Below are 56736 nucleotides of genomic sequence, written 5' to 3' on the forward strand. Positions count from 1 at the left end.
GATCCGAGCCCGCATCGCGTGCCCCGCCTCCGGCGGCAGGTCCCGCTCCGCGGGCAGGTCGAGAATGTCGTTCACCGCGTCCCCTCCTGAATCTCCTCGGGCAACAGCCGCGCCAGGCGGCTGCGCGCCCGACTCACCCGGGACCGCACCGCCACCTCACTGATGCCCAACACCGCTGCCGCGTCCGGGTACGACACGCCGGACCACAGGCACAACGCGACCGCCTCCCGCTCCGCCGGCGACAAATGGCGGACCACCGAGAGGACCTCGGCCATCCGCCGCTCGTCATCGAGCCGCGCGGCCACCTCGTCGGCGAGATCACCACCGGCGTACCGCTCCGCAGGTAGACGCCGGAGCAGCGCCAGCCACCGGCGCGCCGACCGCCACTCGGAGCGGACCTCGTTGGTGGCGACGACCAGCAGCCACGGCAGCGCCGAGCCGTCCACCAGCCGGGCGTCGCGACGGCGACGCCACGCGACGAGGAACGTCGCCTGGGTGACGTCCTCGGCCGTCGACCACGACCCGGTCAACCGGAACGCGTGGTTGTAGACCGGACGGGAGTACCGGTCGAAGAGCCGACCAAACGCCGACTCGTCACCGGCGGCGATCGAGGACCACAGTTCCTCGTCCGACGGCCGTACCTGATGCCTCACACCACACTATGACCGCCCACGCCGACTCTGTTGCAGGTCGCGGCGCACCTCTCGACGAGTACGTGGATCCAAATCTTCGATGCGCGGATGGATGGCGAGGGCAGGGTAGCGCTATCGGGTGATTCGTTCGTTGCTGGGTGTGACGTTGTGACTGGTGCCGGACATAAGCACGGTAGGAGGTGCCATGGACGTCGCGGAGAAGCAGTTCACCGAGTTGTTCGAGCGCCATCACGGGGACGTGTGGCGGTACGTGGCTCGGCGGATCGGCGGATCGGACGTCGGTGATGTTGTTGCCGAGGTCTTTCTGGTCGCGTGGCGACGTCTGGGTGATGTCCCGGCCGGGTCGGCGTTGCCGTGGCTGTACGGGGTGGCTCGGCTGGTGCTGTCGAACGCGACCAGGGGCCAACGGCGGTGGCAGGAGTTGGCGCTGCGGGTCGCGGCGGAGCCGGACGGGTCGGTGACCGTGGATCACGCGGACGAGGTCGTCAGCCAGCGTGACGTCGCGGTGGCGTTCGGGCGGTTGTCCGCCGCGGACCAGGAGGTGTTGCGGCTGGTGGCCTGGGAGCGGCTGAGTGTCGCTGAGGCTGCCGTCGTGCTCGGCCAGTCGCGGGCGACGTGTGCGATGCGGCTGATGCGGGCCCGCCGCCGGTTGCGGACACAGCTGGGCATGGTCGGTGACGGAGCGCAGCAGGCGCGGCGGGCGACGCCGTTGATGTCGAATCGGGGTGCATGAGATGAAGGCTGTCAATGAGGTGCGCCAGCTGCTGGGCGGTCTGGATCCGGCACGAGATGTCCATCCTGCAGACGAGAACCGCCGTGTGCGGGACCTGTCGCGCATTCTCGCCTCTGACCGGGTCGCGGTCAGTGGGAGGCGAGGGGTTCCCCGGCGTCGTCTGGTGTTGGCGGCGGCCGGCACGGCGGTCCTGGCGGTGGCGGCTGGCGGGGTGGCGCTGGAGACGTTTCGGCAGCCGCAGCCCGCGTTCGCGGCGACGCCTGCGATCCTGAGCTACGGTCCGCCCGCGAGCGCGGAGCCAGCCAGCACGAGGTTGCGACAGCTCGCCGCCTCGGCAGCGGCGCAGCCGGCGCCGCAGCGGCCAGCGGGAACGGTGGAGCACCTCGAGTCCGCGAACTGGTTCCTGAACTCGTCGATATCGGGCGGTCGGACGACGTCTGCGGTGGTGCCGCAGCAATGGCGGTCCTGGCGGACCGACAACGACGCTGGGCGGATGGTCAAGAGGGACCTGCCGCCGACGTTCCGCACAGCTGTCGACCGGCGGGAGTGGCAGCGGCGGGGTGGCCGCGTCGACTCCGTCCAAGAGGTACGCGACTCCGCCGCCGGTGACTTCTACACCCCCTTCCAGGGGCCGGTCCCGACTGAGGCCGAGACTCTACGACAGTGGCTGACGGCGGGCGCGGGCGCGCCTGAGGCCCCCGTGCAGTACCTGGAAGATGTCGCCGAGCTTGCCGGTGTGCGGCTGTTGAACCCGGCGCAACGCGCGGCGGTGCTCATGCTGTTGGCCGATCTACCGGGGATCACGGCTGCCGGAACGGTCACCGATCGAGCCGGGCGTCACGGGGAGGCGTTTTCGATCGTCTCCGATGCCCATGGCTTGCCTGCCCAGTACACCGTGATCGTCGATCCCGGTACCGGCGCGCTGCTGGGGTATGAGGAGATGCTGACCACGACGGCGGGAAAGTTGAACGTCGTGATTCCTGCGGTCATCAGCTATCGGTCTTACCTGATCGCCGAGTACGCCCCCATGCCGCGTTGACGTCCTCGGCCGTCGACCAGGACTCGGTCAACCTCATCGTCCACGTCCATCACGCAAGGTTAGGACGCATCACTCGGCGAAACGGTTCTCTCCAACGCGCCACACGCACCGCGGACACCGATGACGGTCTCCGTTCTCTACGCTGCTCCCATGGCAGCGTGTCCCGAGCTGACCAGGCCGCTCCCCCACGCGGGGTCCGGTCACGGTCTCTCCGGGGCAACCCCGGGGACGCGATACTCACCTCGGCACCACACCACAGGTGCGTCGGCACGCTCCGCGAGCCTGTGCACCCGCACGACCGGGCATCGTCGGGACACGCTGCCACCACCGGCCCGCTCGTGACCACCCTTCACGCCCTCGCCACCGCGCTCGCCGACGCGTTCCTCGCCGGCGACGACTGGCGCCGCGCCGATCTCGTCGACCAGGGTGGGCTCGTCCTCGGGGTCCGGCGGCGATGGCTGTGGCCGGTCGCCGACGCGGTGCAGGTCGCCTACCCGCGCCCACCCACCGACCGGCCACGCGAGCTCGCCGAGTTCCTGAGCACCCTCGATCCGCTCCGCGCGGCAGTCGCCGCATCCCGCCAGCACCAGCGGCCCATTGTCATCCACACGCGGCCCGTGACGCCGACCCGCACCGTCCGCCGACCCTGGCACACCCCGGCCATCGACACAGTCGGCGACCTGGCCGGGATGCTCGACCTGAGCATCGAGCACCTCGACTGGTACGCCGACCGACGGGCCATGAACCGACGCGCCATCGCCCACCGGCTGCATCACTACCACTACCGATGGACCGACCGGGGCCGGTTGATCGAGGCACCGAAATCTCGGCTTCGCGCCCTGCAACGCCGGCTGCTCGCCGAGGTCCTCGGGCCGATCCCGGTCCACCCCGCGGCGCACGGCTTCGTACCCGGTCGCTCCGCGCACACCTTCGCCGCCGCCCACACCGCACAGCCGGTCGTCGTCCGGATCGACCTGCTCGCCTTCTTCACCCACATCCCCGCCACCCGCGTCTACGGACTGTTCCGCACCGCCGGCTACCCCGAACCCGTCGCCCACACCCTCACCGGACTCTGCACCACCCGCACCCCACACCCCGTCCTCCGCCAGGCACCCACCGACCTACCGCAGCGGGCGGCCCGGCTCGCCGCGCTGCGCACCGGCCACCTGCCACAAGGCGCTCCCACCTCGCCCGCACTGGCCAACCTGTGCGCCTACCGACTCGACCGACGCCTCACCGGCCTCGCCAAGGCCTTCGAGATCACCTACACCCGGTACGCCGACGACCTCGCCTTCTCCGGCGACCTCACCACCCGCCGCACCCACGACCTGATCGCCGCCGTCACCGACATCGCCCGCGACGAAGGCTTCCAAGTCCACCCAACCAAGACCCGCGTCCGCGGCCGAGCCGACCGGCAACTCCTCGCCGGACTCGTCGTCAACCACCACCCCGCCACACCACGCGACGAATACGACCAGCTCCGCGCCATCCTCCACAACGCCGCCCGCACCGGCCTCGCCTCGCAGAACCGGAACGGCCACCCCGACTTCGCTCAATACCTCATCGGACGAGTTCTCTGGGTCGGTCATCATCATCCGGCACGCACAGCCAAACTCGCCGCGCTGCTGGCCCACGCTCTTGCGGCACCGTAGGCTGACGCGGCGCGGCAGCTTCGCCGGATCTCGGCAAGGACGCGTTGGACCGACTGAAGCATGTCCTGAGCAGGACTTACGCTTGTTCTGCTGATCTTCGGCAAGCGAGCACAGCAATGCGCGTGTGCGACCCGCTAACGTGAAGACGGAATAGGAACCCGCAGGTAGTGAGCCTCTGGGTACAGATAGAGCGTCGTCTTAGGAAACCGATGCTCTATCCCCTGAGCTACGAGGGCGCGAGTGCCCAGTCTAGCGGCCTGCCGGTTCACCCGGGGTGGCAGGGAGTGGCCCACGTTCACCCACGTCGTCGCCCTGGTCAGGGCCGACCGATGACCACACCCCGAGCACACGGACCCCGGCAGCGACCCGGCCCGTTGACCCGCCGTGGCATCCGGTGGCACCGGTTGCCCCACGGTGGCATCCGCTCTCGAGCACACACCGCGCACATCATCGAAGGTCCGGGAGTCGGGTCGCGTCCGCGCGAGTGGTGTAAGAGACGGCCATCGCGGGATCCGGTCTGATGTTATGCGGCGATCGGGGCGGGGTCGGTCTGGTCGGTGACGTGTTGGTCGGTGTCGATCGTGACCATGCGGGCTTTGGCGAGTAGTTCCAGGCCCATGTAGCGGCGTCCTTCGGTCCACTCGTCGGTTTGCTCGGCCAGGACGGCGCCGACGAGGCGGATGATCGACGGCCGGTTGGGGAAGATCCCGACGACGTCGGTGCGGCGGCGGATCTCCTTGTTCAACCGCTCCTGCGGATTATTCGACCAGATCTGACGCCAGATCTCGCGCGGGAAACCGGTGAACGCGAGGAGGTCATCCCTGGCGGCGTCGAGGTGCTCGGCTGCGGCTGGGAACTTCGCCTCGATCGTGGCCACGACCCGCTGGAACTGGGCTCGGACGGCGTCGGCATCCGGCTGGTCGAAGATTGTGCGGACGAGGGTGGCGATCCAGGGCTGCGCCGACTTGGGCACCTTGGTCAGCAGGTTGCGCAGGTAGTGGGTCCGGCAGCGCTGCCACGCAGCGCCGGGCAGGGCCGCGCCGATCGCGGACACCAGGCCGGCGTGGGCGTCGGAGATGACCAGACGCACCCCGGTCAGGCCGCGGGCGGTCAGCGACCGCAGGAACGCCAGCCAGCCGGCGCCGTCCTCGTCGGAGGCGACGTCGAGGCCGAGGACTTCGCGTTGGCCGTCGGCGTTGACGCCGACAGCGATCAGCGCGTGGACGTTGACGGTGCGGCCGTGCTCGCGGACCTTCATCGTCAGCGCGTCCATCCACACGAACGTGTAGTGGCCTGAGTCGAGGGGTCGGTTGCGAAACGCCTCGACCTGGGTGTCGAGGTGGGCGGCCATCTCCGAGACCTGCGACTTCGACAGCTGCCGGATCCCGAGCTGCTCGACCAGCTTCTCCACCCGCCGCGTCGACACCCCCAGCAGATAGGAGGTGGCCACGACCGACACCAGAGCCTGCTCGGCCCGCCGACGGTGGGTCAGCAGCCAGTCCGGAAAGTACGAGCCCTGGCGCAGCTTGGGGATGGCCAAGTCGATCGTCCCGGCCCGGGTGTCCCACTCCCGAGGCCGGTATCCGTTACGCGAGTTCACCCGCTCGTCGCTGCGCTGCCCGTAACCGGCACCGCAGATCGCGTCCGCTTCCGCGGACATCAACGCCTGCGCGAACGTTTTGATCATCGCCTGCAACACGTCCGGCGACGCGCCCTCGATCTGCTCGCGCAGCAGGTCAACAGGGTTCATACTCTCTGATGCGGCCATCGCGTTCTCTCTTCCTTCTCTGACTTGGTCGTCTTGAAGGATCGACGCGATGGCCGTCTCTCATCTACGCAACACGCCCATCACGGGCAAGTCGTACACCACTCCAGCGGACGCAACCGGCGGGGGGAGCGGGGTTGGCACCTCGAACGTCAGCCACGATCACGGCGGAACACACTTCAGCCATCCCCACTCCCGGCCCAACGGGCACGGCAACCTCAGCCTGCCGCCGTCACCGACAGACACCCCGGACACGATGTGCGAGTTCGGTGGGCATCGGCCCTCTTCGACGAGCGCGGAAGAGCGTGCGGTGATGCCCATAAAGGGCGCGCGGCGCCAGCCCTGCCGCAAGGGCTTTCGGCGGTTCAGTAGCCCCACCGGTGCCGGACGCGGGTTTCGCGTACCGGGATTTCGGGGTGGGGACTTCGGGTTCGTCGCCTACGCCGACACCGACACCGCCCAGGACGTCCTGGTCCGCGTTGTCGGTGGCGACACCGACCCGGGAGCCCAGACCGCCCCCCTCGCACGCGCCCGCGAGTTGTGGTGGCTCTCCCGCGCCGTACGGGCCAAGTACACCGCCATCTCCCGCGCCGTGCCGCTGCTGCTCGCCGGGTACGCCGGCGCCGCCACCACCGCAGCCCTGGCGATCTGGGCCCGGTGACCACGATGACCGCGACCACCACCCTCGTCGTGCAGGACCCCGTCGACGCCTACGAACTGTTCGCCCACGCCCGCACCGTGCTCAGGCTGCCCCTGGACGGCCGATGGCACCTGGTCGACCACGGCCGCGTCCACATGCTGCAAACCCTGCCCGGACAGGGCGCACCGGCCCTGGCCAGCGTGCACCTCCCCGTCGACGGCAGCCGGCACCCCGGCGAGCCCCACGCCGGCATCCCCGGCGGCTACGCCCTGCTCGCCTTCACCACCGACGGCGGCGACACCAACAGGACCCAGCGCCGGCACCGCGACCTCGCCGGCCAGGCTAGTGCGTGGCTGACCCACCGACGGCTTCGCTGGACCTGGTCACACGCCGACGGGCCCTTCACGACCAACCACGCCGATCTTGCGACCAGGGGCCAAATAGTTGATCTTTTTGGGGGTCTGCGCGGTCCCTGATCGCTGCCACGGTGGTTGACCGCTGTGAGTCGATCTCCTCTGAGCATCGGCGAGCTGGTCGAGCACTGGACCCTTGTCCCTGCTGAGCTGGACCTGGTTGCGTCCAAGCATGGCGAGATACGGCCGGGTTCGCGCTGTTGCGGAGGTTCTACGACCGGTACGGCCGCTTCCCGCGAGGTTGGGCAGATCTGCGCCCGGAGGCGATGGACTTCGCCTCTCGCCAGGTCAAGGCGGAGCCGGGTTACTTGGCGTTCTACGGAGACCAGGGCCAGCGGATCCATCACACCCCCAATCGGCTAGATCAACCCGACAACGCACCCAGAATCCAATCCACGGATTCAGGCTAAGGTCCGGTCCGGCAGCGGAACAGGGGCGCAGGACCGGCGGCAGGGTGGGGCGAGCGCCCCACCCTGCCGTTGAACTCAGCCGACCTGCAGGGTCACGTCGTCCAGCACGAAGCTGGTCTGTAGGTAGGCGTCCTCTCTGCCGGCGAAGGTCAGCGTGACCGTCTGGCCGGCGTACGCGCCGAGGTTGACGGTGCGCTGCGTGTAGCCCGTGGCAGCGTTCATGTTGGACAGCGCCGCCACGGTGGTGCCGTTGGCCTTGATCGTGAACACGTCGTAGGCGAGCGCCCCGTACTCGTTCGTGTCGATGTGCAGCCAGTAGGTCAGTACCGCACTGGTGCAGCCCGACGGGATGGTGACGGTCTGGCTGATGGCCTCGGTCGCGGTGTAGCCGTATCCGCCGAGCCACGCGTACCGGGTGCCGCTGCGCGGCACCTGCCCGATAGAGGTGCCGATCGCGCCGGTGGAGCCGGTCCACGGCGAGGTGCCGCTTTCGAACCCGCCGTTGAGGATCAGCTGGGCGGCGGTGCAGCCGCCCGGCCCGCCGGCCACGGTCAGCGTGTACGTGGTGCTGTGCGACACCGAACCCGCGCCGGTGATGGTGATGGTGTAGGTGCCGCCGGCCACCGACGAGCCGACCGCGATGGTGGCGGTCGACGAGCTGCCGGAGGTGACCGACGACGGGCTGAACGAGACCGTTACGCCCGTGGGGGCGCCGCTGGCGGTCAGGGTAACCGTCTGGGCGCTGCCCGAGGTGGTGGCGGTGCCGACGGTGGTCGTGGTGCTGGACCCCGCGTTCACGGTGCCCGACGCGGGGCTGGCCGAGATCGAGAAGTCGTTGGTCGGCGTCGAGGTGCCGACCGCCCGGTTCCACAGCGTGTAGGCGATGCCGTCGGCAGCCCGGTTCAGCGCGGTGGCGTCGATGTTGCTGAGAGTGTCGCACGAGGAGTGGTAGCAGGAGTCGTAGGACTGACCGGCCGTGCCGCCCCACTTCGACGCCTGGGCCGACGTCTTGGTGGCGCTGGCGCCCATCGCGTAACCGGAGGTCGGGATGCCCGCGTTCTGGAACGAGTAGTCGTCGGAACGGCCCTGGCCCTCGACGTTCTCCTCCGGCTGCAGGCTGAGGGAGTCCCAGTACGCCTTCATCGGCTGCGACGCGGTCGAGGTGATGTTGTTGATGAAGTAGCCGCCGTTCTTCGACGCGATCATGTCGAAGTTGTAGTAGGCCTTGATCGCCGTTCGCTGGGTACTGGTCAGCGAGTTGACGTAGAACTTGGAGCCGTTGAGGCCCTGTTCCTCGTCGGTCCACCAGCCGAAGCGGACCTTGTTCAGCATGGTCGGGTTCTGCGCGGCCAGCGCGAGGGCGACCTCGAGCAGCGCCGCCGAGCCGGAGCCGTTGTCGTTGATGCCCGGACCGACCGAGACGCCGTCCAGGTGGGCGCCGAACATGTAGACGTTGCTCGCGTTACCGCCCGGCCACTCGGCGATCAGGTTCGGGCCTGCACCGCTGGTGCAGCCGGAGGTGCAGGGCTGCTCGGTGACGGTGAAGCCGGCGGCCTGCAGCTTGCCCTTGACGTACGCCACCGACTGCAGGTAGCCCTGGCCGGTCGAGCGGCGGGTGCCGCCGTTGTTGGTGGCGATGGTGCTGAGCTGTGTCAGGTGCGCCTGCACGTTGGCGACGTCGATGTCCGGCGCGGTGCCACCGGGGGTGCCGCCGTTGACCGTGAGCGTGTACTGCGCGGTGTGGGTGATCGAACCGGCGCCGGTCACGGTGATGGTGTACGTGCCCGCAGCCGCACTGGACGTGGTCGCCACCGTCATCGTGGAGCTGTTGCCCGACGTCACCGACGTCGGGCTGAACGACACGGTGACCCCCGACGGGGCACCCGAGGAGGTCAGCGACACGGTCTGGGCGCTGCCGGAGACGGTCGCGGTGTTGACCGTCGCGGTGACCGAGGAGCCCGCGTTGACGCTGCCCGAGGTGGGGCTGACCGAGACGGAGAAGTCGGTGCTGGAACCGGTGCAGGTCGGGTCACCGGTCTGGGCCGGGACCGCGACCGCGTTCCACGCGTCCTTGGTCCGATTGAACAGGACGCACGAGGAGTCCAGGTTCTTCGCGGCGGTCAGGGTCGCGGTGCGGTACTTCTTGTGGGTCATGCCGGAGGTCTTCAGCAGCATGCCGCCGTAGAAGATCTTTCCGGCGGACTGGATGCCCACGCCGGTGACCGACGACGGGCCGCCCGAGCAGATGGGGCTGTTCGGCTTGCCGCCGCCCGGCGCGCTGCCCTCGGCGAGCAGGTAGAACCAGTGGTTGAGCGGACCTGCGGCCGCGTGTACCTCCGTGTTCGGGATCGACGAGGAGTAGCAGTTCGGGTGGCCGCCGACCAGCGAGGGGTTGTACATGTTGCGGATCGGGCCGTCGCCGACGATGTCGATCTCCTCACCGACCAGGTAGTCGGGTTCGTCGTAGGCGCTGGACTGGTTGGCGTATGCCTCGGTCAGGGCGCCGAAGATGTCGCCGGTGGCTTCGCCGAGGCCGGCTTCGGAGCTGGTGCCGCCGGGGGTGTTCTGGTCCATGCCATGGCCGAACTCGTGACCCACCACATCCATCGATGAGATCCAGTTGCCTGCCGAGTTCTTGCCGATCGTGATCGTCGAGCCGTCCCAGTAGGCGTTCTGCTCGTTCAGGCCGACCTTGATCGGCCAGCTGCCACCGTTGCCGTTGTGCCCGTTGCGGCCCAGCCAGGCCGACAGCATGTCCCATTCCTTCTGCGCCGAGTACACCGCGTCGACGCAGCCGGTCTCCTTGCTGGTGCCCACCCCGTTGCCCCAGCTGTCGTCCGCGCCGGAGAAGACGGTGCTGGTGCTGTAGTCCTGGCAGTTCAGGCCGGTGCGCGTGGTGTCGCGCAGGTAGTACGTGCTGCCCGACTGCGACGTGGTGATCGACAACGGGCTGGGCCCGTTCCACTTGCCGGTGCCGGAACCGGCCGCGGCGTCCTCCTGCTTGGCCAGCACCTGGCCGTTGCGCGCGTCCACGAAGACATGCAGGTGGCTGGGGGCCGAGGCGGTGCGCCCGGCGACGACGACCTCCCACGCGAGTCGCGCGGTGCTGTCCTTGACGTGCACCACGAGGGTGCGTGACTCGACCTGGTCGACCTTGGTGAGCAGGCCCTTGGCGGTCTGCTCGGCGCGGTCGGCGGCGACCGTCGGCACGACGGAGACGTTGATCTTCGTCTTGGTGGCGGCCGAGATCGCCCGGATGGCGCCCCGGCCGTCGGCGAGTACGGCGGCGTCGCCGCCGACCACCGGCAGGCCCCGGTAGGTGCGCTCGTAGGCAATGGAGAACAGGCCGTCCACCCACGGGATCACCATGCGACGGTCGTACTGCTCGAAGGGGCCTTTCGCCAGCGCGTCGTGACCGCCGTCGGCAGCGCGGTCGGCTGCAGAGATCGCCAGCGACAGCGGGCTCTGTGCAACCGTGGGTGTAGGGGGCGGGGTGGCTGCGGTCGACTGGGTGGCCACCCCGGTCACGGTGCCCAGGGTAAGCGCAACCGCGACAGCGGCCGCCATGGCAGTTCTTCGATACATCGCAATCCTCCCGCCGAGATGGGTTGAGGGGTGTGGCAGCAGGGCCCGTGTTGATGGGATCTCCGGCAACCGGTGACAGCTCGGCTTTGGCGATGACACTAGGAACGGCGGAGGCTGGCCGAAATCAGGGCAACCCCTTGCTCTGGTGCGCGAAGGACCGTCGGGCGCACTATGATCCGGTGCCAGATTCTGCGACGGCAGTGAATGCGCATCAGGGGGCCACCGGCACCATGCTGCCGGTGGTACCGGGCGTCGTGCGCGGCGCCCGTCGGGTGGTGCTGTTCGGTCCGCCCGGGATCGGCAAGACCGCTGCGGCCGGTGTACTCGGGCAGCAGCTGGGCATGCCTGTCCTAAGGCTGGCTCCGAGCCCACAGGACGCCCAGGTCCCCTACACCGGACTGCTCGAACTCGCACTGGCCCTCCAACCGCTGCCGGCCGCGCGGGAACTCGCGACCGGAATCGACAAGGCCGTCGGAGTGCCGGGCTCTGCCGATCCCGCCGGGAGCGCTCTACGGCTGCGCCGGTTGACCGCCACCCTGCTGCTGGACACCCCGCCTCTGACACTGGTGGTGGACAACGCCCAGTGGCTGGATACGGCCAGCGCGGCCGTCTTGCGTTGGGCACTGCGCCTGGCTCCCGACCTTCCCGTCATAGCCGCAGAGCGAATCTGGCGCCCGGGGAGCGAAGGCCACTGGTGCGGCGAGGACCCCTGGGCGGTACGCATCCCGGCGCTGACACCCGATCAGGTCGCAACCCTGCTGTCGCCGTACCGGCTAACCCCCTACGAGGTCACGCAGACCCACATCCGCAGCGGAGGGAACCCGGCCCTAGCCCTCGCATTCGCCGGGGCCCGCAGCCGCGCCACCGACCTGCCGGCCGCTCAGGGTCTCGTAGACGACCTGGTCCTGCCGCCGGCCGCCCGCCGACTGGTGAACGAATGGCTGGGCACTGTGTCGGCCGAAGTTCAGGAACTGTTGACGGTCGCCGCACTCGACGACCGGCCCGACCGCGAACTGCTGAGCCGCCTCGCCGGCCCGCCCGCCGACAACCTTCTCGCAGAGGCCGAGGCAGCCGGACTGATCAACATCGGGCCGGCCGACGGGAAGATCCGGTTCGCCGCCTCCGCGATCGGTGCCGAACTCGCGGCCCGACCGCCGGTCGCCACACGCAGGCTCCTGCACACCCGCCTGGCCGAAGCCAGCCGCGACAGCATCCGCCGCGACCGTCACACCACGCTGGCGGCCGACACCAACGACCCGCAGTCGGCCGACCGCGCCGCCCGCGCCGCCGCCCGCGCCCGGCTGCGCGGAGAACCCGCACTAGCGGCCGAACTCTCCCTCCTCGCCGCCGAACGTACCCCGGAGACCGACGCCGACCTGCTCACCGAACGGGCGCTGACCGCCGTACGCGACGCCGCCCACAACGGCGACCTGCCCCGCGGCCAGGCCGCCGTCCGCCTCGTCCTGCACCACGACAGCAGCCCCGCCAACCGCGTCAACGCCCTCATCTCCCTGATCGACTCAGGCGGACAGCACCTGCACAACGGCGACAAGCTGTTCGCCGACGCACTTCACGAAGCGGCCGGACATCCGGACCTGACCGCGCAGATCCTCATCCGCCAGGCGATCTGGGCCAACGTCAACGGCGATCCCGACCGGGCGTGCGCCCAGGCTGCCCGGGCCGCCAGCCTCGCCCGGAGCGCTGGCGACACCGCCACCACCGCCATGGCCCTCACGATGCAGGCCCGCATCCAACGCATCCTCGGCCGCCCCCAAGCCGAGACCACGCTCGGCCACGCCCTGTCCCTGCCACGCAGCACTCACATCCCCGTCAACGCCAGGCCCGAACAGCTCTCCGCCCGGCACGCCATCTTCGACGACCGTCTGGACGAAGCCCGCAGCGCACTGCTGCCTCTGCTCGTCGAAGCCGAGCGGACCGGAGACGCCGAAGCCACCGTGGATGTCCTGCGCAGCCTCGCCGAAGTCGAGATCCGCGCCGGACGGTGCGGACTGGCCCTCGACTACGCCGGCCGCGCCCTGTCGCTTACCGACAGAGCCGCCTTGGACCCCGCACCAACGTGCTACACCTCCGCCCTGGTCGAGGGCACCGCCTCGTGCACCGACTCCGCCCTCGCTCACGCACGCCGCGGGGCGGACACCTCCCGCCGGGAGGACAACAAAGTCTTCCTCTCCCGAAACCTCTTCGTCCTCGGACATCTTCTCCTGGTCACCGGGCGTCCGAAAGAAGCCCTGGAGGCGCTGGAAGAGGTCCGTACGCTTGAGAAGCGCCAGCAGGTCCGCGACCCGTCCGTCCTGCGCTGGCACGCCGACCTCGCCCAAGCCCTCATCTCCCTCGGCTACCTCGACCAAGCCCGCAAACTGCTGACCGATACCCGTCGCACCGCGACTGATCTAGATAGAAGCTGCGTCCTCCCCGTGCTCGACCGCTCCCAGGCACTCCTGGAAGCCACCCTGGGCAACTACGATGCGGCCGCCGACCTCCTCACCGCAGCAGCCGACCACCTCCGCCACCTGCCCATCGAACACGGTCGAACCCTCCTGGCCCTCAGCCACACCGAACGACGCGGACGCCGACGCGCCAGCGCCCGCACCGCGGCGCAGAGCGCCGCCGACCTCTTCAGCACGCACCAGGCACACCCCTGGATCGAAGCCGCCACCCGCACCCTCCACCAACTGGAGCCCGTCCCCGCGCACAGCAGTACGCTCCCCTGCCTCACCTCCGCCGAACAGCGCTGCGTCGAGCTCGCCGCCAGCGGAGCGACCAACCGCGACATCGCCACCGCCCTCACCATCAGTGTCAAAACAGTCGAAGCAAACCTCACCCGCGTCTACCGGAAGCTCGGCATCCACTCACGCGTCCAACTCGCGCACCTTGCAGCCCTGACGGCAGCGCCGGCAGAAGCCCTGCAGCCCGGCCTGGCGCATCAGCCTGGCAACGCGTTTGCGCCCACTTCCGACTCCGGTGCCCAGGCGTAACTCGGCGTGCGGCGTAAAGGAGCGGGTTGGGCGAGGATCGCACGTGCTTCCCCGGACAGCATCCTCGCTACGTCAAGTCGCAAAATGCCGTGACGAGGATTTAGAATCGAGAAAGTTGACACAAAAAGCAACAGAGGCGGCCGGTTTGCTACTGTAACCGCCAGCAACGGAGCGCAGCAGCTATCCAATGCGACCAACAAACAGAGGTAATGAACGGCTGAATCGCAGGCAGTCGGCCTACCGACATGCATAGATGACGGTCTTAGGAGTCTCCATGTGACTCCGGTTGATCTTGATGGGCAGGACGAAGTGGCCGACGGGACCGTTGTCGCGTTGACGCGGAGCGTGCTGGTTCAGGCTGCGGCGCGGACTGTCGGCGTCGGTCGGGCGAAGGTCTTACGGTCGCGGATGAGTGCCCAGAGAACGTCGACGCGTCGTCGGGCGAGGGCGAGTATGGCTTGCCGGTGGTTTTTACCTTCGGCGCGCTTCTTCTCGTAGTACGCGCGGGAGGTGGGGCATTCTCGGGCGGCGGTGAACGCGGCCATCCACAGGATGTGCCGCAACCTTCGGTGATAGCGGCGAGGCTGCCGATGGTTCCCGGAAACCGTGCCGGAGTCGTGGGAGACAGGCGCCAGGCCGGCGTGGGCGGCGAGTTTGGCGGGGCTGTCGTATTCGGTCATGCCGGCGGTATGGACGAGCAGCTCGGCAGTCAGCAGGGGCCCCATGCCAGGCAGACTCCCGATGATCGGCGCGAGGGGGTGCTGGTCGAGGTGTTCGGCGATGCGGTCGTCGACGGCGGCGATGCGTTGTTCGAGGGCGAGGATCTCGGTGGCCATCTGCCCGACCACGACGGCGGCGGCGCGTTGCCCGGGCAGGGTGACGGTTTGCTGCCGGGCGGCGGCGACCATCGCCTCGGCGACCTGGGCGGCGTTCTTGACGTGGCCGCGGCGGAGCAGGGCGGTGATGCGGTCGACGCCGGCGTGCCGGATCGCGGCCGGTGTCTGCCAGCAGGCGAGGACCATCATCGGGGCCTTCCGGTTGAGTTCCACCGCTCGCTCCAACGCCGGACTGATCCCGGTGAGCAGCTCCTGCAACCGGAACAGGGTCGCGACACGCTGGCCGACGAGGTCGGCACGGTAGCCGGTCAGCACTGTCAGCTCGGCGAGGAGCCGGTCGGACGGTTCCAGGATCGGGATATCGGGGCGCATCCGGATGGTCTGGGCGATCACCAGTGCGTCGCGAGCGTCGGTCTTGTTCTCTCCGGCGAACGCGGCGGCCATGTGGAACGCGACGGTGCCGGAGACATAGCGGACCTGGACCTGGCGGCGCCACAGCAGGGTCAGCAGCAGCGCCGATAGCCCGGTGGTGACGTCGACCGCCCAGCAGACCGGGCGGCCGTGCGTCGAGACCTCGGCCATGACGGTGAGCAGTGAGGTCTCGTCGTTGGCGACTCGGCAGGAGTAGACCAGCCGGCCTTCGCCGTCGACGGCCGCGACGTGGTGGTGGGTCTTGCCGATGTCCACGCCGATCCACAGCTTCGCCACCGTCGTGCTCTCCTTCGTCGGTCGGTTTGCTTGAATGTGCCTCGTCGGAGGTTCGGATTTGCCGGCACCTTCTACGGATGCGAACGCGAGTCGCGGGTCTCCATCAGCGGTCTACCGAATCTCGCAGACGACGAAGCGGCGGGTGGCATCTCCTACCGTGAGCCAAGCGATCTCGACGAAACACACGCAGCCATACCCACCGCTCCCGGGCATCAGGGTCTACGGCCACCAGGGCCGCGCCTGTTCAACCCGGCCCGCCCACGAGGCGGAAAGTGGGTGGGCACCTCGAGGCTCAGCCACGATCACGGCGGAACACACACAGCCATCCCCACTCCCGGTCCTGCGGGCGCGGCGACCTCGAGTCTGCCGCGGTCACCGGCCGGCACCTCGGACACCATGTGCGGGACCCACGCAGCATGCTTCACCGAGCACGGGGCGGGCGTACGGCATGGTGGCCCATGACGGCTGGTCACCGGCCACCGTTCCCGAGACCGGCCTGATTCCTACGCCAACCGTCGCGGCAGCGACTTGAATGGCGGTGTGCAGGTCAAGAAGGACGGGCGGGACTGGCGCGTCGGCGCCGCCTCCGACGTGGGCTGGATCGCCGGGCACACCACGGCCGGCGTCTCGATCACCACCGCCATCCCGCCGGTCTTCGACGCCTACGCCACCACGTACCAGACCGACGACGTCACCGCCGCCGCCTACGAGCACGCCCTCATTGAGCACCTCACCACGCGCACCCCCAACCAGCCGTGGTGGCTGGCCTACCTCGACACCGGCGCCCACGACGTCGTCTTCCCCCACGCCCCGAGGGTGTTCCTCTACTGGAACTGGCCGTACGTGCTGGTCCAGGCCGGCCCCGAGCAAGCCCTCACCTGGCGCACCGAAGGTCACATCCGCCACCCCCACGGAGCGCTACCCGACCTGTTCTTCCCCGCCGACCGGTCGTGGCTGGTCTCCGCGCTGTGGGACGACACCTGGACCTGCGTCGGCGGCCCGGCACCACTGATCCACACCCTTGAAGGCGACCCGTTGGCCAACGCCCGCCAGGTCCGACTTGACGAAGACGCACTGCCGCCGGGGCTGACCCGCGAGTGACCGAACGCCCCACCTCATCGACATGAGCTACGCCTACCGCACCCCTATTCCGGCCCGGCCCGGCCCGGCCAGGATCGGACGGGCGACGAGTCGGGTGAGCTTGGCGCGCAGCCCTTCGGTTTCCTCGACGGATTTGCTGACGCCGACGCCGTGGCAGATGTACTTGACGAGCGTCCGCTGAACGACGGCGCGGAAGACGGCGAGGACTTGCCGGTGAGCGGGCTGGCGGCGACCTTGGTTACGCTCGCCGTCCTGAGTCTGACCAGGACCGCGGTGGCGGTGTCGGTCGGCGGGCAGAATCGCAGGTACCGCCGTGCCCACAGATCCTCAGGCGGTCACTTCTCGCAGTACGTTCCGGGTGAGCCGTACGTACTCCGGGCTGCACGCCCAGCCGATGCCGGCGGCATCAGCACGCCGGCCGAGTTCGGCGAGGAAGTCGTCGACCGAGGCGAACCCGGGCGGCGGCTTCAGCAGCCACAGCCGGCCCCGAGGCCGGCCGGTGATGCCCGCGTCGGCCAGCAGGGCATCTTTGTCGTTCTCGACCTCGTTGCGGGACTCCCAGCTTGACCGCACGGTTTGCGCCCGCAGCACCTCGTACGTCTTCGGGTCCAGCTCAGTCCAGGTCTCGTAGCGGCTTGCCCGGTCCGGCACCCAGGTGCGCAGCTGCGGGGGCCACACCGCGGGGAGGAAGACAAGCATCGGAACGTCCGGGGCCAACTGCCAGCCCTGCGCGGTCAGTTCGCGTACCTCCGGCAGCTGCTCCGGTGTCAGGCCATCCGCGTCCGCGTCGGCGGCCCTGGCCGCAGCGGGATCAGGCGGTTGGCCGATGCCCCAGGCATACCCGGCGTCCATTTTCGCAGCTTACGGCGGTGCCTGCGCCGCGACGGTCGGCATCCGATTCGCCAGGCCCGCAACGGCGACGGCTGCCTCCGTACGACGGTGAGAACCTCAGTGGTCACGTCCTGGCGGCTCAGACCCCGTGCTGACACAAGGCGGGGCCCACGATCAGCGCCTCCGACGGTAGCGGCGGCCAGCCGAGGCACGGGACCCGCTGTGCAGGTAGGCGGCGGCACCGACGGTGAAGATCGTGACGGCGGTGAGCCACGACGTTGTGGAAGTTGAGGGCTGGATCGGCCAGGCCCAAGCTGTGACGACTACACCGGTCTGGCGTGGAGCGGCGGCGTAGACGGCGCTCACGTAGACGAAGGCGGGCAGCCACGCCAGCCGCGCGCCGAGCAGCATTGCGCCGCCGGCGACCAGTCCGATACAACCGAGAGCATTGCGAACCAGTGTGTGAGCACCGTACGTGTCGGGCGCCCGCAGCCCGGCCAGGATGAGCGCCATGGCGGTGACAACGGCGGCGACGAGAAGGTGACCGGCTCGCCAGGCCCGCCACGGCAGGGGTGTGCTGCGATCGAGGTCCTCGTCAGCGCCGGCGAGGGTGGGCCCGAGCAGTAGTGCCGCCAACAGTGGCGCGAGTGCGACCACGGGGACGCGGGCGGCGGGCCCGTCGAAGTAGGGCCTGCTGGCGAGCCAGGTTCCGGCGGCCCAGGCCAGCAGCGTGATAATGCCGACACCGGCCACGAACATGGACGCGCCCCGGGAGCGCAGGTGCAGCGTGAGCAGGCGGCTGGTCATGGCTGCTCGCCGAGGCGAATCAGTTGCGGGATGTCGCATCGGTGGGCGGCGTCGAGGTAGGCGGCGAACCAGGTGCGCTGCGCCGGCTGCGGCAGTGCACGAAGCCTGGTGAGGGGCACGTCGTCCGGGGTCGCTGCCTCGTCGAGCATCCAGTCGGTGGCCAGGGTGTCGGTCCGGTAGACCCGCTGGTCGATTCTGCGTACCCCGATCGGGTCCTCACATCTGGCCCGGGTCACCTGCCGGAAGTCCGCCCGCAGGCTCTTCCGGCTGGCAAGGCCGCCCAGCGCCGTGGACTGGTAGTCGAGGTTGAGCCAGACCGTGTCGTCGTTCCGTTCGATGGGCTGGCGGGCCGGCTGGGCGGCCTGGTCGGCCGCCCGCCGCGGCGCTCCGGGTATCCCGTCGAGACGTCCCAGGATCGGCTGCACAACCTTGGTGACGTCGTCGATCAGGAAGGCGTTGATCCGGGAGAGGCACACCTGCGGGCCGCTGCTCGTGCACACCAGCTCGACCGCGGCCGGGTCGGCCGGGAGGCGGTAGGTGCCCGGCCCGGTGGTAATCGGCACGGCGACGGCGACGGCGAGTCCGCCGGCCAGCAGGGCTGCTCGCCGCTGCCGCGCGGCGGCGGCGAGCAGCAGGACCGTCAGGGCCACCAGCCAGGCTGCCTGCAACACGGTGACCCGGCCGGGAACGAGTGAGTACACCGCCCAGCCGCCGTAGACCGGTGAGAGCCACGCGGCGGGCGTGCCGTCCCAGTAGGTGATGATGGCCAGGCCGAGGTATGTGGCGAGGCCGGCGATCGGGGCCGCCACCCGCAGCGGTACGAGCCGGCCGACGAGGACGCCGACCGCGGCGGCGGCGGCCAGGGCGAGGACACCGACGGTCAGCGTCCACCACCAGCCTCCGCCGGTGTAGGTCGCGACCCGGGCGATCAGCACCGCCGCCCCTGCGAACGCGAGCAGCAGTCCGGCGGCGCCGGCCACGGTTACGGCGAGCCAGGCCACCACCAGTGGTTGCCAGCCCGGGCGGGGGGTGGTGGCGATCAGCTCGTTGATGTCGCGCCGCCGTTCTCTGCCGGACTGCCACGCCCCGGCAGCGATCATGAGAGCGCACAGGATCAGCAGCGACACCCGCAGGTAGTTCGCGAGGCCGGGCCACCGGCCGGCCCAGTCGTCCGGGTGCACGGCCAGCATCCACACGCCGGCGCCGAACATCGCCGCAGCGGCGAAGGGCGCCGTACCGCGGCGTAGCTCCGCCCTCAGCGCGCGCTTCACCGCGGTGCCGTCCGCGCACCGCGCAGCACCGCCGTGTAGCCGCGCTCGATGGGGGAGTCGCCGCTGTCGCCGTCCCCACCGGCGGCGATCAGCTCGTCGGGCAGGCCGGTGAAGACCAGCCGCCCGCCGTCGACCAGGTTCACCCGGGTGCACGCCGCTACGACGTCCTCGACCAGGTGTGTGCTGACCAGGACGACTGCATCCAGGCCCAGCTCCCGCAGCAGCGCCCGGAACTGCACCCGCTGCTCCGGGTCCAAGCCGGCGGTCGGCTCGTCCAACAGCAGCAGCCGCGGGTCGTTCACGATGGCCTGGGCGATGCCGACGCGACGCAGCATCCCGCCGGAGAGGTGCTTCATCCGGTCGTCGGCGCGATCCAGCAGCCCGACCCGCTCGATCGCCCGGTCCACCGCCAGCGGAATTCGCGCCGGCGGCATCTCCTTGAGCCAGGCGAAGTACTCGACGAACTCCCGCACGGTGAAGCGCGGATAGAACCCGAACGCCTGAGGCAGGTAGCCCAACTGGCGGCGCGCCTGCCGCAACGCCGACGGTTTCCCGATGTGGTGGCCCAGCAGCCGGACCGCACCCTGGTCGGGTCGCAGGACCGTGGCCAGGACCCGCATCAGGGTGGTTTTGCCGGCGCCGTTCGGGCCGAGCAACCCGTGCACGCCCACTCCGAGCTCGAGGTCCAGGTCGTCGAAGACGACTCGCTTGCCGTAGCTGACCCGCAGGCCGTCGACGCTCACCGTCGTCATGCCGGTTGCCTTCCCACCCGTTCCCGACGCACATACACCACCACCGTGGCCACCGCGGTGACCCCCAGCCATCCCGGGAGGTTCGCCACCAGGACCGCCAGACCGCTGACCGGCGGCGCCAGCACCACCACCGCCCACGCCCCGGCCACCACCAGCGCGGCGTACCCGGGCTCGACCAGCGAGCCGAGCGCCAACGTCAGGACCGTCAACGCGACACAGGGAAGCAGCCACAACCCCGGCGTACCGATGCCCGTCACCGCGCCAGCGAGGACCGCGACGGGCGCCGCGACCGCGAGGACCGCCAGCGTGCGCCACAGAACGATTCGCAGGCCGCCCTGCGGTGTCCCCGCGATCAGGTCGTGCAACGGATCGGTTCGCGGCCCGTACGACAGGGCCGTACCGACAGCGGGCAGCGCTGGCGCGATCAGCAGGAGCAGCCACGGCGGGACCACGGTCGGGCTGATTGCCATCCCCGCGGTGAGCACCCCGGTGACGGCCACCGACAGAAACCACGCCGCCCGCGCCGCAGGCCCCGCACCCACCAACACCCTGACCCGCCGCCACCCGGTCGCCCGCCGCACCCGCCCCTGCGTCGGCAACCGGCCGCCCAGCGCCACCGCGGCCGCCTCCACCGCCAGAGCCGTCGACGCATCCGATGCGATGCTCGTCCGGCAGGCCGCACAGCGGTCGAGGTGCGCCTCCACCGACCACGCGTCGACGTCAGCGAGACGCCCCTCGCCGTACGCCGCCAGCACCCCGGCGTCGACGTGGAAACCGGTCACGACAGCGCCTCCCTCAACTCGCGGCGTGCCCGCATCGCCCGGGTCTTCACCGTGCCCTCCGGTACACCCAGCAACACCGCGGCCTCGCGCACCGTCAGGCCATCCAGCACCGTCGCCTGCAACACCGCCCGCAGCTCCGGAGCCAACCGGTGCAGCGCACGCTCCAACTCGGCGTCGTACGCACCGGCCAAGGCCTCGTCCTCCGCCGACGGAGACCACGCCAGCACGTCGTCGCCCGGTGCCCCCACACTCTGCGGACGGGCCAACGCACGCCGCCGCGCGTCGATCAACCGACCGGCCGCCACCGACCACAGCCAGCCCACCGCCGCACCGTCCCCGCGGTAGCCGGCTGCGGCCCGCCACACCGTCAGGAACGTCTCCTGCACCACCTCCCGGACCAACTCCGGGTCCCGGCACCGGCGGCGCAGACGCAGCACCAACCACGGCGCGTTACGCGCATACAGCACGTCGAACGCCTCGCGGTCACCCTTCCCGACGAGGCGCAACAGCTCCTCGTCGTCCACGTCCATCACGCAAGGTTAGGACGCATCACTCGGCGAAACGGTTCTCTGACAGGAGCCGCGTGCCGCGAGAGTCTGACGCAGCTAGGCAGTATGGCGCGAAAGGCACCTCTGTCAGGAAGTCACTCGTTAGGCTGCATGCGGGGCGGCTTGTCCGCGCTGATCACGGCGCCGTTTCCCACCTTGGCCAGCCTGTCCGGGGCTTCGCCGGGTGAACCTTCATCTCTCACAGCATGCGCTCAAGGCGCCTTGCCTGGCATCGCTCCGTCTCCCGCGTCCGGCCAGACCTGGCGGCACGGAGAAATTCCCTCCCAGGAGCAACCCTGGGCGCCGGACTTTACGTGACTATCTCGAATCGGGGATCGGAGGCCTGGATGGGTGATCGCGACGCGGCGTTCGCGGAGTATTTCGCGGCGAGGTCTGACGCAATGCGTGGCACCGTGTATCTGCTCTGCGGCGACTGGCACCGGGCGGAGGACTTGGTTCAGACCGCGTTCACCAAGCTCTACCTGGCTTGGAGCCGGGTCTCGCGCCATGAGGTGCTGGACGCCTACGTGCGCCAGATCCTGATCCGGACCTTCTCGACGAGCGGCGCCGCGGCTGGTGGCGGCGGGAGCGGGTGGGCGGGGACGACGCCGAGCGACCGGCACCGCCCGACTCGCCAGAGAACCGGTTAGTGATGCTCCAGGCACTGGCCGCCGCAGCCTCCTGCGGCTTGGACATGCTGCGGGGCCTCCTGTCACCCACCCACAGCGGGATCGAGAAGGGAAGACGATGAACGAGGACGACCTGCGCGATACGCTACGTAGCGAGATGGCGACCAGCACCCCGCCGCCACCGATGGCTACGACCGCCACGCTGCGCGCCGCCCGACGCGCACGCAGCCGCCGCCGAACCCTGTGGGCCTGCGCCGGATCGGCGGCGACGATTCTGGCGGTCGCTGGCGCCGCAACGATGTTCACCCCCGATGCCGGCGGCCACAGCCCGGCAGGTCCGGCGCCGCAGGCCGCCCCGCCTCCGTCATCGAAGGACACCGCCCAGCCGTGGCCGACCGGACCGGACGGCCATCCGCAGGAGGACCGCACCGCGCGAGCAGGCTCCAGATACGACCAGGGAATCCGGCTACTCGACGAGATCATCTCCGTCGTGCCCGCCGGTTACACCGCGCCGGAGAACCCGGCGAACCAGCCCACTGACCAGAAGCCGCTGCGGACGCACCAGGCGCAGTTCGAGGACAAGGTCAACGGTGTCGACGTGTGGGGTTACATGTCCTCGGCCGCCCTGGCCAAGGGTGAGCGGATGGGGCCTTTGCTCGTCGAGGTGCACACCGCGGGCAATCAGCTACCGGCCGAGCCGTGCGCGCTAGCCCGCCAGTTCTGGGGCATGCAGGGTGAGTGCCAGGTGGAGACCGTCGCAGCGGCGCAGGTCGGCGTGGTAGTCCGACCCGGCCGCGACGACCGGTTCGACCAGTGGGCGGCCTACCGGCACCCGGACGGCGTGGTGGTATTCGTCGCACAGGGCGCGAACCTCGATGACGAACGGCCGGGCCTGACCACGCTGCCGTTCTCCGTGCAGCAGCTCGCGGCCCTCGCCGTGAACGAGAGGTTCCACCTGCAATAAGGCGGGCTCGGCGGGAGGCTTCAGCAGGATGTCGGCGGCACGCTGAAAGCCGCCGGGTGCAGGTTCCCGAGCTGCGCAACCTGCTGATCTGTGACGACATCGCCACCGCTGTTCCGAAGACTGCCGGTCAGGGAGGACGGAGAGTTCGGGGCGGCGGGCCTTTGGGGCTGAGTTCCCCCCGCTTTGATGGAGCGGTGGTTACCTGCTCCCGGCTGGTGCCGGGATGGCGATAGGTGGCTCAGCTGGTTGCGTCTGGCGGCTGTGCCAGGCGGTCTCGTACTCGTTCGGGCTGAGGTAGCCCAGCTCGCGTTGGATGCGGCGTGTGTTGTACCAGCCGTCGATGTAGGCGAAGATCGCGTTCTCGGCCTCGTCGCGGGTCCGCCACGAGGTGCGTGTCAACGGCCAATCAGATCTCCCCGTAGGCGGCCAGTAGTTTTCCCCGCTGGCGGCCATGGTTTCTCCCCAGTGGCGGCCAGATAGTTCCCCGCCTGTGGGGTGGTGCTGGGGTCAGTGCAAGGCTTTGACGCCCTGTCCGGCGGTGGCTTGGTTGAACCGGTAGCTGTCACCCTGGGTCACGACGACGTGGGCGTGGTGCAGGAGTCGGTCGACGGTGGCGGTGGCCAGGGTCTTGGGCATGATCTCGTCGAAACCGGACGGGTGCAGGTTCGAGCTGACCGCGAGGCTGCGGCGTTCGTAGGCGGCGTCGACGAGGCGGTAGAACCCTTCGGCGGCGTCCGGGGAGACCGGTAGCAGGCCGATGTCGTCGATGATGATCAGGTCGGTGCGGATCAGTCTGGCCATGGCTCGGGCGACGGAGTCGTCGGGGCGGTGGCGGCGGACCATGACGCCGAGGTCTTCGATGGTGAACCAGGCGACGGTCATGCCGGCCTCGACGGCGGCTTGGCCGAGGGCTTCGCAGAAGTGGCTCTTGCCGGTGCCGGACGGGCCGCAGATGGACAGGTTCTCCTTGCGCTGCACCCATTCCAGGCTGCGCAGGGCGTCCTGGGTCGGCCGCGGGATCGAGGAGGCCTGCTCGTCCCAGTCGCCGAAGGTTTTGCCGGCGGGGAACGCGGCGCGTTTGCGCCGGGTGCGCAGGTTGGCCTGGTCCCGGCCGGCTGCCTCCTCCGCGAGGAGGACCCGCACGACTTCGGCCGGGTCCCAGCGTTGCGCTTTCGCGGTGGGGATGAGGTCGGCCATGGCCCGGCGCAGGTGCGGCAGTTTCAGCCGGCGGGTGAGCTCGATCGCTTCGGTCAGCGGGTCACCGGCTGCGCCGGTGACCCGCAACGGGGTGATGGTCACTGTTCTCCAGTCGTCGTGCCGAAGGTTGACCAGGCAGAGGTGCCTGGTTGCAGGCTGTGGGTTTCGCTGGCCCGAGTGGGTGGGGTGTCGTCGTCGCGTTGGTGGGCCAGGATGCGGATCAGGTCGTTGTCGGCGAACCTGCCCGCCAAAGCGGCGGTGCCGAGGGCCCGGTCGACGTGGTCGACGCCGTGCAGCTTCGCGAGAGCGACGGCTTCGGCCATCTTGCGGCGCACCCCGCGGACCCCGGCGGCTGCGGCCTCGACCAGCCACGCGGCGGCGCCGGGGCCGAGAGCCAGGAACGCGGCCTCGTCGGCGGTGCGGGCCCGCGGCACCCGATCGGCGGTGTCGGACTGGCGTGATCGGGGCGGGTAGTGCTCGTCGAGGATCGACGGGCGGCCCGGCTGGGCCCGCTGGTGGCGGGCGACCTCGGCCGGCCCGTCCTCGCTGACGGCGGTGACGATGAGTTCGTCGCCGTGGAACCGGGCCCAGACCCGGGTGTCGACCAGGTGGTGCGGGACCGAGTAGCGGACTCCGTCGACGGAGATGGTGCAGTCCCAGTTCACTCGGCGGGTGGTGCCGAACGCGACGGTGAACGGCTGCGCCGGCAGCGGATGCAGCCGGTCGCGTTCGTCCAGGAGGGCTTCGGCCGGGCGGCGTCGGGTGTCGCGGTGGATGCGGGCGTTGACCTCGTCGGTGAAGTCGCGGCAGGCCGCCTCCAGTTCCGCGAACGTGCGGTACTGGCCGAGCAGGTTCGCGCTGGTCGGGACCAGGTCCGCCTTGGCGATCTTCACGGTGTTCTCGGCGCCGCCCTTGGACTGCGGGTCCGCCGGCACGCAAGTGCGGATCGTCATCCCGTAATGCCGGGCCACCTGCACGATCTCCGGATTACGCACGGCGATGTCCGCGACGTGCTCCACCGTGATCGTCTTCTCGTTGTCGGTCAACACATAGGCCGGCACCCCACCCAGGCGCCGCAGGGTGGCATCCAGGCAGGCCACGACCGTCGGCAGGGTCTTGTCCAGCACCGGGATCACGACCCGGAACCGGGACCAGGGCAGCCACGCGCACCACAACGTGGTCCGCCGGCCGCCGATGCGTGGGCCTTCGCCCCAGTCGAACTGAAGCCACAAACCGGGCTCGGGGATCCACGGGCGGAACACCCGTCGCTGCCCGGCCTGCCAGGACTTCTTCACCGCCGCGACCGCCCGGCGGGTGGTGCGCTCTCCGCCGGCGAAGCCCATCGTGGTGATCCGCCGGTGCACCACATCGGCGCGGACCCGGCCACCCGAGCGGGCCACCAACTCCTCGATCTTGTCCATGAAATCGTCGATCGGCCGAGCCCGCTGGGTCCGCTCCTCGGGGCTGCGTCCCTCGGCCCGCAACTTCACATACCGGGCCACGGTGTGGTGATCACACCCGGCCAGCTCGGCCGCCGCACGGTAACTACCCGTGAGGTCGTATGCCTCCAAAATTTCCACGATCTCCCTGCCGCGTTTCACGCCGCCGACCCTCGCCGACCAGCGTCTCGTCATGATCAGCGGGGAGGTATCTGGCCGTCCACGGGGAGAACCCTGGCCATCAGCGGGGCGGTAAATGGCCGCCTATGGGGATCTTTCACTGGCCGCCGACAGGTGCGGTAGACGAGCTCGATTTTCAACGTCGACCAGAAGTTCTCCATCAGGGCGTTGTCGTATGAGTCGCCGACGGAGCCCATGGAGGGCAGGATCCCGTTGTCCTGTAAGCGTTCTGAGAAGCGGAACGACGTGTAGTTCGATCCCCTGTCCGAGTGGTGGATCAACTGGCCGTCGCGGACGTCGCGCGACCAGATGCCGTATTCGAGGGCGGCGAGGATCAGGTCGGTGTCGCAGCGGTCGGAGGTCTTCCACCCCACGATCCGGCGGGAGAACACATCCCGGACCGCGGCGAGCCAGAACACCCCTTCGCCGCACGGTATGCGGGTGGCGTCGGCGACCCACAGGCGGTTCGGCCCCGCTGCGGTGAACTGCCGGTTGACCAGATCCGGCGCCGGGATGTGCCGCGGGTCCTGCCGGGTGGAGCCGCCGTGCCAGCCTCGACGCAGGAACGCCCCCTGCCAGCCCTGCTGCGTCATCAACCGCTCGACGCGTTTGCGGCCCACATGGATGCCGTCACGGCGCAGCTGCCGATGCACCCGGTCCGCGCCGTAGGTGCGCCCCGATGTCTCCCAGATCTCGTGGATGTTGGAGATCAGCCCCAGGTCGACCACGTCGCGGTCGCAGGGCTGCTCGGCCTGCTTCACCCACGCGTAGTAGGTCGAGGCGCCGATGTTCAGGACCCGTAGCAGGAGCGCGACCGCGAACTGGTCACGATGTTCGTGGATGAACCTCATGACCGTCGCCGGGTCGGGTCGAGCTCCGCCGCGAAATACGCGCTCGCCGCCTTCAGGATCTCGTTCGCCCGCCGCAACTCGGTGACTTCCCTACGCAGCCGGCGGTTCTCCTCCGCCATCTCGCTGGTCGGCCGGTCGTGACGCTCGTCGGCGTCGGCCTCGGCCTGCCGGATCCAGTTCCTGAGCGCCTCGTGATGCACGCCGAGCTGCTCGGCCAGGCGCCGGATGACGGGCTTCGGGTCCGACTCGCGATACAGGCGCACAGCGCGCTGACGTAGCCCATCGGGGTACTTCTTCGGTGCTGCCACGGACGACTTCCTCCCCCACGGCCATCAGACCATGGTCAAGAAGCTCCATGAAAGCGGGGGTGGCTCAGCCGCGGTGACCCGCGTTGGCACCGATTCACCCGGGTTGGCATCCGCTGGAGAGCACACACCGCGCACATCATCGAAGATCATGTGCGGCTGTCCGCTCCCCCGGCTGGGCGCCGCCTCCCACGGGGGGTCCGGCCAAGTCGCCATCAGCCACGCGGTGGCTGGTCGTCGTTGTCGCGGGTCAGGTCCGTCGGGTCGAGGATGACGACGTCGACGTCGCCCACGGATGACGGGTCGAAGTCGCGCCGTTCGTCGGCGGGTCACCCGCGCTCGGCTGGTTCATTGGGTGATGGGGTCGTCTATGCCGTAGTGGCTCCACCAGGTAGGCCGGTGTCTGCGGAGTGTGCCCTCGACACGGGTCAGCAGAAGCCAGTTGCCGTTCTGGACCAGCGCCGCGTCCTCCTGCCGGGCGGCCAACACACGGGCCACGGCCTTCATCATGTTCGGGATCCCCTTGTCGACAAGGTCGTCCGCCCGCATGGAGAAGTCGATGTCGACGTATGTCTCCGGCTCCCACTCCCAGCGGGCACCGTCGTCGGCCTCGGCATCGAAATAGCCCTGGCTGCCTGAGGAGATGGTCAGCGCGTACCCGCGGGTGTCGTAGAGGCGGGCACTGAACAGCCGCGGGTTGGTGCCGCTCGGCTTGGGCTTCTCGGCGGGTTCGGCTGCCACGAGATCAGCCACGTGGTCCAGGGGCAGGTCACCGCCCAGGGTCAACCTGAACTCGACAGCCATCTCTGCGCCTCTCCTCAGTCTCGACGGACGATCTGCACGATCGCGCCGCTCGGCGTTACCGCGACGAGTTCTTTCAGCTTCTCGACGGGCCAGGTGTCGAACTGTGTCCGCAGGGCCGCGAGGTCTCCGTGCCAGTCGTGCAGGTTCAGCACCACGCGTTGGGTCTGCTCCTTGTCGACCTTGGCGCGGACCTCGCTCCAGACGCCCCGTACCGGCTTGCCGAGAGTGGGCGAATAGCAGTCGAACACGTGACCTTCGATCAGGTAGTCCGGGTCTTTGTTCGGGTTGCCCGAGTCGCCGGTACGGAGCCGGGCGTCGGCGATCTCCCGCCTGGTGGGGTTCTGGTGGACCCGGTAGCTCTTGCTGGCGACTATATCGGCGCATTCGTTCTCGAGCTCCAACGGACGCCGCCCGTCGTCGTCCAACCGGGGTGGAATTCTGGTTCTCGGACCGGTCGGCGACCCGCCCGGGACACCGGTTGGCTGTCTGGTCCAAGACGTGCCGTGGCCGTGGTCAGCGGATGTCGCGTCGTCGGCGGCATGAGGTGTCGACGGCGGGTCACCGCGCTCGGAAGGGGTAGGGCTGGCCGGTGGATGACCGCCAGCCCCTGTCAGTTTCCCGACGACCCCAACTGCCGGGCCTGCGCGATCGCCGCTTCGACGGCCTGCCGGGCCCCGCCGGTGCGCTGAACGACCAGCGCCAGGACCTGCTTGATGGCCTCCAACGCCTGCAGCAGCGGCCCAGGCTGCCCGCCCTGCAGGACCACGGCGACGAGTTGCTGCGCCTCCCCGACTCCGGTGATGGCCCCGGTCGCCGCGTCCCGAGCGGCGTCCACGGCGCTCTGCACAGGCGCCAGCCCGGCAATCGTCTCCTGCGGGGTGGCCTCGTTCGGCACTGCCGCGGTGGCCTTCGTCGCTTCACCGATCGCACCGGCGAGACTTCCCAGGGCGCCCTGGATGCCCGTGATCGCGTTGCGCACCCGCGCCACACCCGCCGCCACGGCGACGAAGCCCGCGCCCGCGGCCCGCAGCGCCACCTCCTGCGCCTGACTGTCGGCGGCAGCTGCCAACCCCTGCGCGCGTTCAACCCCGGTCATCAACGCGCGGAACTCACCGGTGATCGTCTCGATCTGCGACACGTGGCCGGCACCCCAATCGATGAGAGCGAAAGTGCTGGACAGCTGAACCTACCGGGCTCCTTGGGAGGCCACCAGACATCGACGAGGCGGTCGGCACCGCAGACAGCCACCGCGATGCGAGTAGTCGCACGAGCGGCTTCCGGTCCAGATTCCAGCTCGTGGGGTGGGGTCTGTGGCTGTCGTGTCCGGCTGTCGACGTGTCAGCATCGACGGAACGGCGGTGCGGGTGTTCGCGTCGGGAGGATCGGTGGGCAATCGCAAGCGCAGTGGCCGCCGGCAGCGGCGTCATGGCGTAGCCGGAGTACGCGCCGGTGAGCGCGGGTGGGGCGTCGTAGCGGTGTGACGTGAGATGTACGTCCAGCCGCTGTCGACCAGCCGTACGTACGCAATGCCGTGGGTTCGCCGGCATTGGACGCACCCGAACCGTCCCGGACGCCCGCCGATCAGCGACGACCTGCGGGACCTGGTCCTGCGGCTGGCCAGGGAGAATCCCGGCTGGGGGCACCGGCGCATCCAAGGTGAGCTCGTCGGGCTCGGCTATCGGGTCGGCGCCGGCACCATCCGTCGCATCCTCGTCGGCTCGAGGGCCGGTCCCGCCCCGCGCGAGATCGACACCAGTTGGCGAACGTTCCTGCGCGCTCAGGCAGCCGGGCTGCTGGCGACCGACTTCTTCCACATCGATACCGTCACGTTGCGGCGACTGTACGTGCTTTTCGTCATGGAGATCACGACCCGACGGGTACACATCCTCGGCGTCACCGAACACCCGACCGCTGCCTGGACCACCCAGCAGGCCCGCAACCAGGTGCTGGACCTCGGCGAGCGCATGACAGGGTTCCGGCTCCTGATCCGCGACCGCGACGCCAAGTTCACCGCGTCGTTCGACGCCGTGTTCGCCGCCGCGAGCATCGATGTGGTGAAGACACATGTGTGGGTGTGGGCGGCGGTCGCTCCGGTCTGTTCAGGTATCGAGGCCTGCGAGGTTGAGGCGCTCGAGCAGGCTGGGCTTGCGGGCGTGCACCGCCGTAGCCCTACCCGCCGGTTGCGAGGATATGGTAAAGAAGCCAAGCGTGCTGGGCCTAGCGTAGTAGGCTGACGGGCATGGGTCGGTTCTCCGAGGATGAGCTGCATGCGGTTGTCTCCAGGTACGAGGCGACGCGGGCGGAGGCGTTGACCGAGCGGGACGAGCAGCTGCGGGCGTTTCATGCGGCCGGCTGGCGGCCGGTGGACCTGCAGCGGGTCACCGGATACAGCCGGGAGACGATCCGTCAGGCGCTACGACCGGAAGTCCGGCGGGCGACCAACCTCAGCCGACGCAGGACTTCACCCCAGCCGCCGGCGGACTACCGGCCCTACGGTGACCGGAGGCCCTACGTAGTGGCCGAAACCCTTGCCGAACTGCACGGCCCGACCGAAGGCACGGTGACGCTTCCCCGTCATCTCGACTGGTCCGGGCACGCCGAGTACGACCTGAACCGGACCGCACGCATGGCCAGCATGTACAAGGTGGTGCTCACCGAAGCCAGTACGGTCGAGGACCTGAACACCTGGCTCGACGCCGACCTCCTCCGGCGGCTCTGGCCCACCCTCTGGCTGCCACCCCAGCTCCGCCAACGCTGGGAGGAAGCCTTTCCCGAACTCGCCGCAACCCGCAGCAACGCGGCATAGCGGTGGACCCCTTCCACGAACGCCTCGCCCGTACCGGGCTCGGGGCCGCCGATCGATACGGCTTCGCTCTGGCCGGCGGTTACGCGGTCCAGGCCGCCGGGCTTGTCGAGCGGCCCAGCGAGGACGTCGACCTGTTCACCGCCTGGGACCGCCGCAAGGAGTTCACCGCCGCGGTCACCGCCGTCGTGCACGCCTACCGAGACGACGGCCTGACCGTCGAGACCGAGCGGCAGTACGACACATTCGCCCGGCTGGCTGTCACCGACGGTGCGCGGATTTCCAAGGTCGAACTCGGCGTGGACTGGCGCGCCAACGAACCGATCCTCATGGCGATCGGACCGGTACTCCACCCTGACGACGCGGTCGCGAACAAGATGAGCGCACTCTACGGGCGAGCCTTCGCTCGTGACTTCATCGACATCGACGCCACGCTCCGATCCGGCCGCTACACCCGCGAAGCCCTCCTCGCCCTCGCGCAGAGCGCCGACCGTGGTTTCGACCGGCGCGTCTTCGCCGACGCTCTCGGACAAGCCGCCCTGCTCGATCCTGACGACTTCGCCCAGTACGGCGTCGCCGGCCGAGGGCTGGACGATCTCCGTAGCCGATTCGCCGAATGGCGCCGTGAACTGCTCGGCGAGGAGGAACCCGCTCGACCTGACGGCTCCGTCAGCTGACCTCCCGGCGCTCAGTTGCCGCCCGGACGGCGTCCTGCGCTCGTGGTCTACCGATGCATGCACCAAGAAGTCCGCCGCAGCCAAGGATGGCTCCACTCTCAGCTCGCGGCAGCGACAAGCCTGCACTCGCAGGACCCATAACGCTCCAGCTGATCTTCGGCAAACGATCGCAGCAAGGCCGCTAAGCGACCGGCACGCACAGGTCGAAAACGAAAAGCCGCAGGTCATTAGCCTGCGGACACAAACGGAGCGTCGGGTTAGGAAACCGATGCTCTATCCCCTGAGCTACGAGGGCGCGAGGGCCTAGTCTAGCGACCTGGGGGTTCACCTGGGGTGGCAGGGAGTGCCCCACGTTCACCCACGTCACCCACACCCTCGTTCTCCCAGCCCAGGACCACACCCCGAGCACACGCACCCCGGTTTGCGACCGGCGGTCGGCCACGGTGACCCGCGCTGGCACCGGTTCACCCGGGTTGGCATCCGCTGGAGAGCACACACCGCGCATATCATTGAAGATTAATGATGTTCCGTCCGCATGCCTACCGTCGGCTCCGCCACCAGAGAAGCACGGAGCGCCCACCCCGGGGGCGCTCGGACCCACCGCGATTCTGACCATGACGGTCCCCCGGCGTCCGCTCATAGCCGCTGAGCGCGCATCAACGCGCACGGTCAGGCGGCCGTTCCCGGCCACTGGGCGACGAATGCTGCGCCGGGAATCCTGTCGTCGATGAGCAGACCGACGAACTCGTCGAGCATTACTTCGAGATCGCCGTAGCCGGTAAGTTCGTAGTGCTTGTTGACGATCCTGTCGTCAGCCAGGCGACCGTGTCCAAGTCCGCCTCGCCGCTGAGCCAGATCGTGACCTGAGCGAGCCACGCCGAAGACTCGAAGTCGGCGCTCACGACCGGCTTGCCGTAGTTCGGTTGGATCGGGCGAGCGTGCCAGCGAATCTCAAGCCGTGCCCAAGTCTCGGCACGGGCCGTAACCGCAACGGACAGCGCTTCGAGCGGAAACGTCACGCGCGCAACTATCGCACGCCGGGCCCTGGCCGCCGCTGACATTCTCATGTGCCGCCGACCGGGCGTCAGGGTGCGTCACCTGAGTGAGATCAGGTGACGCTCGCCTCCACCGGCGAGCACCGGAGGCACTACGCCCACGGTGGAATGTACCGGCTCACGTACTCGCGAGCACGAGGAAGCGGGTCGCGCCAATACTGGTTCGGCATACGGGAGTGGTGCTCCTCGCAGAACTCAGCGAGACTGACCGTGATCTTGACCCGCTCCAGCGGGCGGCCTTCGAACTCTGTGTTGACCGCCAGCAACTGCGACTCGGGATGCCAGCCTGAGTGGTCGAACGCCCAGCCGTCCCAGACCGCGTAAACGTGGAAGACCTGCCGCTCGCCGGCGAAGCGCACCGCCGCCATCCCGATCGACCGGTCCGCGTAGAACTCTCGGCATACCCAGGCGAGGACATGACACGCCCCGGCAGCGAAAAAAGCCTAATCTGTCCGCTCCCATGCGACGCGCTGGTCCGATCGCTCGATCTGCGTCCGACGAAACGTTCCCGCTGCTTCTGCCGTCATGACAGGGACGTTAGCCACTGGCCCGACGCAGTCGCTCATGCCGCGATGATGGCGCCCTGCGAGCCGCAGTCGACCCCCCGGGCAGCCGTCTTGCCGCTGCCGGAGCTGGTGCGATCGATGACCGGGTTCGGGGCTGCTGGTAGGGAATCGTTGCGTTCACGGCGGGGACCTTCCGGTGCCGATGGGTCGATGTGGCTGCGGGAGCAGTTTCGGGTTGGCCAGCGGCTTTGGGCCGGGAGTATCAGCCTGCTCCCGGTCGCGAACCGCCGCTGGTGGTGGCAGAGGTGTCGCGGTCGGTAGCCGCCAGCACGGCGTGGCGTCGAGCGACGGTTCAGACGAGCGGCGGGTTGGTTGTCGGCCTTCGTTGATTTGCGCGCAGGGCTCGCTTCGCTCACTGGGTGATGGGGCCGTCTACGCCGTAGTGGCTCCACCAGGTAGGCCGGTGTCTACGGAGTCTTCCCCCGACGCGGGTCAGCAGCAGCCAGTTGCCGTTCTGGACCAGCGCCGCGTCCTCCTGCCGGGCGGCCAACACACGGGCCACGGCCTTCATCATGTTCGGGATTCCCTTGTCGACCACGTCGTCTGCCCGCAGGGAGAAGTCGATGTCGACATACGTCTCCGGCTCCCACTCCCAGCGGGAACCGTTGTCGCCCTCGGCATCGAAATAGCCCTGGTTGCCCGAGTAGACGCTGAGCGCGTACCCGCGCGTCTCGTAGAGCCGAGCACTGAACAGCTGCGGGTTGGTGCCGCTCGGTCTCAGCCTCTCGGCGGTGTCCGCAGCCACAAGGTCGGCCACCTGTTCCAGGGGTAGGTCACCCGCCAGCGTCAGTCTGAACTCGACAGCCATCTCTGCGCTTTCCCTCAGTCTCGACGGACCATCTGCACGATCGCGCCATTCGGCGTCACCGCGACGAGTTCTTTCAATCTCTCGACGGGCCATTTGTCGAACTGTGTCCGCAGCGCCGCGAGGTCTCCGTGCCAGTCGTGCAGGTTCAGCACCACACGTTGGGTCTGCTCCTTGTCGACCTTGGCGCGGACCTCGCTCCAGACACCCCGTACCGGCTTGCCAAGAGTAGGCGAATAGCAATCGAACACATGACCCTCGATCAGGTAATCCGGGTCTTTGTTCGGATTGCCCGAGTCGCCGGTACGGAGCCGGGCACCGGCGATCTCCTGCCTGGTGGGGTTCTGGTGGACCCGGTAGCTCTTGCCGGCGACTATATCGGCGCATTCGTTCTCGAGCTCCAACGGACGCCGCCCGTCGTCGTCCAACCGGGGTGGGATTCTGGTTCTCGGGCCGGTCGGTGACCCGCCCAGGACACCGGTCGGCTGCCTGGTCCACGGCGTGCCGTGGTCGTGGTCAGCGAGAGCTTCGTCGCCAGCAGCATGAAGTGCCGAAGGCGGATCACTGTGATCGAAAGGGGGAGGGCTGGCCGGTGGATGACCGCCAGCCCCCGTCGGTTTCCCGACGACCCCAACTGCCGCGCCTCCGCGATCGCCTCCTCGACAGCCTGCCTGGCACCGCCAGTACGTTGCACGAGCAGCACCAGGACCTGCTTGATGCCGTCCAGGGCCTGCAACAGCGGCCCGGGCTGCCCGCCCTGCAGGACCATGACAACGATCTGCTGCGCCTCACCGATCTGGGTGATGGCCCCGGCCGCAGCATCGCGAGCGGCGTCCACGGAGCTCCGCACAGGCGCCAACCCGGCGATCGTCTCCTGCGGACTGGCCTCGTTCGGCACTGCGGCGGCGGTATTCGTCGCCTCACCGATCGCACCGGCGAGACCTCCCAGGCCGTCCTGAACGCTCGTGATCGCGTTACGCACCCGCGCCACACCCGCCGCCACGGCGACGAAGCCCGCGCCCGCAGCCCGCAACGCCACCTCCTGCGCCTGACTGTCGGCGGCGGCCGCCAACCCCTGCGCGCGTTCGACCCCGGTCATCAACGCGCGGAACTCACCGGTGATTCTCTCGACCTGCGACACGTAGCCGGCATCTCCAATCGATGACAGTAGAAGTGCTCGACAGCCGAACCTACCGGGCTTTCTGCGGGGGCCACCAGATACCGGCAAGGGTCGGCACAGCAGACCAGAGCGGGGTGGATCTGAGTGAGTAGTCCCCGGATGCGGTTCGAGATCCGGGTGGCCTCGCCGGCCAGGTCGTCGTCGAAGCCGACCAGGACTTCCAACTCAGCCAGAGCCTCGTCGCCGACATCGACCCGCCGCAGCGTGTGCGGCAGGGCCCGGGCGGCATCAGCAATGACGTAGGCGTCGCGAGCGTCGGTCTTCGCCGCACCGGGGTGCAGGTCAGCGATACGGCGCATGGCCAGACCGGGCAGGTAGGCCACCTGATGCCCGCACGCCCGGGCGACCGCGATCGGCAGGGCGCCAATCGATGCCGGCTGGTCGACCACCACCAGAATCCGGCCATGCCGGGCCAGTTTGTCGAACAGCTGCCGCAGTCGGGCCTCGGTGTTCGGCAACGGCGCGTCGTGCAGCCGCTTGCCGTCCGGGGCCAACCCAACCGCGTGATGATCACCTTTACCGACGTCCAAGCCGAGGTAGACGCCGCATCCGTCGTTCACCACACCCGCCTCCACGCATCGATCCCGTGGCCTCGGCCGCTGGTCCAGGCGTCGGACGGCCGGCAGCCACGTTACGGAGAGACCTACCCCAACACGGGTGGCCGTGTCCCTATCAGCGGTCCGCCGACGCCACCCGCCCCGGCGACAACACCCCCCGGATCATGCAAGCGACAGGGGCAGGAAGTCATACCGGGCCGGGCAACCGAGGGTCCCGGCTGGGGACGATCAAAAAGGTAACGGGGGAGGCGTACGGCGTGACTGCCCATAACGGGGTCACCGCCAGCCGTTCCGCGACCAGCCCGATTCCTACGCCAACCGTCGCAGCAGCGGTTTGAATAGCGGTGTGCAGGTCAGCAAGGACGGGCGGAGTTGGCGCATCGGCGCCGCCGCCGACGTGGGCTGGATCGCCGGTCACACCACTGCCGGCGTCTCGATCACCACCGCCATCCCGCTGGTCTTCGACGCCTACGCCACCACCTACCAGGCCGACGACGTCACCGCCGCCGCCTACGAGCACGCCCTGGTCGAGGACCTCACCACGCACACCCCGGCCCAGCCGTGGTGGCTGGCGTACCTCGACACCGGCGCCCACGACGTCGTCTTCCCCCACGCCCCAAGGGTGTTCCTCTACTGGAACTGGCCGTACGTGCTGGTCCAGGCCGGCCCCGAGCAGGCCCTCACCTGGCGCACCGGCGGTCACATCCGCCACCCCCGCGGAGCGCTACCCGACCTGTTCTTCCCCGCCAACAGGTCATGGCTGGTCTCCGCACTCTGGGACGACACCTGGACCTGCATCGGCGGCCCAACACCACTGATCCACACCCTTCAACGCGACCCCGTGGCCAACGCCCGCCAGGTCCAACCCGACGAGGACGCGCTACCACCGGGGCTGACCCGCGAGTGACAACCCACGTCCCGGTGCAGCAGTCAGCTTCCAACGGCGGCTAGCCTCGCCACTTCTCGGCGGGTCGGCAGCCGCTGGTCGGTTTGCCGTAGATCCGCTTCCCGTCCGGGCCCGCGTAGCAGCGCTCCAGTTGGTCTTCGGCCTGAAACAGCGGGCGCCTGTCGATCTCTGTCCCATTGGCGTCGTAGCTGACCAGTCCAGGGGCGTTGCCGGCCTTGAGTTTGGCGTCGCTGGTCATCAGGCCGAACGCGCCTTCGGAGAGCCGGGCCGCGGTGGTGTGGCCGTCACCGTGGTCGAGTACGAGCCGGTGGACGCGTCGGCTGACCCGACCGCTGACGGTGACGTCACCGCCGTCGGACTCGGTGGAGGTCAGCAGCAGTCGCTGCACCGGCCCGGGCAGCCACTCACCGTGCGGCCACGGCTCGGTGGCGCCCCCGCCGGACTCCCGGGCCGTTCCCGCCCACTCCACGTCGCAGGTGGCGTAGCCAACGTCGTTCATGAACAACACCAGCGCGCGGTCACCCCGCTCGATGGCCACCGCCAGATCGGCCAGGGACACCGGGACGGGTCGCTCGCTCGGGTTCTGCCGGGTCTGCCGTTGCGGGGAGTTCCACCAGAGGCACCGCTCGGCCGCGTCCCGCAGCGTCGGCGACAACTCCCCGGCCCCCATGGCCAACACCTGCACGGGCGATCGGTCCGGCCGCTGCCACACCACCGCCGCGACACCGGACGCCACGGCCAGCAGCACCACCCCCGCCACGGCGGCTCGCAGTCGTGCCGTACGAGCCGGGCGCGGGCGCACAGAACCAAGGATCCGAGCCCGCATCGCGTGCCCCGCCTCCGGCGGCAGGTCCCGCTCCGCGGGCAGGTCGAGAATGTCGTTCACCGCGTCCCCTCCTGAATCTCCTCGGGCAACAGCCGCGCCAGGCGGCTGCGCGCCCGACTCACCCGGGACCGCACCGCCACCTCACTGATGCCCAACACCGCTGCCGCGTCCGGGTACGACACGCCGGACCACAGGCACAACGCCACCGCCTCCCGCTCCGCCGGCGACAAATGGCGGACCACCGAGAGGGCCTCGGCCATCCGCCGCTCGTCATCGAGCCGCGCGGCCACCTCGTCGGCGAGATCACCACCGATGTGCCGCTCCGCAGGCAGGCGCCGGAGCAGCGCCAGCCACCGGCGCGCCGACCGCCACTCGGAGCGGACCTCGTTGGTGGCGACGACCAGCAGCCACGGCAGCGCCGAGCCGTCCACCAGCCGGGCGTCGCGACGGCGACGCCACGCGACGAGGAACGTCGCCTGGGTGACGTCCTCGGCCGTCGACCACGACCCAGTCAGCCGGAACGCGTGGTTGTAGACCGGACGGGAGTACCGGTCGAAGAGCCGACCGAACGCCGACTCGTCACCGGCGGCGATCGAAGCCCACAGTTCCTCGTCCGACGGCCGTACCTGATGCCTCACACCCCACTATGACCGCCCACGCCGACTCTGTTGCAGATCACGGCGCACCTCTCGAACGAGAGCGGCGGACGGCCGGGGCGCGGAACCCGCCGTGCACGTATCCCGCCGCGCACCGAGCGCGAAGATCGTGGCCGCAGTCACTGGTCGATCGAGAACAAGACTCACTGGGTCCGCGACGTCACCTACGACGAAGACCGCAGCCAGATCCGCACCGGCACCGGACCGAAGTCATGGCCGCCCTACGCAACGCCGCGATCGGCGCCCTACCCCTGATCGGAGTCACCAACATTGCCGCCGCCGACCGACATCACGCCCGCGACAGCACCCGCCCGCTGGCACTGCTCGGGATCACCTGACGACTTTGCCGGGGCCTGGGTGCCGAGTGCCGCCGAGTGCGGTGCCGGCACAAAGCCAGCGTACGCACTTATTGAGCAAAGTCGGGTAGCCGACCGAGAATTCAACTGTCGGCAAGTACCCTCGGTTCATGTTCCTACGGTGGTCCGTAGTCATCACATTTTTTCTAGCTCTTCTGACCGCGACGGTGTTCGGATGGCGGTCCAACGGCATCGAGGGCACCAGTTGGATTTACGGTATTGCGGGTGGCTTTGTCACTCTGGCCGTCGCTACTCTAACTTTTTTACGCCCGCAGAAGCGGGACTTCCTGAGCGATAACACCAGCATTGACAATCTCCACCGACGGGCGGCCGCGCACATTGCACGCATAACCGCTGGCGGTGTGGACACCGGCAGGATCGATCCCCAAACTCGGATCCCCGTCCGACTGTCGGCTGTCGGCCCACCATCATCAGACCATTGGGAGAACATCACCGGACAGTCAAAGGAGCGATTGGACATCCTGCTCAGCAGCAGCACCGAACTACCCGCGACATATCGGAGGATCCCCACGGGAAGGTTGGTGATCCTGGGCGATTCCGGTTTCGGCAAATCGACCCTACTGCGGGCACTCGTGGAGGACATGCTGCGCCAGATCAACGACACGCCGTCCGACAGGACTCTCCCGAGTCTTCCCGTAATTCTCGACCTTCGGACCTGGAACACCGACGACACACCCTTTCGGGACTGGCTCATCGACGAGAGCTCGCGGGCTTATCCCGTGCTTGCCGCGAAAGATCCGTATACCGGGGACCGGCAAGCCGTGCTTCTGATGGACGAAGGCAGGCTGCTTCCCCTGCTCGACAACCTTGACCAGCTATCGCTGGGATCGGCGGCGGCCGCGCTGTCCAAGTTGCCACGCGATCCACTCGTCATTGCCAGCCAGAACTCGTTCTATCTCAAGGCCACCCGTAAGTGGCGGACGATCCCTGGAGCGGCGGTGCTGAAGGTCGAGCGTCCCGAAGCTCGTAAGGTATTCGAATACTTGCGGCGGGCTGGGCCCGCCGACGACGCGGGCCGGAGCCTTTGGGAACCCACCATCGCGCTCCTCGCCTCCAGTGAGGGACACAAGCAGTTTGGCCCGCTCATCAAGACACTGCAGATCCCGCTCTTCGCCTACCTTGCTGCCCTCACCTACATCGATGCGACGAGCAACCCGACACAATTGACAAAATTGCATAGACCCACCACCTCGGCCGTTAGAGCGCATCTGACCGACGCGGCTTTGGACGCCTTCGCAGCGGGCCAGCGCGCGCCCGAAATCGTCCGTGGCCGGTTGGCGCTACTAGCCCGTTTAGCTGCTAAGAACGATGACCGGATCGCGTGGTGGTCGCTGTCCAAGGAAGTCCCACGGTGGTTTCACTGGCTGGTCAACTTCCTGATCGTTGGTTTCCTCGCCGGGGCCACCACGGCGGCCACCTCGTACACCTCAGGAAACCCGTTTTTTCTGACGTTCATTGCGACCATCGTACAGTTCGGCCTCATCGTGACCCTGCTCTCCCGGTTCCGGTCGAAAACCGCTCCGGCGCCGCAGAGGCTGCACCTGAGGGTGACGGGACGACGGCGGCAGGTGGTTGGGTTCCTGGCAGTCGGCGCGCTCGCTGGCATATCCGTCACCCTGATCCTGACCGGACTGCTTGGCGCCGGCCCGGCGGCCCTCATCGGCTTCTCCACAGCGCTCACCACCGCACTGACCCCCCTAGTGAGCCGGAAGGTCGACGTCGAATATGTGTCGTCCCCTCGCCGCAGCCTGCGGTTCGAGCGGCAACTGGCCATCTTTCAAGCAACTGCTATAGGCCTTACCTCTGGCGCTTTCGTAGGACTTCGGTACAACTTTTTCGGCGGGATGGCCGGCTCCGGCATTGAGGCCGGGCTCACGCAGGGCCTGATCGGCGGTATAGGGATGTTCGTCGTCACAATCCTCTGCTCCATCTCAGTGCTCTCTATCTGGGGCGACTGGCTCAAGTTCCGAATGTTCACGGCACTGTCCAGTCGGCTTCCGTGGCGGCTCCTGCCGTTTCTTGAAGATGCCTGCGGTTACGGGATCCTTCGCCAGGCCGGGGCGTTCTACGAGTTCCGCCACCGGCACATATGCGACCGGCTCCTGGCCGGATGACTTGCCGCACTGCGGCGGCGAGCAGATCAACGGCACTGTCCAGCTCGCTGCGATCGGAGGGCGTCGGGCATGAGCGGTTCAAGTCGTTCACGTACGATCACTTCTTTTCCTGGGACACCCGCGTTCCGCGGCTCCGTGTCGTTCGATCATGGTGAACAGATCGGTCAGCTGCTCGTCGTCGCCGTACGCGTCGACAGTGGCCTCCTCGATCATCGCCCCCAGCGCGGCGATCACCTTCGATGCCATCGGCGGATGGATATCGGTCCGGTGTCGGCGTGTTCGGACCCGATACGCGCTCCCCGCCGAGTCCTACCGATCCATTTCCTGCCCCGAACCACGCTCAGTTGATCCGCAGCCATGACCGAACAATTGTCAACCGTTTCGCGTCGACCGGCATACACGCAGCAGAGGGCAGCGGTACGCGGTCCATTGCTGCCGGAACGCTGATACCTGTGCGGCATAAAAATACCTATGTGGTATCGGGCCGAGAGGAACGCACCGCCGGCCGTCGAGGTGCGCGCTCCGGAACTGGCAGCGAGGGTGTGGCGAGGTCAGGACGTGGCAGGGAGGAGGTCGTCAATCACGGCCGGTCAGGGGCAGCGCGGCGGTGGCGGCGATGCGGAGGATGGCCTCCTCCATCGAGGTGGTCTCGGGCAGGACGACTTCGTCGTCGTGGCCGAGGACGTCATGCGGGGCGTACCAGTCGCGCATGTTGTCCGCCGTGAACTCCGTGGCCTGCGGACGCATCTCGTGCCGGCGCAGGGTCTCGGGCAGGGACACGTCGAGATAGACGAACAGCGTCCGGCCGCGGTGGGCGTCGCGCAGTGCCGTGAGCATCCGCCCGTACCGGGGGGCGTACATGATTCCTTCGAGGATCACGTGGTAGCCGTGGTCGAGGGCCATGCGGACCGTCTGTTCGATGAGAGCGGGCGCGAGCCCGCCGGGCTTGTCCCGTTCCCGCAGCAGGACACGGCGTAGGTAGTCCTGCTCGACGAGGGCGCAGCCGCGGCCGTGCCGCAGCCGCAACTGTCGCGCGATGCTGCTCTTGCCTGCACCGGAGTTTCCCCGGATGCAGATCAGAATCGTGTCGGGGCTTCCGACCGGGATCACATCGTTCACGGCGGCGGCGCTCCGGTGACGGTCGGTATGGCTGCTGGACCGGTTGCCGGCGCGCGGGGGCACCGCCATCGACGGGTGGCCACGCGCACCTCGGGGCACTGCCTAGCGGTTGAGGTAGGCGGCCAGGCCGCCAAGCTCCTCGCTGGCGATGAACACCGACCGTACGTGGAGGATCGCCTCCTCGACGTGGGCGGGACAGCCCCACGCCGAGTCGCCCCACGAATCAGCAATCTTGATCTCGGCCACCTCCGCGCACCCCTGGGCGCCGCCGAGCTGGCAGCGTTCGGGGTGCGGCGTGGTGACCTGCGCGGCGGCGGCGGCACGCATCCGGGCGGCGAGTTCCGCGGCAGCGGCGGCGCGCTGCTCGGCCTCGGCGCGAAGTTCCCGCTCCGCGCGTACCGCTTTGGTCAGCTCGTCATGGGCGGCCTTGGCGCGTGCCTCGGCGGCCGTCTTCGCCTCTTCGATGTGGTGGCGTTCGATGGCCAGGGCGGCGGTGCCGGCGAAGACCCGGGTGAGGGCGAGGTCGGTGTCCTGCGGGACGCGCGGGGTGCGGTGGTACATGGCGAAGGTGCCCAGCAGGCTGCCGTCGCGGGCCAGGATCGGCGTGGACCAGCAGGCAGCCAGCCCTGCCCGCTCGGCCAGGCCGCGGAACTCCACCCAGAACGGGTCGGTGGCGATGTCGGTGACGATGACCGGTTCCCGCCGGTGGGCGGCGGTGCCGCAGGACCCGACGCCTTCGCCGGTGGCGATCCCGTCGATGGCCTGGTTGTAGAAGTCGGGCAGGCTGGGAGCGGCGCCGTGGCGTAGGTGCCGGCCGTCAGGATCGGCGAGCAGGACGGAGACGAGTACCTCCCGGGGCGCGAGGTTCTCGATGCAGCGGGCCATCCCGTCGAGCACCTCGGTCAGGGGCGCCTGGCGGGCGATCTGCTCCAGCAGGGCACGGTGTTCGGCCATCAGCCGCTGGGCGTGCTTGACCTGCGTGGTCTCCACGCCGATCACGCGTATCCCGGTCACGGTGCCGTCGGCGTCCCGGCGCGGCTCGTACGTGAAGTCGAAGAATGCCTCTCGCGCGTGCGGACCGACGCCCAGCACGACCCGGGCGTCCCGGCCGGTGTAGGGCTCGCCCGTACGATAGACCTCGTCCAGGAGAGCGATGAACCCCTGACCGGCGAGTTCGGGCATCAGCTCGGCGATCGCGACCCCGGTACGCGCCCGCTCCTGACCGATCGCGGCGAAGAACGCCGGGTTCGCCGTCTCCACCAGGTGCGCCGGCCCGGCCAGCGCGGCGAAGACGGCGATGGACTGCCCGAACAGGGCACGCACGTCCTCCTGGGCCGCTTGCCCGGCAACCGCCTGATCCGCAGCGATGGCCCGGTGCCGTGGTACCGCCGTCATGTATGCCTTCCCTCACCCGTGCATCACGTCGACGAGTGGGGGTTCGTCAACGGTGAGGCCGCAAGGATACGGGCAAGGCGGCGCGATCGCCGAGCGGCACGTCCGGCGTGACGAGCCGGCTGGCGCGGCGGCGCGGGACGCCGATGGGCCGCCGGGGCTTCGTCGCGCCCCGGCGGCCCGTCTTGTCAGCGGATCGTCAGCCGTTGTTGTCGATGAGGCTGGCGATCTGGTTGTAGATCAGGTGGGCCTTCGCGCCCTGGTTCGACGGGCAGCCGCCGAGGTGGTGCAGGGCGATGACCCGGTGGCTGGAGTTCAGCACGGGCGAGCCCGAGTTGCCGCCGGAGGTGTCGCAGCTGTAGCTGATGTTCCAGCTGTTGTAGTTCGCGTTCTTGACGGTGCACGCCGCGCCGTTCTGGGTGTCCTCGAAGATCGAGAGACGCTTGGGCCTGCCGTCGCCGTGGCCCGGGATGTACATCCGGGTGCCGGTGCTGGTGGCGGTCGTCGCCAGGTAGAGCGTGCCGAAGCTCTGGATGCTGGTGAAGTTGTTCACCGAGTACAGGGCGTAGTCCAGTTCACCGGATCCACCACTGCTCACCTTGTAGAGCGTCGCCCCGCTCACCTTGGTGCCGGCGCCGGGGTTGTTGCCGCCGCAGGTGGCGCACTGGTAGTTGAACTGCATCTCGCTGCCGCTGACGGCGGACTGCGTGGAGAAGCAGTGCTTGTTGGTCAGCATGCGGTTGGTGTTGCCGACCCGCCAGGTGGTGCACATGCCGCCGCCGCTGATCAACAGCCGCGCCACGGCCCTGCCACGGGCGTACTCCGTGGGGTGGCTGTTCTGGTAGCAGACGACGTCGCGGCGGGCGTCGGTGCTGCACACCGACTGCGTGGAGAAGTTGTGCTGCGCGATCTCGGTGCGGTCGTAGCCGCGCCAGAACCGGTCGATGGTCGCGACGTTGCCGCGGGAGGCGCGGCTGCTGTGCAGCGTCACCACCGCCGTGTCGCCGTCGACCGACATGGCCCAGAAGCCCGGCTGCCCGTCCGTCGTGTAGTCCGAGCCGGTCGCCCGGTTCAGGTAGCGGTCGTACCGGTAGCTCTCGCGGCCGTCCGGGCTCGACACGGTGACGTAGTCGCCGTGGGCGAGCCGCAGCGCGCTGAAGTGCACCTTCACGTACGACGCGCCGGGGTGCCGGATGACCTGCGTGCGGCCGTCGCTGGCGGAGGAGAGCGCGCCGTCGACGGTACGGAGCTCACCGACCGTGGTGACGCCCTCCGCCTGGAACTGCTCCGACTCGGGTGCCCGCTGGGACTGCGGCGCGACGGGCTGAACCGCGTACGCCTCGGCGGCGGGTACCGACATGACGCTCAGCCCGAGCGTGCAGGCGCCGAGTGCGACCGCCGCCGTTCGCAGGCGGCGTAGGGCAAGTTTCATCGTCGCTCCCTCCGAGAGACCAGCACTGGACGTGCTTCCCGTCTTCATACACGAGGATGAGCAGACATGTAAATATGTCGATGGCTTCCCACGATGCTGGACGTGGCGGGACGACGCCTACGCCCACGACGGGCGGACCCGGCGGGGGAACGCCGCCGCCGGTCAGGACCGGCCGGAACTGATCCGGTCGAGGTGGGGCGCGAGCTCGTCGGTGATCAGCAGGTCGCGGCGGATCTCGTCGTGCGGGTAGCCGGCCCGGCCCACCATGTGCGCCGCGACGGGCGCGGTGGCGAGCTGGAAGGCGCCGACGAGGACGAGGGTGGTGATGTCCACGCCGGTACGCAGCCGCAGCGCGCAGCCGAGCAGGACGAGCAGCAGGCCGAGCACCTGGGGCTTGGCCGCCGCGTGCATCCGGGCCAGCAGGTCGGGGAAGCGCAGCAGCGCCGCCCCGGCGGCGACGCAGAGCAGCGCGCCGGCGATCAGGCAGACCGCGGCGGTGACGTCGAGGACGGCGTCGAGCGTCACTTGTCGTTCCTCCGGGCGGCGAAGCGGGCGACGCTGACCGAGCCGACGAACCCGAGGATGGCGAGCACGACCAGTACGGGCAGCGCGGTGGCGTCGCGGCTGTAGGCGGCCTCGGTGGCGATGGCGGCGACCACGACGGCGAGCAGGACGTCGGTGGCGACGGCACGATCGAGGATGGACGGTCCGCGGATGATGCGGACGAGGGTCAGGCCGACGGCCACGGCGAGCAGCGCGGCGACGGTCACGGCGACGACGGTCATCTGGGTGCCCCTTCCAGGTGGGCCGGCTCCGGCGGGCCGGCGGGGTGGGGTTGCGTGACGCGGCTCAGCTCCTCGGGCGAGCCGATGGCGGCGACGATCCGTCCTTCGAGGTCCAGTACGCCCTGCCGGAACCGCTCCACCTCCTCGCGGCTGCGTACGCCGATGATGTGCACGTAGAGGGTGCCGGTCGCCCGGTCGGCCTCGATGATGAGGCTGCCGGGCACCAGCGACAGCGCCTCGGCGGTCAGCGTGAGGTTGAGGTCGGTGTTGACCCGCAGCGGCACGGCGATGATCGCGCTGAGCGGGGGCTGCCCGAACCGCACCGCGAGCCAGGCGATCTGGGCGGAGGCGACCACGAGGTCCCGCAGGAAACGCACCCAGAACCGCGCGAGTGGAAGGGGGCGGATCCGCCCGGCGAAGGTCACCGGCGGCAGCGGGAACACCGCCAGCAGCACGACGGAGAGCACCAGTCCGCTGATCACGTTGGCCCAGGAGAGGGTGCCCCACAGCAGCACCCAGACGCTGGTCAGCCCCGTCACGGCGACGATCCGGTTGCGCCGGCGGGCCTTGCGGGTCAGCGGCGGGTTCGCCGGCGGGGTGGGGGTCGTCGGAGTCGTCCGGTCACTGGTCACGGGGCACCGTCCGGGAACACGGCCTCGACGTACGGGGTCCTGCGCAGCAGGTCGTCGGCGGCGTCGGTGCTGATGTCGAACAGCGGTCCGGCCACCGCCGTCAGCGCCAGGCCCAGCACCACCAGGGCGGCGGTCGACCCGATCATCAGCCGGGGCAGCACGACGCCCGACCCCTCGGGGTCCGGTGCCCGGCGCGGCTGTTCGGCACCGTCGGTACGGGCGGCTCGGACGGCGTCGCCGGCGTCCGGCATGTCCGGGTGCGGGGCCCGCCAGAAGGCGAGGTTCCACACGCGGGCGATGGCGTAGAGGGTCAGCAGGCTGGTGAGCAGCCCGCCGACGACGAGCGTCCACGCCAGCGCGCCGCCGTCGTCCACGCCGGCCTGGACGAGGCCGAGTTTGCCGAGGAAGCCGGAGAACGGTGGGATGCCGGCGAGGTTGAGCGCGGGCACGAAGAACAGCACGGCCAGCAGCGGTGACAGCCGGGCCAGCCCGCCGAGCCGGTCCAGGGCGGTGCTCCCGCCCCGCCGTTCGACGAGGCCGGCGGCGAGGAACAGCGTGGTCTGGATGGTGATGTGGTGCACCACGTAGAAGATCGCCGCGGACAGCCCGAGGGAGGTGCTCAGGCCGACGCCGAAGAGCATGTAGCCGATGTGGCTGATGAGGGTGAACGACAGCAGCCGTTTGACGTCGGACTGGGCGACCGCGCCGAGGATGCCCACCACCATCGTCAGCGCCGCCACCACCAGCAGCAGGTCGGCGGTGCGGCCGCCGGGGAACAGCAGCGTCTCGGTGCGGATGATCGCGTACACGCCGACCTTGGTGAGCAGGCCGGCGAAGACCGCCGTGACGGGGGCCGGGGCGGTCGGGTAGCTGTCCGGCAGCCAGGCCGACAGCGGGAACACGGCCGCCTTGATGCCGAAGGCGAGCAGCAGCATCCCCTGCAACACCAGCCGCAGGTCGTCCGGCAGCGCGTCCAGCCGGTCGACGAGCTGGGCCAGGTTGAGCGTGCCGGTCGCGGCGTAGACCAGGCCGATCGCGACCAGGAAGATCAGCGACGACAGCAGGCTGACCACGACGTACGTGGTGCCGGCCCGGATCCGGGTCTCCGTGCTGCCCAGGGTCAGCAGCACGTAGCTGGCCACCAGCAGGATCTCGAAGCCGACGTAGAGGTTGAACAGGTCGCCGGAGAGGAACGCGTTGCACACGCCGGCGGTCAGCACGAGGTAGGTCGGGTGGTAGACCGACAGCGGCGTCTCCTCGTTGCCGTCGGCCGTGCCCTGCCCGATCGAGTAGACCAGCACGCAGAGTGTGACGGCGGCGGAGACGACGAGCATCAGCGCGGCGAGCTGGTCGGCGACCAGGACGATGCCCAGCGGTGCGACCCAGCCGCCGACCTCGACGACCAGCGGCCCGTCGACGGAGGAACGAATCAGTAGCGTCGCCGCCACGGCGACGGTGGCGGTGAGCACGGTGAGGCTGACCCAGCGCTGGGCGCGGGGCCGGCCGACGAGCAGCAGCGTCAGGGCCGCGCCGAGCAGCGGCATCACCACCGGCAGGGGTACGAGCCAGGTCATCGGCCCCTCCCCGCGTCCCCGGCCGGGCTGGCCGTGGCGTCGTCGGCGGGCACGGTGGCCAGGGCCGGGTCGCCGTCCCCGTCGCCGTCCGCGCCGTCCGCGCCGTCGGTGTCGGCGGTGCCCGGCCCCTCGTCCCGGTCGGCCAGCTCCATGATGCGGCGGTCCTCGACGTCGTCCTGCACCTCGTCGTGCCCGTTGAGGTGCCAGCTCCGGTACGCCAGGGCGAGCAGGAACGCGGTCATGCCGAGGGTGATGACGATCGCGGTCAGCACCATGGCCTGCGGCAGCGGGTCGCTCATGTCCTCCTCGGCGGTGGTGCCGACGATCGGCGGGCCGCCGGCCTTGCCGCCGGTGAGCAGCAGGAGGTTGGCGCCGTTGCCGAGCAGGATGACGCCCATCAGCACCCGGGTGAGGCTGCGTTCCAGCAGCAGCGTCACCCCGGCGGCGAAGAGGACGCCGACCACGAGGACGTAGGTCAGGTTCGGACTCACACCAGCTCCTTCGCCCGGTCGTCGGTCTGTTCGGTCTCGCGTTGGTCGGTCTCCTGCTGGCGGTCCATCTCCGCGCCCAGGCTGCGCAGGATGTCCAGGACCAGGCCGACCACGATGAGGTAGACGCCGACGTCGAAGAAGACCGACGTGACGAAGTGGACGTGGCCGAGGACCGGCACGTGCAGGTCCAGCAGGGCGCTCTGGAGGAACTCCCCGCCCAGCAGCATCGCGGCGACGCCCGTGCCGACCGCGATGAACAGCCCGGCGCCGAGCACCGCGCCGGCGTCCACCGGGGCGGCCCCGTTGAGTTCCGTACGCCCGCCCGCCAGGTAGCGCACGGCCAGCGCGAGCCCGGCGACCAGTCCGGCGGCGAAGCCGCCGCCGGGGGCGTTGTGCCCGGAGAAGAGCAGGTATATCGAGAAGAGCACGATGGCGTGGAACAGCAGCCGGGTGACGACCTGGAGGATGACCGACTGCTGACGGGTGGTGGCGCCGGTGGTCAGCCAGCGGGGCCGCGACGACTCGGTGCGGCCGACGCCGGGGATGCCCCTGCGCAGGTCGAGGTCGCGGGAGTGACGGAAGATGAGGCTGGCCACGCCGGTGGCGGCCACCACGAGCACGGCGATCTCGCCCATGGTGTCCCACGCCCGGATGTCCACCAGGGTCACGTTGACGATGTTCTTGCCGCCGCCGTAGGAGACCGCCTCGTCGGGGAAGTCGACGGAGATGGGGGTGGCGGTCCGCGCTCCCGCCGCCACGTACGCCATGCCGGCGGTGACCATGCCCACGGCGACGCCGAGCGCGACGCGACCGCGCCGGCTGGACCGGATGGGCCGCTCGGAGAACTTGGCGGGGAGGTGGCGCAGGACCAGCACGAACATGACGATCGTGACGGTCTCCACCAGGAACTGGGTCAGGGCCAGGTCCGGGGCGCCGTGCAGGATGAACATCAGCGCGGTGCCGTAGCCGGCGACGCCGACGAGGATCATCGCGGTCAGTCGGCGCCGGGCGCGGGCGGCGGCTACGGCGGCCACGATCACCACCGCGGCGGCGACGGCCTGCAGCGGGGTGTCCCACAGCTCGAACCGCTGCGGCCAGGGCATCCCGGCCAGCAGCGCCCCACCCGGCAAGGTGATCATCACCAGCAGGATGACGCCGAGGTAGAACGGCAGGGAGCCTCGCTGGGTGGAGCCGGTCAGCTCCACCGCCAGCCGGTCCACGCCGCCGATGAGCCGGTGGTAGACCGCCGCCCCGTCGAAGGGCAGCTGGACCGCCGCGCCCAGCCGTCCCCGGTGCCGCAGGGCGAACAGCCCCACGCCGCCGGCGACCGCCAACGCCGACAGGCCCAGCGCCAGGGTCGGCCCGTGCCACAGCGCGAGGTGGTAGCCGGGCTGGGCGCTCGGATACTGGTCCGCGTACGGGGCGAGGACCTTGTCGACGGCGGGCGCGAGGAGCCCCACTGCCAGGCCGGCGGCGGCGAGCACGACGGCCGGCGCGAGGAAGGGCCACCGGACGGGCCGCGCCTGGGTGGCGGGCACGTCGCCTTTGGTGGCGAACGCGCCCCACACGAAGCGCAGGGTGTACGCCACGGTCAGCGCCGAGCCGAGCACCACGCCGGCGAGCACCACCAGGTCGGCGGTGCCACCGTGCAGGAACGCCTCGACGGCCGCCTCCTTCGCGACGAACCCGGCCAGCGGCGGGAGGCCGGCCATGGAGGCCGCCGCGAGGCCGGCGACCGCCGCGAGGGCCGGCGCCCGCCGCCCCAGGCCGCTGAGTTCGCGCAGGTCGCGGGTGCCGGCGACGTGGTCGACGATCCCCACGACGAGGAACAGGGTGGACTTGAACAGCGCGTGGGCCAGCACCATCGCCACGCCGGCCAGCGCGGTGTCGCGGGTGCCCGCGCCGAGGATCACCATCAGCAGGCCGAGCTGGCTGACCGTGCCGTAGGCCAGCAGCAGCTTGAGGTCGGCCTGCCGCAGCGCCGCCCAGCCGCCGAGGAACATGGTGATCAGCCCGCCGGCGAGCAGCACCGGCCGCCAGGGCGAGACCCCCGCCACGGCCGGCCCCATCAGCGCGACGAGGAACACGCCGGCCTTGACCATCGCCGCCGCGTGCAGGTACGCGCTGACCGGGGTGGGCGCGGCCATCGCGCCGGGCAGCCAGAAGCTGAAGGGGAAGATCGCCGACTTGCTCAGCGCGCCGAGCAGGATCAGCACCAGGGCCACGGCCAGGTAGCCGCCGCCGGGCAGGTCGGTGGCGATCTCGGACCAGCGGTACGTGCCGGCGTGCTGGCCGAGCATGACGAACCCGGCGAGCATCGCCAGGCCGCCCAGGGTGGTCACCAGCAGCGCCTGCATGGCGGCCCGCCGGCTGGCGCGTTTGGTGGGGTCGCTGCCGATCAGCAGGTAGGACAGGACGGTCGTCAGTTCCCAGAACACGTAGAGCAGCAGCAGGTCGTCGGAGACCACCAGGCCGAGCATCGCGCCGGCGAAGGCGACGAAGACCGCCGCGAAGCGGCCCAGGCCGGGGTCGTCGGAGCGGAAGTAACGGGCACTGTAGGCGAGCACCAGCGCCCCGACGCCGCCGACGAGCACCACCATCAGCCACGCCAGGGTGCCCATCCGCAGGGCGACCTCCAGGCCGAGCTGGGGAACCCAGGTGACCGTCTCGACGACCGGGGTGCCGGAGCGGACCGTCGCGGTCCGGGTGAGCGCCCAGACCAGGGTCGCTGCGGGGGCCAGGGCCACCAGGTAGAGGGCTCGTCGCCCCCAGATGCGTATCAGTCCCGGGGCGATCACGGCTGCGAGTGCGTGGACCGCCACCAGAACCAGCACATATCCTCCCAGGACCCGACAACCGGTTAGCCAACCCTAACCGGTAAGGGGCGTTAATGCCCACTGCCGATACAGGCCCGGCCACCTGGGGGCGCCGCGCGGACCGTACGACGACGGCTCGTCGATGCCCGGCGGAGAGGTCGTCTGGCGGCCCTGGGGCCCGCGACCGTACGGACCGCGTGGCCGCACGCCCCTGCCGCCCGATCGCCTCCCGCCTATCATGATCGGGAGGCGATCACCCACCCTGCGGATACCTTGGCGGCCTGGTGAGCAGGGCGGACGGCGCACCGCACGGTGCGGTCGATCGAAGATGACGGATGGGCGTGGGGCGATGCGGAGTCAGGCGCTGGTGTCGACCCGGACGGCCATCGCCGGGGCGACGGGCAACGCCGTCGTGATGGGCGTCGCCGGGGTGAGTACGCCGCTGGGCTGGGTGCTCCTCCCCGGGCTGCTCGGCGTCTCCGCCCGTCCCCGGGTGGCCGCGCTGGTCTCCGCCTGGGCAGCCGTCCTGCTGGCGGCGTCCGTGGTGGTGCCCGTCGTACCCGGGCACCGCGCCGACCCGTGGGCGCTCGGCGCCTCGGCGGCGAGCCTGGCCGCCGTACCTTTGCTGGCCTGGGCCAGGCGACGCCGCACGGAGCGCGCGATCGCCCGCGTGCCCGCGCCGCGCGACGTCGCCGTGTTCGCCCTGCCCGCCGGTACGGGACGCGCCGCGCTGGCCGTCTGCCGCTCGCCCGGGGAGGTCGCCGCGGCGGTGCCGCTGCGCCGGGGCGGCCTGCGCGTCCTCGTCGGCGTGGCGCACGGCGCCACCCTGGCCCGCCCCGAGCGCACGCGGGCGCTGGAGTCGGCCTTCCGCCGCGAGGCCCTGCGGCGCGGCCGGTCGCTGCCGGCGATCGCCGGGACCCTCGGCCACCTCGTGCGGGACCTCGCCCCGGGCGGCTACCTCGCCGCCACCCTGGTGGAGGTCTCCCCCGACGGGCGCGTCACCCTGCTGCGCCACGGCGGCCCGGACGTCGCCGTGCGGGCCGGGGAGGCGACCCGCCCCGGGGAACTGCCCGACGCCGGCCCGCTCGGCCTGGTCGAGCCGGGGGCGAGCGCGGCGGGCGCGACCGGTGTGGAGGCGAGCGCGGCGCGGACGAGCGTCGCGGGGCCGCCCGCGGGCGCCCGCCGGTTGGCGGTCGCCCCGGCCGCCGAGGGCGCGGCGTGGCACCGGCTGACCGCCGAGGCGCTGCGGTCACCGCGTGCCGTCGACGCCGTGGTCGCGCTGACCGGCCGCCCCGGCGGCGGTCGCCGCACCGGCCCGGCGCTGGTGCTCGACCTGCCGCCCGAGCGGTCCGCCTGACCGCCGAGCAGGCCCCCGACCGTGCCCGCCGGTCAGCGCTGCCAGCGCACCACGCCGCCGACCACGGTGAGCGCCACCGTCAGGTCCCGTAGCTGCGCCGGCTCGACCTGGTACGGGTCGGTGGGCAGCGCGATGAAGTCCGCGAGCATCCCCGGGGTGAGCCGCCCCTTCAGGTGCTCCTCGTAGGAGGCGTACGCGCCCGCCTCGGTGAAGCAGCGCAGCGCCGTGTCGAGATCCACCCGCTCGTGCGGGTCCACGCCGCCGGGCGGGGTGCCGTCGGGCTGCTGCCGGGTCACCGCGGCGTGGATGCCGAAGAACGGATCCGGGTCCTCCACCGGGGCGTCCGAGCCGAACGCCACCGTCGCGCCGGCGTCCAGCAGGCTCCGCCAGGCGTACGAGGCGAGGTCCCGGCCGGCGAGCATCCGGGTGGTCAGGGGGATGTCGCTGGTGCAGTGGGTGGGCTGCATCGAGGCGATCACGCCCAGCCGGGCGAGCAGCGGCACGTCCGCCGGGCGCAGGTGCTGGGTGTGCTCGATCCGGTGCCGCAGCCGCCGTACCGCCCCGGCGACGGTCGGGTTGGCGCCCGCCGACTCCTGCCAGCGGGCGTACGCGCGCAGCACCATCTCGTTCGCCGCGTCGCCGATGGCGTGCGCCGCGACCGCGATTCCGGCGCCGGCCGCCTTCGCCACCAGCCGCTCGAACTCCTCGGCCGGGGTGACCGCGATGCCGTGGTTGTGCGGCTCACCGTCGTACGGCTCGGTCATCATGCAGGTGTGCGAGCCGAGCGCCCCGTCCGTGAAGATCTTGACCGGGCCGGTGCTCAGCCAGCGGTCCCCGTCGCCGGTCGCCCAGCCCCGGTCGATGACCTCGTCCAACGCGGTCGACGGGATCGACTTGTGCACCCGCAGCGGCAGCTCGCCCCGGGCGTACAGGGTCTCGTAGGCGGCCCGGCAGTCCTGCCCGTCGAGGTCGTGGATGCTGGTGAGGCCGGCGGCGAGCAGCCGGGGCAGGTGGGTACGCAGCTGCGCCACCAGGTCGCCGGCGAGCGAGGAGCGCATGACGTCGTACGCCGCGTCCCCGGCCGCCTCCCGCAGGATGCCGGTCGGCTCGCCACGGTCGTCGCGGACGATCTGCCCGCCGATGGGATCGGGGGTGTCGGCGTCGATGCCGAGCCGCCGGAGGGTGGCGGTGTTGACCCAGGTGGTGTGCCCGTCGATGCTGGGCAGCACGGCGGGCCGGTCCGGGCAGACGCGGTCGAGGTCGGCCCGGGTCGGCTGCACCGGCCGGTCCCACTTGTGGCTGTCCCAGCGCCCGCCGAGCAGCCAGGCGTCGGGCGACAGGGTGGCGGCGTGCCGGGCGATCCGCGTGAGCGCCTCGTCGAGGCTGGTCGTGCCGCGCAGGTCGACCTGCTCCAGGCCGCGCACGTAGAGCGCCGAGTGCAGGTGGCTGTCGATCAGCCCGGGCAGCACGGTCATGCCGGCGAGGTCGACCCGGCGTGCGCCGGCGCCGGCGCGGTCGCGGCACTCGTCGAGGTCCCCGACGGCGACGATGCGCTCACCGCGTACCAGCATCGCCTCGGCGTGCGGACGGGCGGGGTCGAGCGTGTGGATCCGGGCGTTCTCGAAAACCGTACCGGTCATGGGCTGCCTGCTTCGACGGTCGGGCGGGGCCGTCCATGCTAGACAGCTCGCGGCCCCGGGCCCAGGGGCACCCGGGACGCGCGGTGGCCGGAACGGGCCCGCCCGGAACCGCTTGCGGTACGCTACCGGACAGTCACTACTACGACCTGTCGTGGTTGTCGTCGGGCATCCCCTCCGGCGGCCCGACACGGAGGTGCCGGATGGCTGACGACGCGGAGCTGACCGCGTGGGCGCTGGCCGCCGGCCGGGGTGACCGCAGCGCCGCCACCTGCCTCGTCCGGGCGACGCAGCAGCAGGTCCGGCGCTTCCTCGCCGCGCTGGTCTCGCCCCGCGAGGCCGACGACCTGACCCAGGAGACCTTCCTGCGGGCGGTGCGGTCGTTGCCGTCGTTCGCCGGACGCTCCTCGACGCGGACGTGGCTGCTCGCCATCGCCCGCCGGGTCGCGGCGGACCACGTCCGCACCCTGACCTCCCGGCCGCGCACGGTGCCGATGCCGGACGGCTACGACGCCCCCGATCCGGCGCACAGCGGCTTCGACCGGCAGGTCGTGCTCGAACGCCTCGTCGCGGCGCTGCCCAGGGACCGGCGGGAGGCGTTCGTCGCGACCCAGGTGCTCGGCCTGTCGTACGCCGAGGCGGCGCAGGTGTGCGGCTGCCCGGTGGGCACCATCCGCTCCCGGGTGGCCCGGGCCCGCGAGGATCTGGTCGCCGCCGTGCGCAGCTGGTCCGAGTCGGACGCGCGCCGTGGCGGCGACGCCACCGGCTGAGCCGCGTTCCCCGCGCTGACCTGCGGGAAGAGCATGGTCCGCAAAACTGCGCGGGAACCAACCGCGCCCGCGGGCCGACTACCGGTACATGGGGTGTGAGCAGTGGCGTGAGGTGCTGTCGGCGCAGTTGGACGGGGAGGAGACCGCCGCCGAGCGGACGGCGGTGGCGGACCACCTGGCCGGCTGCGACGGTTGCCGGCGCTGGTACGACCAGGCCACGGCGGTGAGCCGCCGGGCGCGGCTCTCGATCGCCGTCGCCGGTGACGACCTCACCGACGCCATCCTCGCCGCGCTGCCCACGCCGCCCCCGCGCCGGCTGCGGGTGCGGTTCGTGTTCACCCTGCGGGCGGTCCTGGGTCTGGTCGGGGCGCTGCAACTCGTGCTGGGCCTGGCGCAGATCGGGCGCGGCACGGCGGGCGCGCACGCGCACGCGACGGCCGGCGGGTTGATGTCGGGGCACCTGTGGCACGAGTCGGCGGCGTGGAACGTCGCCGTGGGCGCCGGCTTCCTGTTCGTCGCGGCCCGGCGCACCCCGCCGACGGGGCTGGTGCCGATGCTGAGCGCCTTCGTCGGCGTACTGGCGTTGCTGTCGGTCAACGACCTGCTGGCCGGGTGGGTGGACACCACCCGGCTGGTCAGCCACGGCTTCCTGCTCGCGGGCTACCTCATCGTCGTGGCCCTGTCCCGCCCGGGGCTGCGCCCCGACGGCCCGGTCCGGCGCGGCCGTCCGGACGAACCCCGCTGGAGCCTGCCCGCCGACGAGCTCACGGAGTCGCCGGGGCTGCGGCTGCTCCCGTCGCCGCATCCCGGCTCCGCGCGGATCTCCGACCGCCGCGCCGCCTGAACCGGTCCGCGGAACGGAAGCACCCGTCCGGGTCGGAACTTCCCCGCCCCGCCGGCCGACCAACCGGACGTCGTACGACCAACCGAAGGGACCTGTCCGATGCGCCCGACCCTGTCCACCGGTCCGCGCCGCCGCGCGACCGCGCTCCTCGCCACCGCCGCCCTGCTCGCCGGCGGGGCGGCCGGCTGCGGGTCGTGGGACGGCTCCCCGTCCGCCGCACCGAGCCCGTCGGTGACGCTCGACGCCGGGGCGTCGGCGAGCGCCCCGGCGGGAGTGCTCGGCGTCCGGGACCCGTGGGTCAAGGCCGCCGACGCGGGGATGACCGCCGCGTTCGGCACGCTGGTCAACGACGGCGACACCGACGTGACCGTCACGGGCGCCACCACCGACGTGTCGCCGGTGGAGGTGCACGAGATGGCCATGCGGGACGGGCGGATGGTGATGCGGGCCAAGCAGGGCGGCATCGTGGTCAGGGCGGAGAGCTCGCACGCGCTGGAGCCGGGCGGCGACCACCTGATGCTGATGGACCTGCGGAAGCCGGTGCGCGCCGGCGACCAGGTGAGCTTCACGCTGACGTTCGCCGGCGGCCGCACCCAGACGTTCACGGCGGTGGCCAAGCCGTTCACCGGCGCGCAGGAGAGCTACGCCCCCGGTCACGGCGCCCCGGGGGCGAGTGCGGGCCCGGCGTCGTGACGGGTCCGTCGACCGCGCGGCCGGTGAGCAGACGCGGCCTGCTCACCGGCGGGGCCCTGGCGGCCGGCGGGTCCCTCGCCGTCGCCGCCGTGCTCGCCGCCGCCCGTTCCGGCGAGCCGGGGGTACGAACCGGGGAGCCGGTCGCGGCGGCCCGGATCGGCGAGGCGATCGAGCCGTTCCACGGTCCCCGGCAGGCCGGCGTCGCCACCGAACCGCAGGCGTACGCGGCGTTCGTCGCGCTCACCCTGCGGCCGGGCACCGACCGGGCGGCGCTGGGGCGGATGCTGCGCCTGCTCACCGACGACGCCGCCCGCCTCACCCGGGGCCGCCCCGCCCTCGCCGACACCGAGCCCGAACTCGGGTTGCTGCCCGCCCGGCTGACCGTCACCTTCGGCTTCGGTCCCGGCCTGTACGCCGCCGCCGGGCTCGACGAGCGTCGGCCGGCGTCCGTGGCCGCCCTGCCGTCGTTCCGCGTCGACCGGCTCCAGCCCCGCTGGTCCGGCGGCGACCTGCTGCTCCAGATCTGCGCCGACGACCCGCTCACCGTCGCCCACGCCCAGCGGGTCCTGGTCAAGGACAGTCGGCCCTTCGCGACCGTGCGGTGGGTGCAGCAGGGCTTCCGGCGCGGCGCCGGTGTCGAACCGGGCGGGCGTACCCAGCGCAACCTGTTCGGTCAGCTCGACGGCACCGCCAACCCGAGGCCGGGCGGCCCGCTGGAGACCGCCGTGTGGGTGCCCGACGGGCCGGCGTGGCTACGCGAGAGCACCACCCTGGTCGTCC

Annotated in this window: 55 protein-coding genes and 4 pseudogenes (2 of these 59 only partly in view); 20 read left to right on the plus strand and 39 right to left on the minus strand. The window is 70.3% G+C overall.

The window, feature by feature from the left end:
• Together GA0070610_RS31560 and GA0070610_RS24380 are read right to left on the minus strand one after the other, a co-directional pair.
• Nucleotides 1-75: the start of a hypothetical protein gene (locus GA0070610_RS31560; RefSeq protein ID WP_231925793.1), read on the minus strand. Its footprint begins 228 nt before the window's first position; 75 of the gene's 303 nt are visible here — the first part of the coding sequence; the start codon lies at nt 73-75; the stop codon falls past the left edge of the window.
• Nucleotides 72-653 carry an RNA polymerase sigma factor gene (locus tag GA0070610_RS24380; protein ID WP_089002206.1) on the minus strand — a complete coding sequence of 194 codons (582 nt, stop codon included), beginning with the start codon at nt 651-653 and terminating at the stop codon, nt 72-74. Before GA0070610_RS24380 ends, GA0070610_RS31560 begins: the two co-directional genes overlap by 4 nt.
• A 184-nt stretch (nt 654-837) precedes the next feature.
• On the opposite strand from GA0070610_RS24380, the gene GA0070610_RS24385 reads away from it, so the two are divergent.
• From GA0070610_RS24385 to GA0070610_RS24395, 3 genes are all read left to right on the plus strand, one after another.
• Nucleotides 838-1386 carry an RNA polymerase sigma factor gene (locus tag GA0070610_RS24385; RefSeq protein ID WP_089002207.1) on the plus strand — a complete coding sequence of 183 codons (549 nt, stop codon included), beginning with the start codon at nt 838-840 and terminating at the stop codon, nt 1384-1386.
• A 1-nt stretch (nt 1387) separates the two neighbouring features.
• Nucleotides 1388-2425: a CU044_5270 family protein gene (locus GA0070610_RS24390; protein ID WP_089002208.1), complete on the plus strand. Its 1038-nt coding sequence runs from the start codon at nt 1388-1390 to the stop codon at nt 2423-2425.
• Nucleotides 2426-2763: 338 nt separating this feature from the next.
• Nucleotides 2764-4077 (plus strand): reverse transcriptase family protein, encoded by a 1314-nt coding sequence (locus GA0070610_RS24395; RefSeq protein WP_197697766.1) that lies wholly within the window; start codon nt 2764-2766, stop codon nt 4075-4077.
• A 523-nt stretch (nt 4078-4600) separates the two neighbouring features.
• Here GA0070610_RS24395 and GA0070610_RS24400 read toward each other — a convergent pair.
• Nucleotides 4601-5845, minus strand: coding sequence for an IS256 family transposase (locus GA0070610_RS24400; RefSeq protein WP_089002209.1), 1245 nt, complete (start codon nt 5843-5845; stop codon nt 4601-4603).
• Nucleotides 5846-6155: 310 nt separating this feature from the next.
• On the opposite strand from GA0070610_RS24400, the gene GA0070610_RS24405 reads away from it, so the two are divergent.
• Entirely contained in the window at nt 6156-6503 is a 348-nt protein-coding gene (locus GA0070610_RS24405) for a hypothetical protein (RefSeq protein WP_091113588.1), read from the plus strand.
• 5 nt (nt 6504-6508) lie between these two features.
• Complete coding sequence (locus GA0070610_RS24410) at nt 6509-6958, plus strand: hypothetical protein (RefSeq protein ID WP_124778772.1); 450 nt, start codon at nt 6509-6511, stop codon at nt 6956-6958.
• 422 nt (nt 6959-7380) lie between these two features.
• Here the strand turns inward: GA0070610_RS24410 and GA0070610_RS24415 are convergent, their stop codons facing one another.
• Complete coding sequence (locus GA0070610_RS24415; RefSeq protein WP_197697767.1) at nt 7381-10872, minus strand: M28 family peptidase; 3492 nt, start codon at nt 10870-10872, stop codon at nt 7381-7383.
• Nucleotides 10873-11120: 248 nt separating this feature from the next.
• Here GA0070610_RS24415 and GA0070610_RS24420 point away from each other — a divergent pair.
• Nucleotides 11121-13775: pseudogene (locus GA0070610_RS24420) on the plus strand (LuxR C-terminal-related transcriptional regulator); the annotation flags it as partial.
• Here the strand turns inward: GA0070610_RS24420 and GA0070610_RS32005 are convergent.
• Nucleotides 13761-13880 (minus strand): IS3 family transposase, encoded by a 120-nt coding sequence (locus GA0070610_RS32005; protein WP_223201434.1) that lies wholly within the window; start codon nt 13878-13880, stop codon nt 13761-13763. The pseudogene GA0070610_RS24420 and the gene GA0070610_RS32005 sit on opposite strands and share 15 nt — an antisense overlap.
• A gap of 359 nt (nt 13881-14239) precedes the next feature.
• On the minus strand, nt 14240-15430 hold the full coding sequence (locus GA0070610_RS24425; protein ID WP_089002213.1) for an IS110 family RNA-guided transposase: 1191 nt from the start codon (nt 15428-15430) through the stop codon (nt 14240-14242).
• A gap of 540 nt (nt 15431-15970) precedes the next feature.
• Here GA0070610_RS24425 and GA0070610_RS30975 point away from each other — a divergent pair.
• Entirely contained in the window at nt 15971-16531 is a 561-nt protein-coding gene (locus GA0070610_RS30975; protein ID WP_172896586.1) for a hypothetical protein, read from the plus strand.
• 327 nt (nt 16532-16858) lie between these two features.
• On the opposite strand, the gene GA0070610_RS24440 is transcribed toward GA0070610_RS30975, so the two are convergent.
• The 6 genes from GA0070610_RS24440 to GA0070610_RS24465 form a co-directional block, all read right to left on the minus strand.
• Nucleotides 16859-17383 (minus strand): DUF5956 family protein, encoded by a 525-nt coding sequence (locus tag GA0070610_RS24440; protein WP_089002214.1) that lies wholly within the window; start codon nt 17381-17383, stop codon nt 16859-16861.
• 153 nt (nt 17384-17536) lie between these two features.
• Nucleotides 17537-18169, minus strand: a complete 633-nt coding sequence (locus GA0070610_RS24445; RefSeq protein ID WP_089002215.1) for a hypothetical protein — start codon at nt 18167-18169, stop codon at nt 17537-17539.
• Nucleotides 18166-19440 carry a hypothetical protein gene (locus tag GA0070610_RS24450; protein ID WP_089002216.1) on the minus strand — a complete coding sequence of 425 codons (1275 nt, stop codon included), beginning with the start codon at nt 19438-19440 and terminating at the stop codon, nt 18166-18168. The genes GA0070610_RS24445 and GA0070610_RS24450 overlap by 4 nt, the downstream gene beginning before the upstream one ends.
• The gene (locus GA0070610_RS24455; protein ID WP_089002217.1) at nt 19437-20192 is read right to left on the minus strand and encodes an ABC transporter ATP-binding protein; all 756 of its coding nucleotides are present in this window, start codon (nt 20190-20192) and stop codon (nt 19437-19439) included. Before GA0070610_RS24455 ends, GA0070610_RS24450 begins: the two co-directional genes overlap by 4 nt.
• On the minus strand, nt 20189-20974 hold the full coding sequence (locus GA0070610_RS24460) for a zf-HC2 domain-containing protein (protein ID WP_089002218.1): 786 nt from the start codon (nt 20972-20974) through the stop codon (nt 20189-20191). Before GA0070610_RS24460 ends, GA0070610_RS24455 begins: the two co-directional genes overlap by 4 nt.
• On the minus strand, nt 20971-21507 hold the full coding sequence (locus GA0070610_RS24465; protein ID WP_089002219.1) for an RNA polymerase sigma factor: 537 nt from the start codon (nt 21505-21507) through the stop codon (nt 20971-20973). The genes GA0070610_RS24460 and GA0070610_RS24465 overlap by 4 nt, the downstream gene beginning before the upstream one ends.
• Nucleotides 21508-21869: 362 nt before the next feature.
• Between GA0070610_RS24465 and GA0070610_RS24470 the strand changes: the two genes are divergently transcribed.
• The gene (locus tag GA0070610_RS24470) at nt 21870-22172 is read left to right on the plus strand and encodes a sigma factor (protein ID WP_231925795.1); all 303 of its coding nucleotides are present in this window, start codon (nt 21870-21872) and stop codon (nt 22170-22172) included.
• A gap of 97 nt (nt 22173-22269) precedes the next feature.
• Nucleotides 22270-23115 carry a hypothetical protein gene (locus tag GA0070610_RS24475; RefSeq protein ID WP_089002220.1) on the plus strand — a complete coding sequence of 282 codons (846 nt, stop codon included), beginning with the start codon at nt 22270-22272 and terminating at the stop codon, nt 23113-23115.
• A gap of 198 nt (nt 23116-23313) precedes the next feature.
• Here GA0070610_RS24475 and GA0070610_RS24480 read toward each other — a convergent pair whose 3' ends face one another.
• The 8 genes from GA0070610_RS24480 to GA0070610_RS24515 form a co-directional block, all read right to left on the minus strand.
• On the minus strand, nt 23314-23514 hold the full coding sequence (locus tag GA0070610_RS24480; protein ID WP_157747222.1) for an IS3 family transposase: 201 nt from the start codon (nt 23512-23514) through the stop codon (nt 23314-23316).
• A 108-nt stretch (nt 23515-23622) separates the two neighbouring features.
• Nucleotides 23623-24414 (minus strand): IS21-like element helper ATPase IstB, encoded by a 792-nt coding sequence (istB, locus tag GA0070610_RS24485; RefSeq protein ID WP_088999046.1) that lies wholly within the window; start codon nt 24412-24414, stop codon nt 23623-23625.
• Nucleotides 24411-25913 (minus strand): IS21 family transposase, encoded by a 1503-nt coding sequence (gene istA, locus GA0070610_RS24490; RefSeq protein ID WP_088999045.1) that lies wholly within the window; start codon nt 25911-25913, stop codon nt 24411-24413. The genes istB and istA overlap by 4 nt, the downstream gene beginning before the upstream one ends.
• Nucleotides 25914-25948: 35 nt before the next feature.
• Nucleotides 25949-26782, minus strand: coding sequence for an IS3 family transposase (locus GA0070610_RS24495; protein ID WP_089002222.1), 834 nt, complete (start codon nt 26780-26782; stop codon nt 25949-25951).
• On the minus strand, nt 26779-27090 hold the full coding sequence (locus tag GA0070610_RS24500) for a transposase (RefSeq protein ID WP_089002223.1): 312 nt from the start codon (nt 27088-27090) through the stop codon (nt 26779-26781). Before GA0070610_RS24500 ends, GA0070610_RS24495 begins: the two co-directional genes overlap by 4 nt.
• A 345-nt stretch (nt 27091-27435) precedes the next feature.
• Complete coding sequence (locus GA0070610_RS24505) at nt 27436-27891, minus strand: SitI3 family protein (protein ID WP_089002224.1); 456 nt, start codon at nt 27889-27891, stop codon at nt 27436-27438.
• A gap of 14 nt (nt 27892-27905) precedes the next feature.
• Nucleotides 27906-28316 (minus strand): CdiA C-terminal domain-containing protein, encoded by a 411-nt coding sequence (locus tag GA0070610_RS24510; RefSeq protein ID WP_089002225.1) that lies wholly within the window; start codon nt 28314-28316, stop codon nt 27906-27908.
• 185 nt (nt 28317-28501) lie between these two features.
• On the minus strand, nt 28502-29029 hold the full coding sequence (locus tag GA0070610_RS24515) for a DUF6244 family protein (protein WP_089002226.1): 528 nt from the start codon (nt 29027-29029) through the stop codon (nt 28502-28504).
• Nucleotides 29030-29378: 349 nt separating this feature from the next.
• Between GA0070610_RS24515 and GA0070610_RS24525 the strand changes: the two genes are divergently transcribed.
• From GA0070610_RS24525 to GA0070610_RS24535, 3 genes are read left to right on the plus strand one after another with little or no spacing between them, the layout of a single operon-like run.
• Nucleotides 29379-30125, plus strand: a complete 747-nt coding sequence (locus GA0070610_RS24525; protein WP_089002228.1) for a helix-turn-helix domain-containing protein — start codon at nt 29379-29381, stop codon at nt 30123-30125.
• Between the two features lie 5 nt (nt 30126-30130).
• Nucleotides 30131-30697, plus strand: coding sequence for a hypothetical protein (locus tag GA0070610_RS24530; protein WP_089002229.1), 567 nt, complete (start codon nt 30131-30133; stop codon nt 30695-30697).
• A gap of 2 nt (nt 30698-30699) precedes the next feature.
• A complete protein-coding gene (locus GA0070610_RS24535) occupies nt 30700-31371 on the plus strand; it encodes a nucleotidyl transferase AbiEii/AbiGii toxin family protein (protein WP_089002230.1) in 672 nt (223 codons plus the stop codon).
• A 669-nt stretch (nt 31372-32040) separates the two neighbouring features.
• Here the strand turns inward: GA0070610_RS24535 and GA0070610_RS30700 are convergent.
• The 6 genes and pseudogenes from GA0070610_RS30700 to GA0070610_RS24560 all read right to left on the minus strand — a co-directional run.
• A complete protein-coding gene (locus GA0070610_RS30700; RefSeq protein WP_157747223.1) occupies nt 32041-32247 on the minus strand; it encodes a hypothetical protein in 207 nt (68 codons plus the stop codon).
• A 271-nt stretch (nt 32248-32518) separates the two neighbouring features.
• On the minus strand, nt 32519-32785 hold the full coding sequence (locus GA0070610_RS31565; RefSeq protein WP_231925796.1) for a hypothetical protein: 267 nt from the start codon (nt 32783-32785) through the stop codon (nt 32519-32521).
• A 559-nt stretch (nt 32786-33344) separates the two neighbouring features.
• The gene (locus GA0070610_RS24545) at nt 33345-33800 is read right to left on the minus strand and encodes a SitI3 family protein (protein ID WP_089002231.1); all 456 of its coding nucleotides are present in this window, start codon (nt 33798-33800) and stop codon (nt 33345-33347) included.
• Between the two features lie 14 nt (nt 33801-33814).
• A complete protein-coding gene (locus GA0070610_RS24550) occupies nt 33815-34225 on the minus strand; it encodes a CdiA C-terminal domain-containing protein (RefSeq protein ID WP_089002232.1) in 411 nt (136 codons plus the stop codon).
• A gap of 188 nt (nt 34226-34413) precedes the next feature.
• Nucleotides 34414-34938 (minus strand): annotated as a pseudogene (locus GA0070610_RS24555) (DUF6244 family protein); the annotation flags it as partial.
• 104 nt (nt 34939-35042) lie between these two features.
• A pseudogene (locus GA0070610_RS24560) lies at nt 35043-35537 on the minus strand (IS110 family transposase); the annotation flags it as partial.
• 343 nt (nt 35538-35880) lie between these two features.
• Here GA0070610_RS24560 and GA0070610_RS30980 point away from each other — a divergent pair.
• Complete coding sequence (locus tag GA0070610_RS30980; protein ID WP_172896587.1) at nt 35881-36441, plus strand: hypothetical protein; 561 nt, start codon at nt 35881-35883, stop codon at nt 36439-36441.
• A gap of 40 nt (nt 36442-36481) precedes the next feature.
• Here GA0070610_RS30980 and GA0070610_RS24575 read toward each other — a convergent pair whose 3' ends face one another.
• Nucleotides 36482-37327 (minus strand): hypothetical protein, encoded by an 846-nt coding sequence (locus GA0070610_RS24575; RefSeq protein WP_089002234.1) that lies wholly within the window; start codon nt 37325-37327, stop codon nt 36482-36484.
• The gene (locus GA0070610_RS24580) at nt 37324-37905 is read right to left on the minus strand and encodes an RNA polymerase sigma factor (RefSeq protein ID WP_089002235.1); all 582 of its coding nucleotides are present in this window, start codon (nt 37903-37905) and stop codon (nt 37324-37326) included. The genes GA0070610_RS24575 and GA0070610_RS24580 overlap by 4 nt, the downstream gene beginning before the upstream one ends.
• 230 nt (nt 37906-38135) lie before the next feature.
• Between GA0070610_RS24580 and GA0070610_RS31735 the strand changes: the two genes are divergently transcribed.
• Together GA0070610_RS31735 and GA0070610_RS24585 are read left to right on the plus strand one after the other, a co-directional pair.
• Nucleotides 38136-38261 carry a hypothetical protein gene (locus tag GA0070610_RS31735; protein ID WP_269458889.1) on the plus strand — a complete coding sequence of 42 codons (126 nt, stop codon included), beginning with the start codon at nt 38136-38138 and terminating at the stop codon, nt 38259-38261.
• Nucleotides 38262-38389: 128 nt separating this feature from the next.
• A complete protein-coding gene (locus GA0070610_RS24585) occupies nt 38390-40414 on the plus strand; it encodes an NACHT domain-containing protein (protein ID WP_157747224.1) in 2025 nt (674 codons plus the stop codon).
• Nucleotides 40415-40501: 87 nt separating this feature from the next.
• Here GA0070610_RS24585 and GA0070610_RS30705 read toward each other — a convergent pair whose 3' ends face one another.
• The 10 genes and pseudogenes from GA0070610_RS30705 to GA0070610_RS24630 form a co-directional block, all read right to left on the minus strand.
• Nucleotides 40502-40660 carry a hypothetical protein gene (locus GA0070610_RS30705; RefSeq protein ID WP_157747225.1) on the minus strand — a complete coding sequence of 53 codons (159 nt, stop codon included), beginning with the start codon at nt 40658-40660 and terminating at the stop codon, nt 40502-40504.
• 305 nt (nt 40661-40965) lie between these two features.
• Nucleotides 40966-41485: pseudogene (locus GA0070610_RS24590) on the minus strand (kinase).
• A 150-nt stretch (nt 41486-41635) separates the two neighbouring features.
• Nucleotides 41636-42856, minus strand: coding sequence for a GAF domain-containing protein (locus GA0070610_RS24595; protein ID WP_231925797.1), 1221 nt, complete (start codon nt 42854-42856; stop codon nt 41636-41638).
• Between the two features lie 268 nt (nt 42857-43124).
• A complete protein-coding gene (locus tag GA0070610_RS24600; RefSeq protein WP_089002239.1) occupies nt 43125-44357 on the minus strand; it encodes a trypsin-like serine peptidase in 1233 nt (410 codons plus the stop codon).
• A gap of 162 nt (nt 44358-44519) precedes the next feature.
• Entirely contained in the window at nt 44520-44882 is a 363-nt protein-coding gene (gene mnhG / locus GA0070610_RS24605; RefSeq protein WP_089002240.1) for a monovalent cation/H(+) antiporter subunit G, read from the minus strand.
• Nucleotides 44879-45142, minus strand: coding sequence for a monovalent cation/H+ antiporter complex subunit F (locus tag GA0070610_RS24610; protein WP_089002241.1), 264 nt, complete (start codon nt 45140-45142; stop codon nt 44879-44881). The genes mnhG and GA0070610_RS24610 overlap by 4 nt, the downstream gene beginning before the upstream one ends.
• The gene (locus GA0070610_RS24615; protein WP_089002242.1) at nt 45139-45774 is read right to left on the minus strand and encodes a Na+/H+ antiporter subunit E; all 636 of its coding nucleotides are present in this window, start codon (nt 45772-45774) and stop codon (nt 45139-45141) included. Before GA0070610_RS24615 ends, GA0070610_RS24610 begins: the two co-directional genes overlap by 4 nt.
• Entirely contained in the window at nt 45771-47348 is a 1578-nt protein-coding gene (locus tag GA0070610_RS24620; RefSeq protein WP_089002243.1) for a Na+/H+ antiporter subunit D, read from the minus strand. Before GA0070610_RS24620 ends, GA0070610_RS24615 begins: the two co-directional genes overlap by 4 nt.
• The gene (locus GA0070610_RS24625; RefSeq protein WP_231925798.1) at nt 47345-47839 is read right to left on the minus strand and encodes a Na(+)/H(+) antiporter subunit C; all 495 of its coding nucleotides are present in this window, start codon (nt 47837-47839) and stop codon (nt 47345-47347) included. Before GA0070610_RS24625 ends, GA0070610_RS24620 begins: the two co-directional genes overlap by 4 nt.
• Nucleotides 47836-50673, minus strand: a complete 2838-nt coding sequence (locus GA0070610_RS24630) for a Na+/H+ antiporter subunit A (RefSeq protein ID WP_089002244.1) — start codon at nt 50671-50673, stop codon at nt 47836-47838. The genes GA0070610_RS24625 and GA0070610_RS24630 overlap by 4 nt, the downstream gene beginning before the upstream one ends.
• A gap of 331 nt (nt 50674-51004) precedes the next feature.
• On the opposite strand from GA0070610_RS24630, the gene GA0070610_RS24635 reads away from it, so the two are divergent.
• Nucleotides 51005-52012 (plus strand): hypothetical protein, encoded by a 1008-nt coding sequence (locus GA0070610_RS24635; RefSeq protein ID WP_089002245.1) that lies wholly within the window; start codon nt 51005-51007, stop codon nt 52010-52012.
• Between the two features lie 32 nt (nt 52013-52044).
• On the opposite strand, the gene GA0070610_RS24640 is transcribed toward GA0070610_RS24635, so the two are convergent.
• Nucleotides 52045-53652, minus strand: coding sequence for an amidohydrolase (locus GA0070610_RS24640; protein ID WP_089002246.1), 1608 nt, complete (start codon nt 53650-53652; stop codon nt 52045-52047).
• Between the two features lie 200 nt (nt 53653-53852).
• Between GA0070610_RS24640 and GA0070610_RS24645 the strand changes: the two genes are divergently transcribed.
• From GA0070610_RS24645 to GA0070610_RS24660, 4 genes are all read left to right on the plus strand, one after another.
• A complete protein-coding gene (locus GA0070610_RS24645) occupies nt 53853-54419 on the plus strand; it encodes a sigma-70 family RNA polymerase sigma factor (protein WP_089002247.1) in 567 nt (188 codons plus the stop codon).
• Between the two features lie 88 nt (nt 54420-54507).
• Nucleotides 54508-55263 (plus strand): zf-HC2 domain-containing protein, encoded by a 756-nt coding sequence (locus tag GA0070610_RS24650; RefSeq protein WP_089002248.1) that lies wholly within the window; start codon nt 54508-54510, stop codon nt 55261-55263.
• 99 nt (nt 55264-55362) lie between these two features.
• Nucleotides 55363-55956, plus strand: a complete 594-nt coding sequence (locus GA0070610_RS24655) for a copper chaperone PCu(A)C (RefSeq protein ID WP_089002249.1) — start codon at nt 55363-55365, stop codon at nt 55954-55956.
• Nucleotides 55957-55979: 23 nt separating this feature from the next.
• A protein-coding gene (locus tag GA0070610_RS24660; RefSeq protein WP_392567270.1) for a Dyp-type peroxidase crosses the window boundary here: on the plus strand, nt 55980-56736 show its 5' portion. It continues 449 nt past the right edge of the window; the window shows 757 of its 1206 coding nt (coding positions 1-757); it begins with the start codon at nt 55980-55982; its stop codon lies off the right edge, out of view.

The organism is Micromonospora echinofusca (genome assembly GCF_900091445.1).
Classification (GTDB): Bacteria; Actinomycetota; Actinomycetes; order Mycobacteriales; family Micromonosporaceae; genus Micromonospora; species Micromonospora echinofusca.

Coding starts and splice junctions, on each gene's coding strand:
- GA0070610_RS24385 (WP_089002207.1), top strand. CDS start 838: ATGGACGTCGCGGAGAAGCAGTTCACCGAGTTGTTCGAGCGCCATCAC.
- GA0070610_RS24390 (WP_089002208.1), top strand. CDS start 1,388: ATGAAGGCTGTCAATGAGGTGCGCCAGCTGCTGGGCGGTCTGGATCCG.
- GA0070610_RS24400 (WP_089002209.1), bottom strand. CDS start 5,845: ATGGCCGCATCAGAGAGTATGAACCCTGTTGACCTGCTGCGCGAGCAG.
- GA0070610_RS24405 (WP_091113588.1), top strand. CDS start 6,156: ATGCCCATAAAGGGCGCGCGGCGCCAGCCCTGCCGCAAGGGCTTTCGG.
- GA0070610_RS24410 (WP_124778772.1), top strand. CDS start 6,509: ATGACCGCGACCACCACCCTCGTCGTGCAGGACCCCGTCGACGCCTAC.
- GA0070610_RS24415 (WP_197697767.1), bottom strand. CDS start 10,872: ATGGCGGCCGCTGTCGCGGTTGCGCTTACCCTGGGCACCGTGACCGGG.
- GA0070610_RS24440 (WP_089002214.1), bottom strand. CDS start 17,383: ATGGACGCCGGGTATGCCTGGGGCATCGGCCAACCGCCTGATCCCGCT.
- GA0070610_RS24445 (WP_089002215.1), bottom strand. CDS start 18,169: ATGACCAGCCGCCTGCTCACGCTGCACCTGCGCTCCCGGGGCGCGTCC.
- GA0070610_RS24455 (WP_089002217.1), bottom strand. CDS start 20,192: ATGACGACGGTGAGCGTCGACGGCCTGCGGGTCAGCTACGGCAAGCGA.
- GA0070610_RS24470 (WP_231925795.1), top strand. CDS start 21,870: ATGGGTGATCGCGACGCGGCGTTCGCGGAGTATTTCGCGGCGAGGTCT.
- GA0070610_RS24475 (WP_089002220.1), top strand. CDS start 22,270: ATGAACGAGGACGACCTGCGCGATACGCTACGTAGCGAGATGGCGACC.
- GA0070610_RS24495 (WP_089002222.1), bottom strand. CDS start 26,782: ATGAGGTTCATCCACGAACATCGTGACCAGTTCGCGGTCGCGCTCCTG.
- GA0070610_RS24505 (WP_089002224.1), bottom strand. CDS start 27,891: ATGGCTGTCGAGTTCAGGTTGACCCTGGGCGGTGACCTGCCCCTGGAC.
- GA0070610_RS24525 (WP_089002228.1), top strand. CDS start 29,379: ATGTACGTCCAGCCGCTGTCGACCAGCCGTACGTACGCAATGCCGTGG.
- GA0070610_RS24530 (WP_089002229.1), top strand. CDS start 30,131: ATGGGTCGGTTCTCCGAGGATGAGCTGCATGCGGTTGTCTCCAGGTAC.
- GA0070610_RS24545 (WP_089002231.1), bottom strand. CDS start 33,800: ATGGCTGTCGAGTTCAGACTGACGCTGGCGGGTGACCTACCCCTGGAA.
- GA0070610_RS31735 (WP_269458889.1), top strand. CDS start 38,136: ATGGCCGCCCTACGCAACGCCGCGATCGGCGCCCTACCCCTGATCGGA.
- GA0070610_RS24585 (WP_157747224.1), top strand. CDS start 38,390: ATGTTCCTACGGTGGTCCGTAGTCATCACATTTTTTCTAGCTCTTCTG.
- GA0070610_RS30705 (WP_157747225.1), bottom strand. CDS start 40,660: ATGGCATCGAAGGTGATCGCCGCGCTGGGGGCGATGATCGAGGAGGCC.
- GA0070610_RS24600 (WP_089002239.1), bottom strand. CDS start 44,357: ATGAAACTTGCCCTACGCCGCCTGCGAACGGCGGCGGTCGCACTCGGC.
- GA0070610_RS24610 (WP_089002241.1), bottom strand. CDS start 45,142: ATGACCGTCGTCGCCGTGACCGTCGCCGCGCTGCTCGCCGTGGCCGTC.
- GA0070610_RS24620 (WP_089002243.1), bottom strand. CDS start 47,348: ATGACCTGGCTCGTACCCCTGCCGGTGGTGATGCCGCTGCTCGGCGCG.
- GA0070610_RS24635 (WP_089002245.1), top strand. CDS start 51,005: ATGCGGAGTCAGGCGCTGGTGTCGACCCGGACGGCCATCGCCGGGGCG.
- GA0070610_RS24640 (WP_089002246.1), bottom strand. CDS start 53,652: ATGACCGGTACGGTTTTCGAGAACGCCCGGATCCACACGCTCGACCCC.
- GA0070610_RS24645 (WP_089002247.1), top strand. CDS start 53,853: ATGGCTGACGACGCGGAGCTGACCGCGTGGGCGCTGGCCGCCGGCCGG.
- GA0070610_RS24650 (WP_089002248.1), top strand. CDS start 54,508: ATGGGGTGTGAGCAGTGGCGTGAGGTGCTGTCGGCGCAGTTGGACGGG.
- GA0070610_RS24655 (WP_089002249.1), top strand. CDS start 55,363: ATGCGCCCGACCCTGTCCACCGGTCCGCGCCGCCGCGCGACCGCGCTC.